Source organism: Parabacteroides sp. PH5-46 (assembly GCF_029892785.1).
GTDB lineage: Bacteria > Bacteroidota > Bacteroidia > Bacteroidales > Tannerellaceae > DFXE01.
On the sequence record NZ_JARXXA010000002.1, the window covers coordinates 288,357 to 346,027 of the forward strand.

Here is a 57,671-nt window from a genome sequence, read left to right on the forward strand (position 1 = left end):
AGAAAGCGCCGAGCGCTTCGGACTGTCGCAGCTTCATCAACTTCGCGGACGGGTAGGGCGTGGAGCCGAGCAGTCATATTGCATCCTGGTATCCTCCTATAAACTAAGTAACGAAACCCGGAAGCGCCTGGAGATCATGGTGCAAACGAGCAATGGCTTTGAAATAGCTGAAGCCGACCTGAAAATGCGCGGGCATGGCGACCTGGAAGGTACCCGTCAGAGCGGAATAGGCATTGACCTGAAAATAGCCAGTCTGAGCTCAGACGGACAAATCCTTCAATACGCACGAGACGTAGCACAAGACGTTTTAAATCTTGATCCTAATCTCTCAGAATGCTCACACGCCATCCTAAGAAAAAGACTCTCTGTTCTTTTCGAGAAAAAGACAAATTGGGGAATGATTAGTTGATGAGCTATAAGTTTTGTTATCAATTTACCTTTTTTCGATATCGTTTTGGCTTCTTTTGTGAAATTTTCACATGAGAAGTATTGTATTTTTAATGATTTTTCTGATATTTGCCCGTCCATCATGAAAACACTCGACTGAATAATTGATAAAAATGAATATACGATTACTACTTTTATATATATTTTGCGCTATTATTACCCCTACTTTTCAAATTGCAGGGCAAGATGTTAATCCCAAATTGCTGGATGAACATGTGTCCGAGTTAATGGCAGACCGGGTCATAAAAACAGATATAGCATTAGAGAAAATAGCAACGTTGGAAGAAATCCTCATTGAAGAAGAGGAAGATTTACTTTTTCCTGCTGATGAACTGTACGGTTCAAATTGGGATAATCGCTGGGTAGATCCTTACAAGTTTGCTTCTTCCAATATTACTTTTCCTGATTCGTGCGAAATAGATTGTTCTACATTTATACTCCCTGTTGACTGTGATTTGAAGGTAACGTCCAAATATGGGCCTCGTCGTCGCCGTATGCACAGAGGGATTGATTTGAAAGTGCAGATAGGAGATACCATTCGTGCTGCTTTTGCCGGAAAGGTTCGTATTCGCAGTTTTGAACGTCGCGGCTATGGTAATTACCTGGTTGTTCGTCATCCCAACGGATTGGAAACGGTTTATGGACATTTGTCTAAGTTTATTGTAGATGTAAATGATATTGTTCGCGCCGGAGATCCGATCGCATTAGGCGGAAATACCGGACGTTCTACCGGTTCGCATCTTCATTTTGAAACCCGTTTTTTAGGAAAAGACATCGATCCGTCTGAAATCGTTGATTTTGAAGCAGGTGTTCCCCACAAGGATTTATATGTCTTCCGTAATCTTAAGGTCAACGGACGCAGTACCAATATCTATACGTCTTCTACCAATCAGCTACTTTATCATCGTGTAAAATCAGGTGATACCTTAGGTGCTATTGCCCGTAAGTACGGAACGACAGTTGGTGAACTTTGCCGTTTGAACGGTTTGAAACCAACATCTACTCTTCGTATCGGTCAATCGATCCGTTGCGGAATAGGAAAGGCTACGGCAACCGCTGATTCACCTAAAGAAACGAAAAAAGAAACCACTTCCGCCTCTGCTGCCAAGTCTACAAAGACAATCGTTGTAGAGGGCACTTCAAAGATCGGAAGTGATGAAACCGTTTACCATCGTATTCAGGCCGGCGATACCTTAGGCGCTATTGCTAAAAAGTATGGTATAACAGTAGGTAAACTGTGTGAACTGAATAATATCAGCAAAACAACTGTTTTAAAGCTGGGTCGTTCACTCAAGTGTTCCTGATTACTTCCGTATCACATCTTTATTTCTACCCACCAGTGAGGTATAGGAGTGTCTTTCTTTTCCTGTTCGTGAAGTAGTTTAGCCTTTTCTTTGTCGCTTTCAAAAGAAGTATAGCTGCCACCCATAAAAGAGGATAGACTTTGCTGAAAATAGGCGTTCAGAAGAATAGCGCGTGGATTGTTGGGGTTTAGCTTCAATGCCTCAGCATAGGCTGAAACAACGTGGCTTGAATACTTCGGACCATTTGTCTGAGGGTCTACAGACATCAGCGCGTAATACGAGTAACCGCTTAAGGTGCTGATTTCGGAACGGATTTCAACAGATAAACCTTTCTCCCTCTTTATCTTGTCAAGGTACATCCTGGCTTCTTCTATCAGTTGCTTTTTGGTAGCAGGATTATCCTCCCTGAAGAAAATATTAATATTGGTATAAGCCAGATAATAAGCAGCCATCCAGTCTGACGGATAATTGATACTGATCCGCTGAAATAAGTTACGAACCTCCTGCAGTTCTTTAGCCGTGCGTGCAGTATCCAGGCGGGATACGGCTGCTGCCAGTTGTTGTTGCGGGACATCATTCTGGGCGTAAGTGTTTGTTGATACTAAACTTACTGCCATAATACACACATAAATAAATACAAACTTTTTCATTTTCTTATTATTTTAAAAGTTAGACACATCATAAGCCGTGTTTCCTCCCAGGGTGATAAATACACCAATGAAGAAGAAGTTTCGGGAAGCATTTGTCATTGCTTCTCCCGAAGAGGTATAATTGAAGATATTTTTCCTTCCCAGTATATTAGATGCCGAGGCAAAGACGATTAGTTTCTTGTGAGCCAGGAATGTCCAACTTACATCAAGGCTGTTGTAGTAGGGCGTCCGGGCATTCATGAATCCTTCCTTTTCCGGATTGTGATAGGGGCGTCCGCTGGCAAAACGGTTGGTTATCCCGATAATACTTTTCATCCCCGGAATATTATATTTAAGAGACAGGGATGCGTTATGACGGGATGCAAACTGTGGTATATCCTTTACCGGATAATTCCTGTATTTCCTTTCGGAATAGTTTAATGAATAAGACAATCGGTATTCCAGCCTTTTGATCAGGGTTGCATCATAGAAGAAAGCATCGATCCCCTTGCTGTAACCATCCCCCGAAGCATTCAATACTCCATTTTCAATGCTTGCTAGTTTGTCGTACTTTTTATAATAGGCTTCGAGGCGATATACCCGTTCGTTCTTTTGATGATAGCCTCCTAAGATGTAATGCCAGCAGTTCTCGGACGCTAACGCCCTATTCTGTAACATATAATCGTTTTCTGTAAGCTGAGTGTACCGGCCTGCTATAGCAGATAGATAGAAATCGTTCTGTCCGTAATTAAAGGCTAAACGAGGTGTGTAGTTCCAGTCTTTATTGATCGTTGTATATTCCGCGCGGGATGAGACGGCAACATTAAACTTGTCGGAGAGATAAAAACTACCGGTGGCAAACAGTGCATGGATGGAATGGTCGATATGCCCGCTCTGGCTAATGGATGTCTCCTTCTCCGAAAACGTGTATCCGGAGCCGAAATAACGGATCATGGACTCCATTCCTGCCTGTAATTTGAAAAGGTTAGAGAAGCGTTTATTCAGTTTGGTTTTCAAATGGATTTCCCACTCTTTGATGTCGAAGAAATCGTTGGGGATGCTTGCTCCATTTACTTGCTGCTTGCGGAAAGAGAAAGCTGCTCCGGCAAATAATTTGTACCCATTGCCTAATTCGTTTCTGTAGGTCGTGTTCAGGTAATAATTATTCTCTTTCAGGTGAAGAGGTCGATCCTTCAAGCGCTCTTCAAATTGCGTATAATCATAGCCTGCGTATAGTTTGACAAGGCTTCTCTCCGTTGGCTCATACCTGAGCTGTGTACCTCCCGAGAACTTCTGGTATGGGCTTATCCAGTCGTACCGGCTGGGAAATATCTTGTAATAAGGACCTAAATTCTGGTAGTCCAGGTTGAGAGAAGCAGAACCTGTTGAAAAGGCTTTTGTCCCTCCACCACCGAAGCCTACGGATGAAACATTTACACCGTATTTATTTATCGGGCTTTCGTCCTTCGTGCTGAGAGGCAATACGCTTGATAGTCCTTGCGCGTATTCCGGGTCGTATCCTCCCAAGGAGAACGTCATTCCTTCAAACATAAAGGGTGAATAGCGTCCGCGCACCGGCTCGTTCTCGCCGCTTGTAGTATAAGGGTTTAACACATGCATATCGTCTATGTATGTTTGTGCTTCGCGGCTTTCCCCTCCTCGTATAAAAAGTTTCCCGCTTTCAGCATTTACCTGTGTACCGGGTAATGTGACGATGGAATTGTATAAATCGCCTACAGAGCCTCCGGTAGTTACCAAGTCAACGGCATTCATCTTTTTCCATTGGCTGTTACCGTTTAACTGATAGCTGCTGGCTACTATCTCTACTTCATTTAAAGATACATTCGTCTGACGCATCTTGATATGAACAGACGATGAAAGCGGTAGTTGCAGTGTCTGGCTATATGTTTCGTATCCCAACATCATCGCAGAAAGTGTAACACTGCCGGATGCGTTTGTCTGAAAACTAAACTTCCCTTCTTCATCACTACTTGCCCCTTCCAACGTCTCTTTAATAAATACATTAGCATAGGCTAAGGGGAGGGAAGATTCATCAGTGACAATCCCCTGAATCGTACATTGCGCCGATACCTGTTTTGCTATCCCGATAAACAGAAAAAAGAAGAAAATAAAATAGTGTCTCATAACAGCAAAAAATAATTGTTTGCTGCAAATGTAAAGGTCTCAAACCACCCCATAAAATAAGTGGGATAAACAGAGAAGCTATGTGACAAATGACGATGAAAACGCCATCTGTCACAGCTTTTGTGATGAATGACGTTATATCTTTTCCCGGATTTCTTTTGCGTAGGCGCGGGAGACGGGGACTTCTTCTGTGGGGTAGTCAAATAGGAGGCGATAGCCTTGTGAGTTTCCTTTTACCGATGAAATGTGGTTGGTGTTGACCAGGAAGGCGCGATGGCATCGGATGATGAAAGGGGTAGCGCTTAGTTGATTTTCGATCTGTTTGATGGTAGCTCGCAGAAGTTTTTGTTTAACCGTTTCATTTTCTATATAGTTTACTTTGACGTAATTGCCGAATGCTTCGAGGTAGATAAGTTGTTCGGGATGTAGTTCTATGGAGTCCTTCGTGTTGCCGGAAAGTGTGATTAGTTCTGAAGTGTATGTCTTCTGCTGAGGGATAATCTTTCCGGATAGCTTTTGGTTTAACTCCTGTACTTCCTGTAAGTTCTGTGACAAGGAGCGGTTATACTGTATAAATGTAATGATAGTCTGTGGTATGAGGGCAACAAAGAATGTGAACATAAGATAGAGCAGGCCCATTCTTAAGATATTTCCCCAGGTGAAAGATATACTACTATCAACAACCAACAAGAAATAGATCGTATTCCCCAGGCCGATGACTAATACAATGATAAACATGTTCAGTATACTCTTTCCGATCGTCCAGTTGTCGGAATAAAATCGTTTGAATATCAAAGGAAAGAGATATACGATAATAGAAGTTCCTATAGCTGTAACCAATGTGAATCCCAACAAGTAGATATAGTTCTTTTCAAGGAGGCGATCCATACCAAAAGGCTGGAATATACCCAAAACAAAGAAAACAAGTAGAGAGGCAATTAATACTACCTGCCAACGATTATTAACGAGTGGGAGAGGTTGATTCAGCAATCGGGTCAGTTTATTCATTCTATTTGATCTACCTGAAAAATTTTATTACCTGTTCAATGATATACTCCTGTATGTATTCTCTCATTTCAGTGTGAATGGGCAACGAGAGGACTGTCTCGGTCAATCCATTGGCATTTCTCAGGTCTCCGGCTTTGCGGGCGTATACCCGGAAGGCTTCCTGCTTGTCTAATGAGATAGGGTAGTATACCATTGTCGGGATTCCTTTTTGCTTCAGAAAGGCTTGCAAGGCGTCTCGTTTCCCGTTCTTTACTTTGATTGTGTACTGGTGATACACATGCGTAGTATAGGCTGGCTTGTAAGGTGTAATAATGTCGGGCAGACGATTGAAGGCCTCGTTGTAGCGCTCGGCAACGGCTATGCGGCTTTGTGTAAACTCATTCAGGTATTTGAGCTTTACATCCAATATGGCAGCTTGTAGTGTGTCCAGTCTGGAGTTACATCCTACCAGTTTGTGTTGGTATTTCTTTTCCTGCCCATGATTGGCTATGCTGCGGAGGTGTTCTGCCAATGATTCATGCCTCGTTATTATGGCTCCTCCGTCGCCGTAGCAAGCCAGCGGCTTCGAAGGGAAAAAAGAGGTGGTCCCTATGTGTCCGATTGTTCCGGCCTTTTCTGTTTTTCCCGATGAAAAGGTATAAGAAGCTCCTATCGACTGAGCATTATCTTCAATGATATAAAGATTATACTTATCGGCAATACGTAAAATCGCTTCCATGTCGCATATTTGTCCGAAAAGATGTACGGGGATAATCGCCCGGGTTTGCCGTGAAATGGCATGCTCTATGCGACTTACGTCTATATTAAAGGTGTCTGCATCTACGTCAACTAAAACAGGCTTCAAGCCTAGCATAGCTACCGTTTCAGCTGCCGCTACATACGTAAAAGCCGGAACGATAACTTCGTCTCCGGGCTGAAAGTTGAGGCTCATTAATGCGATTTGAATGGCATCTGTTCCGTTGCCACAAGGAATAACATGAGGTACTTCCAGATAATCGGCAAGGTGGGTGGCGAAGCTTTGTACCTGAGGACCATTGATGAACTGTGCTTCGGCTAATACTTTTTGAATGCCCGCGTCTATTTCCTGCTTCAAACGGAGATATTGCGTCTGCAAATCAACCATCTGAATTTTATCGTCAAAAGTTATTTCCATTTGCCTGTTCATGCTGTATTGCTTTTAACGGCTCATAGTGAGATATGTAGATACTGCATACAAAAATATGGATATTTTCGGAATATTAAAGAAAAAAGGCTTTTCGTATTACAAAAAGCCTCTTTTTTATAAATTTATTTTACTTCACTGCCCGGTTTAACTGTTTTTTCCGGCATGATGACTGCTAGTTTGCCATCGGCGTCTTCTGCGGAAAGAATCATTCCTTCGGAGGTGACTCCTCTTAGCTTGCGCGGCGCCAGATTGGCAATGAAGCAGACCTGCTTGCCTACCAAGTCTTCCGGCTGATAGAACGAAGCGATACCTGATATAATAGTGCGCTGTTGCAAACCGTCATCTATCCGGAATTGCAATAGTTTGTCGGCTTTCGGCACTTTGGTACATTCCAATACCGTACCTACGCGGATGTCCAACTTGGTGAAATCGTCGAATTCAACGGTTTCGCGGATGGGTTTAGCTGTGTAATTGGCTTCTTCGTTCGCTTTCTTTGTGTCAAGCAACTTCTGCACTTGTGCTTCGATCACTTCATCTTCAATTTTCTCAAACAACAACTCAGCTTCTTTGAATTGATGTCCTGCTGCTAACAGGTCAGTCGATCCCAGCCGATCCCATCCCAAAGGTTCTACGTTCAGCATCTCGTTTAGTTTCTTCATGCTGAAAGGAAGGAAAGGTTCAAAGGCAATCGCCAGGTTTGCTGTGATCTGTAATGATATGTTCATAATCGTAGCTACCCGATCCATATCTGTTTTTGCTAGCTTCCAAGGCTCTGTATCTGCCAGGTATTTGTTACCGATCCGGGCCAGATTCATGGCTTCTTTCTGTGCTTCGCGGAAATGATAGGTGTCTAATAGCCTTTCAACGTCTGCTTTTACGTCTGCAAATTCCTTTAAGGTATCCCGGTCGTAATCTGTCAGTTCTGCTATGGCAGGCACTTTTCCGTCGAAGTATTTCCAGGTGAGAACCAATGCGCGGTTTACGAAGTTACCGAGAATGGCTACCAGCTCATTGTTGTTTCTTGCCTGAAAGTCTTTCCAGGTGAAATCGTTATCTTTTGTTTCCGGAGCATTGGCCGTTAATACATAGCGCAACACATCCTGCTTACCCGGCATATCTTCCAGGTATTCATGCAGCCATACCGCCCAGTTTCTGGAGGTAGATATCTTGTCGCCTTCCAGATTCAGGAACTCATTAGCCGGTACATTCTCCGGCAGATTATAGCTACCGTCTGCTTTCAGCATGGCGGGGAATACGATGCAATGGAATACGATATTGTCTTTTCCGATAAAGTGAACCATCTTCGTTTCCGGGTCTTTCCACCAGGTTTCCCAGTCGTTGGGACGTAATTCTTTGGTATTGGAAATGTAGCCAATCGGTGCGTCAAACCATACATACAGCACTTTACCTTCGGCTCCTTCTACGGGAACGGGAATCCCCCAGTCCAGGTCGCGGCTTACGGCACGTGGTTGAAGCCCCATATCCAACCAGCTTTTACATTGCCCGTAAACATTGGTTTTCCATTCTTTGTGGTCTTCCAATATCCATTGGCGCAGAGAAGGTTCCCATTTATCCAGTGGCAGATACCAATGTTTGGTTTCTCGCATCACGGGAATACTTCCGCTGATTGTTGATTTGGGATTAATCAGGTCTGTCGGGTTTAATGAGGTACCACACGACTCGCATTGGTCGCCATAAGCATTCTCGTTGCTGCAATGCGGACATTTGCCTGTTATATAGCGGTCGGCCAGGAATTGCTTGGCCTCTTGGTCATAATATTGTTCCGATGTTTTTTCGATAAATTCGCCTTTGTCAAACAGGATGCGGAAAAACTCCGAAGCAGTATCGTAATGCGTCTTGGAAGTGGTGCGAGAGTAAATATCAAAAGTGATACCGAAGTCTTCAAACGATTTCTTTATGATGTAATGATACCGATCCACAATGTCCTGCGGTGTAACGCCTTCCTTCTTTGCCCGGATAGTGATAGGTACTCCGTGCTCGTCCGAGCCTCCGATCATTAAAACTTCTTCCCCCTTAAGGCGAAGGTAACGGGCATAAATATCAGCAGGTACATACACTCCGGCTAAGTGCCCAATATGTACGGGCCCATTAGCATAAGGCAATGCAGTAGTAATCAGCGTTCTTTTGAATTGTTTTTCCATTCCTTTGTTCTTAATATAGAATACAAAGGTACGGAATATAGTTGAAAAATATATTTGTTAATTCCTTTTTTAGAAGTGACAATAAAAATAGTAAAACAGTTGTCGTCTTACCAATAATTGGTAACTTTGTAAAAAATGAGAGCAATGAGAAAAAATACATCGGTAGCATTAGGCAACTACTTTGAGGACTTTGTGGAGAGCCGGATTTCACAAGGCCGCTACAAGAATGCCAGCGAAGTTATTCGTGCTGGATTAAGATTGCTGGAAGAGGAAGAGAACCGGACAATGGCATTAAGAACTGCCATTCAAGAGGGAATAGATAGCGGAACCGCCATAGGTTTCGACCCTAAAAAGCATTTGCAATCTTTAAAAGCGCAAAGGCGGAATGGCTAAATACCGGTTTACCAATAAGGCGGTAGAGGATTTATCTAACATCTGGAATTACACGGTGAAAACCTGGTCGGAAAGGCAAGCAGACTTGTATTATCGAATGCTGATTGAACTCTGCCGGGATATTGCCGATAACCCGGCCTTGGGCAAGAACTATGAAGAAATATCGGAAAGCTTATACGGCTTTATAGCTAACAAACACATTATATTTTATCGGGTGATTTCGCAGGATGAAGTCGAGATCGTGAGGATTCTACACGGCAGTATGGATTTGAAGAGCCGTATCGGAGAATAAACGCCAGACGAAAAAACCCAGAAGCTTACAGCATCTTATATTCTTTCAACTCTTTGCGGAGGGCGAGGGCTTGGTTCTTGGTGACTATATCCATGAGTAACCAGAAGCGGTCGCTGTGGTTCATTTCTTTGGTGTGGCAGAGTTCGTGGAGTAGTACGTAGTCGATGAGTTTGTCGGGTAGGAGCATGAGGGAAAGAGAGAGGTTGATGTTTTTGCGGCTACTGCAGCTTCCCCAGCGGCTTTTGCTGTTGTTGATCCGCACGCCTGAGTAACTGAAATTATGCTGTTGAGCCAATATCATCAGACGTTTGGGGAGTATTCTTTTAGCCTCGTGGCGGAGCGCTTGCTCTACGAACTTTTTCAGGAGGTCTTGTACCTGTTCATCGTCAAAGTTTGTTTCGTTGGGGCAGGCTATGTACAGGATTCCTTCTTTTAGGTTCATGTAGAAGTTAGTCCTTTCCGTGCGGAAAATATGCAGCTTAAAAGTATTGGTTTGCAACTCTGTCGTATCGCTTAATATGTTTCTTTTGACAGGATGTTGCTGTAGGGCCAGAATTAGTTTCTGGCGGTTGTTTTTTATAAAGGCGATCATGGAATCTAACGTTCCGCCCGGAGGTATCGTGCCTGTGATAGCTCCGTTCTTTATCCTCAGAGAATACCGTTTAGCCCGAGGGTTTATTTTAATGATTATTGCGCCTAATACCTCATCTTGTATTATTTCCTGCTTGCCAGCCATATGACAAAAGTATGAAAAAGAACAAAAGTTTCATCCCGATGAGAATTTTTTCTCACCCGCATGAGAACTTTTTCTCATCCATGTGAGAATTTTTTCTCATCGGGATGAAATTTTTGTTCGACGGGATAAATAATGAGCGGAATATGCAGAGTTTTTATAACTTTGTTTGTTGATTTTTAAAGGTAATCAATTATGAGTAAAGACACGAAGACAGATACGGCAATCTTTGCCGGAGGATGCTTTTGGGGTGTGGAGTATTATATGAAACAGCTGCCGGGAGTAATCAGTGTAGAGTCAGGTTATATCGGTGGAACGAAAGAAAACCCGACTTACGAAGAAGTTTGTACCGGCACCACCGGCCATGCCGAAGCAGTCAGGATAACGTATGATCCGTCAAAGACTGACTATGAAACCTTAGCCAGGCGCTTCTTTGAGATTCACGACCCTACGCATGTGAATCACCAAGGGCCGGATATGGGTGAGCAATACCGCTCGGAAGTATTCTATTCCACGGATGAAGAGAAGCAGATCGCCGAAAAACTGATCGCCCTGTTAAAAGACAAGGGCTTTGAAGTAGCCACTAAACTAACGCCTGCCACTGTATTTTGGCCTGCGGAGGATTATCATCAGAACTATTATACCCGCAAGGGCACATTACCCTATTGTCACGGATATACCAAGCGGTTCTGATTTTTCATTTCCTGAATTTAATATTATGTCTCATACATTTAAAACAAGCTATATTATTATGAAAAAGAAAATTTTCACTACACTTTTGGGACTCGTTGTTTCCTTTTCTATACTTGCGCAGTACAAGTTTGACAATGTCCTCTACGGAGCGGCCTATTACCATGAGTATATGCCATCCGAGCGTTTGGATAAAGATATTCAGATGATGAAAAATTGTGGATTGTCTGTCGTTCGCGTAGGTGAATCCTCATGGGGCATCTTTGAGCCGCAGGAAGGGGTATTTGAATTTGAGTGGATGGATACCATCATAGATAAGATGCATAAAGCGGGCATTAAGGTGATACTTGGAACACCTACCTATTCCATGCCGGCCTGGTTGACCCACAAACATCCGGAGGTCTTGGCTGAGCATACACGAGGGAATAAGGCCTATTATGGTATCCGCCAGAATATGGACTTTACAAATCCGACCTTTAAGTTTTACAGCGAGCGTATCATCCGGAAAATGATGGAACGATACGCAAAGCATCCGGCTATAATCGGTTATCAGGTGGATAATGAGATAGAGGCAAGAGGGATCAATAACAGAGATTATTTCGTGGGCTTCCGGAATTATATGAAGGATCGGTTTAACAATGACCTGAATCTGCTGACTAAGGAATGGGGTATGAACTACTGGGGCATGAATATCAATACCTGGGAAGAGTTCTATACACGCGACGGGGTAACGAATCCTTCCTATAAGAATGAGTGGGAACGTTATAATCGTAAAATGGTAGCTGATTTCCTAAGCTGGCAATGTGATATAGTAAACGAGTATAAACGTGCCGACCAGTTTGTAACCCATTGTTTTATGCCTGCTTTTCATAATGTCGACCAGGTAGAGAGTTTCAAGAAAATGCAGTATCCTGCAATCAACGTTTATCACGATGTGCAGGACAAACAAGACGGGCAGTGGATCGCATACTCCGGTGATTTTATGAGGACTGCTGCAAAAGACAACTATATTGTCATGGAGACGAATGCGCAAGGAATCGGTTGGGATGCCCGCAATCAACGTCCGCCTTATGACAAGCAATTGCGCCAAAACGTATATAGCCATTACGCCTCCGGGGCAAATATGGTAGAATACTGGCATTGGGCTACGCTGCACTATGGACAGGAAACGTACTGGAGAGGCGTGTTAGGGCACGACCTGGAGCCAAACAGGGTGTATAATGAGTTTAAGGAAACGGCAGAAGAGTTGAAAAAGATAGGAAGCAAACTGGTTAATCTGAAGAAGAAAAACAAAGTTGCTATCTTGTATAGCCATGACTCTTACCACGCATTAAACTTTATGCCATACACGTACAAAGATAACTATCCTGTCAATAGCGTGCACAAGGCATTGTATATGCAAAACATAGAAACGGATATCGTTCCCTGTGATAAATGGACGGATTTCTCTGCATACAGCATGTTGGTGATTCCCCCGTTATATGTGGCAACCGATGAGTTATTAGCCAGTATCGACGCGTTTGTGAAAGGAGGAGGACATGTGCTTATGATGCACAAGAGCGGCTACTGTAACGAACATTCGGCAGTCAGGACAGCCTTGGCTCCCGGCCCATTGCGCAATGCCTGCGGATTCTACTATCAGGAGTATTCTACTATCGACAATATGTCACTGAAAGATCATCCTTTTGAACTGAATGAAAAAGACCAGATCAGTGATTGGTATGAATTTCTAGTTACAGAAACAGCTACTCCCCTGGCATATGCTGATCATCCTTTCTTTGGTAAATGGCCGGTAATCACTGAAAATACTTACGGTAAAGGATCCTTGACTTATATCGGGACATATCCTTCTCAGGAGTTGTTAGACAAAGTAATCCGCCGGGTAGCGGTAAAGGCCGATATCATTACCTCCGATTGTGTAACGTTTCCTGTAATCATGCGTTCCGGCATCAACCAACAAGGGAAAACGATCCATTATCTGTTTAATTATAGCGATAAAACAAAGGAGATTAAATATCCTTATTCGTCAGGGAAAGATGTATTATCAGGTAAAAGTGTAAATGCAAATGAGCTTCTTCATATCGCGCCTTGGGATGTGGCTATTGTAGAGGAGAAGTGATTAAGAGATTATAATAAATAAAAAGATCCCGTTTCATGCCGAGACGGGATCTTTTTATTTGAGAGTTATATTACTTAGATAGTAACTGTTGAGCTGCCAGTACGAGGAACATATAATGTGAAGAACCTCCTCCCATTACATACTCTACTTGCTGCCAGAGGAAGGGGAATTCCAATAGTTCAGGGAAATCGGGGCGAATCAAAGCCGTACCAGACACAACACCTCCCGGGATGTACGACCAGTCTGCGCGGTTTAGACCGTAGCCTACAGTGGCCGATCTTGCGCCTATACCGGAAGCAAAAGATGATGTATTAGTGCCGGGGTGGCATCCCAGAATAAAGTTCAAAGCATTATAGACAAAGTCTGAACTGAATATATCCGGGTAAGCGGTATGCAGGAAGTAGTGACGATATCCGAAGGATTGGATGTTCCAGCCTGCGCCCCAGATGTGTGGACGATACGGTATGCCGTAAGGTGTTTCGGCTCCTTGTTTTTCTAGCTCGGCACGGAATCCTGTCAGGGCTTCACGTACTGCTTTGGTGAACTTTTTGTCGCTCATCTTCTTTTCGGCACGTCCGATGAACCAGCCGATGCGTCCGATGTTTTTTACAATATAATCGGTTTCAGAGAGCAGGTAATCTTTGTATTCCTTGTCTCCTGTAGCGATGTATAGTTCTGTTGCAGCCTGTATTTTGGCCGATTTTACTCTGTCTGTAACCTTGGTTACCTTGTATATTTCACGGGCTGCTTCCAGCGATTGGATGCTCAATGTATCGTTGAAGCCTTTCAATACGCGGGCTGCTGCGGCTAAGTGTGCAGAAGTACTCAACTCACGGAAGGGATTGTCTTCTGTAAATACCCAGCGGTCGTCTTCGTTGCCAATTACATTGTCTGTCATGGTCATTGCATCGCCCAGCAATACATACTGGCGAAGATCGTTACAGATAATACCTCTGTACAAACGTCCCAATGCCCGGTATGCGCCTACAACGCTTAAAGCGCCGTTTTCTACCTGTTGCAGCATGTCGGCTTTGCCGTCTGGTTGATGAATTTCCGTAATCCGGTTGATCTGGTCTATGGATGTTGCATCGTAATCTACGCCAAAGGCTTCGTAGGCCAGTGCCAGGATATAGGTTTCCCCGGCTTGTGATTCTACCCGCAGGTCGAAGTCTCCCGCATCGTGCCAACCTCCGATGTTCAGTCCGGGGACTACATCGCCCGGTTTGTATTTAGTCAAAGTAGAAGGACCTTGTACGTAACCGTCTATATGGTTGAAGTTAACAGGCGCCATCCGTGCATCATCTGCGTGGCAATGGCCATGCCATACACGATACTTCTCGTTGACGCGCATATGGCACATTTGCACCGGAAGGAAATACTCCAGCACCGGTTGCCAAGCTCCCCTGTCGTACACATCCTTAGCTATGCGGAAGATAGCTGAGTAGGAATTGCCGTATTTTACCTGATAGAGTCCTTCTTCTTTTACATCCGAGAAATCAAACTTTACATAGTTGTAACGAAGGAATTGCCCCCATTCGTTACCGCTAGCAGTTGTTACTTCTTTTTCTCCGCTATCCGTAATACGATAAAGAATCGGTTTCTCACGTTTCGTATCCCGCTTGTCCAATTCTATGATTGCTACTTTGGGCTGATTCGGGTGATAACCTAATTGTGACGTTTGCACTATCGGTGTGTACAACCAGTCTTCTACGACATTGGGAGTAATAACCCATTTGATCGCTTCTTTGGTGGCTCCGGCAGCTATCTCGCTACGTACAACGAACCATCCGTTGTTGTGGTTCATGCGGCCGTCAAAGAGTTTAAGATCTGTTCCTTTCGATTCAATTGTGAAACGGTTGTAAGGATCATCGGGACGAACGGTGAAACGCTTTCCTACAGCATAGGGTTCGGCTATGATATCATCGGCAATGATTGGGCTATAGCCTTTTCCTGCCAAATGTTTAGCACTGGCTTTCCCTTCGGGGTTGAAATTCCCTGCGTGATTATGATTTGCCTTTTCGGATAAGGTAGGACCGTTTGGCTGCTGAGGGAAGATCCCTGTCTGCTTATCCATGATCCAGGCTTTGCCGAATAAAGCACCCGGGAATAGCTCGAAGTTGAAACCTACCTTGCCTATGAATTGCGATGGAATGGGACGATCTAAGTCTACTGTTACTACGACAGCATTGCCTTCGCCTTTCACTGTTACGGTATAGTTGAACTGCATATCCGGATAGATCATCGGATTAAATCCGGTCAGGTGGCGAGAGGAATCGGGATAGCTCAGGAAGGCTGTTATGGTATTAGCCGAAGCATCCACCTTCCGGTCGTTCTGTTTGGGAACAGGCTGCCATTGTCCGGGGGTAGGCTCAAAGCGGATGTCTCCGTTTGTACCCACACGGTTTCCGTGCATGATCAGGCTAACGCCTCCCTGATGGCCTTCCGGATAGATGTCATCAAATGCCATTACGTCTACTCCTTTGTTCTGGAAGTATCCTGACGGGATAAGTTTAAACTGCTGCCCGGCTGCAAACTGGACAACGAAAGCTAATAAAATAGCTGTTAATAAGGGTTTATACTTCTTCATGTCGATAAAAGATTAAGTAAGAACTTGCTGTATTTATTATTTAACTTGTACGACAGTGTAACTATCCGGTAATCCCTCGGAGGAGGCTTTCAGGCGGATTTCGCCTTTTTCTCCTGTGTTTTGAACTACCACCATAGCCTTGCCTGAAAACGCATGGCGTTCCGGCTTCTTCAGACTGACGGGGTCGTTCTGATTTCCGTTGTCTGTTCCGGCAATAAAGCCTTTCCCTTCCACTGAGAAGCGGATCAGATTAGCCGCATTGGGCACCAGGTTACCGTTTTTGTCTTTCACCTCTACTGTTACGAATGAAAGGTCTGTTCCGTCTGCCTGGATAACTGTCCGATCCGGACTTAAGACAATCTGTGCTGCTTCTCCGGCAGTATGGATTTCTTTGCTCATCACTACTTGTCCGTTTTTGCGGGAGATAGCTTTTAAAGTTCCCGGACTGTATTTCAATCGCCAGGAAACATGGAAGGTTGTGTCTGTTTTACTTCTCTTTCCCATGCTTTCTCCGTTGAGGAACAACTCTACCTCGTCTGCCTGATTATAGTATGCCCAGACATCTACTTCCTGTCCTTCTTCCCAGTTCCAATGAGGGAAAATATGTAATACAGGTTTGTCTGTCCACTCGCTTTGATACATATAATATACATCCTTAGGAATACCGGCCAGGTCTATAATGCCGAAGAAACTGCTACGGCTTGGCCAGCCGTAAGGGGTAGGTTCTCCCAGATAGTCAAAGCCTGTCCAGACATACATTCCAGAGATATGCGAATACTTCTTTACTTCCCTCCAGGTTTCTTCATGTGTAGAACCCCAGGGAACGTGGCAATTATCATAGGAAGAGCAGATATGCTCGGGCAGGTCAAAAGGTCTGTCCCATCTGTCCGGACGGATATACATCTGATCGGAAGGCATCTCATAAATACCACGCGACATTAAGCCGGAGGTTGATTCACTTACGATCAATACCTTGCCAGGGAATACTTTCGGGAACGGAGCAAAATCCTGGTGATGATAGTTGAATCCGTATACATCCAATGCTTCGGAGCGGAACAGGTGATTGCCGGGGCTTACCTCGTTACAGCCTGCCGTGATAACACGGGTAGGATCTGCTTTACGTGCAATGCTTGCCAATGTATGCGTGATAAGCGATTGAACACTCATGGCTGTATCTTGCAGTAAGGCTGGGTCGATGTGATGTCCGGCGTTCAGGATGAGGTTTGCCTGTTGCAGACTTAAGGTGTCGGCATTAGCGTGTGTCCATTGCTCCAGTACTTCATTCCCGATGCTCCACATAAATACAGACGGATGGTTTCTGTCTCGCAGTATCTGGTCGGTGAGGTCTTTTTCATGCCATTCGTCGAAGGAACGGGCATAATCAAAGCGAGACTTTCTACGTCTCCACATGTCGAAGGATTCGTCTTGCACTAAGATACCCATCCGGTCGCAGATTTCCAATAGTTCAGGAGTAGGAGGGTTGTGGCTTGTGCGTATGGAATTGACACCCATCTCCTTTAAGATCTCTACCTGCCGGGTAAGCGCGCGGTAGTTGATCGCAGCTCCCAGGCAGCCCAGATCGTGGTGCATACACACACCCAGGATTTTGGTAGCCTTCTCATTCAGGTAAAATCCGGTAGCCGGATCCCATCGAAGCGTACGTATTCCTAGGGGCGTTTGGTATGAATCCACCGTTTGTTTGTTACTGATAATTTCGGTAACAACTGTGTATAAATAAGGGTCTTCAAGTGTCCAGCGCTGAGGGTTGCTTACTTCCAGTAATTCGGATACGGTTTGTGTGGCCTTGGCGGCAACCTTTGCTTCTTTCCGTGCTTCTGCTACTATCTTTCCGGAGGCATCTACTATTTTGTTTACTATTTCAATGGTAGCTTCTTCCTGATTGTTCCGGATGGTTGTTTCGATGGAAACGGATGCTTTTGCGTCTGTAATAACCGGAGTTGTTACATAGGTTCCCCACAAATCAACATGTATTGGGTGAGTCTTTACCAACCACACATTCCTGTAAATCCCTGAACCGGAATACCAACGCGAGTTTGGTTGCTCGGAATTGTCGGCATGTACAACTAATATGTTTTCTTCTTTCCCGTATTTCAAATGCGGAGTCAGGTCATAACGGAAGGAAATATATCCGTTCGGACGGTTGCCCAGTAGGTGTCCGTTCAACCATACTGTACTGTTTCGATATACCCCGTCGAAGTCGATATAGACCATCTTGCCTTTATCTGATTCGGGCAGTTTGAAATGCTTCCTGTACCAGCCGTTTCCGCCGGGCAATGCTCCTCCGCCTGTCCGGGCGGGATACTTCGGGTTGAAGTCAGCTTCAATACTCCAGTCGTGCGGAAGGTTTAGCGTCCGCCATCCGCTATCATCCAGTGCCGGGTTGGAGGCATCGATGGTATCGTCTGTCAGGAAAAATTGCCAGTCCTTGTTGAAGGATATCTTTTCCCGCTCACTTTTTTCGTTGGTACATGCTAAAAGTAACAAGCAGAACACAACAATACATAATGGTTTTACTCTCATAAATATGTCAGGATAAAGAGATTTCAATCTGTTCACCCGTATACGTGGTGTCGAATTTCTTACCCAATGGATTATCCGGGGTGATAAAGATAACAGAAATGCTTCGTTTTTCTATCATTTCCGGGAAATTTCCTTTTCGTTTGTTTACAATGAGCTTTTTGCCTGCTTCATTGTAATGGAGGTCTATTGTGCTGTAATTTCCTTTTTCATAATCATACGTTACGCCATTATCTTCGTAAAGGGTGAAGCGTCCGTCTTTGCCTGCATAGACATAAATTGTCAGATTTTCCTGACGTTCGGCTGTAGACTGGATTACTTTTCCTGTTGGAACGATGGAACCGGCTTTTACGTATAGCGGCATCCGTTCGTAAGGAGCTTCTACATGTTTGGTTACTCCTCCGTGTATGCTTTTACCCGAATAGAAATCATACCATAAACCGGAAGGGAAATATACCTCGCGGCTTCTGTCTTTATACGTGTACACGGGGCAAGCCATAAAGGAAGGACCAAACATAAACTGGTCTCCTATGTCATACGTTTTGCGGTCTTCCGTGTAATCCATTACCAGGGCACGCATAATGGTATAGTCGTTGAAGTAAGTCATCCCTGCCAAGCTGTAGATATAAGGCATTAGCTGATACCGTAGTTCGGTATAGTATTTGATGGAATTGTATGTAGGAGTTCCCTGTGGAGCGATATGATAAATTTCGCGATAAGGGTATTGTCCGTGGCTACGGAAGAGCGGACAAAAGGCTCCGAACTGGAACCAGCGAGTGTTCAGCTCCCTCCATTCGTTCATGTCTTCGTTGTTTACATTAGATGCGCTGTAGCGGTTTTCTACGCAAAAGCCTCCGATATCCATTGTCCAGTACGGAATACCCGACATGGCGAAGTTGAGCCCGGCGCTGATCTGCGCTTTCATGTCTTCCCAGCGGGTACCTATATCACCACTCCAGGTAGCAGTAGAATACCTTTGTACTCCGGCGAATCCGGAACGGGTAAGCAGGAATACGCGGTCATCCGGATTCACACCACGTTGCCCATCGTAGATGGCTTCTGCATTTGCTAAGGCATAAGCATTGAAATACTTTGTGGAAGGGCCTAAATACGTAGGGCCGCATAGCTTTTTCCGGTAATCCATATCCGTATTGTCCTGTACGTTGGGTTCCGAGGCATCCATCCACCAGGCGTCTATTCCCAGCTTGTACAAGTGCTCGTTCATCTGTTTCCAGAATATTTTACGAGCTTCCGGATGATAGGCATCATAGAATGAACCGATATATCCCGGATAGATCCAGTCGCGGATACTGTCCTGTACGGCCTGCTGATACATCGCGCCAATGGCGTCCAGCTCCTTATAATGTTCGGTTGTGATGTAGAACTTCGGCCATACCGAGATCATGATACGGGCTTGTTGGTCGTGTATGTTTTTTACCATTCCTGCCGGATCGGGAAAGCGCTCTTCGTCAAACTCATGGCTTCCCCAGGCATCTACGGGCCAGTAGCTCCAGTCTTGTACGATAACATCCAGCGGAACTTGTTGCTTTCTGTATTCTCCCAGAGCTGTGAGTAATTCGTCCTGTGTCTTGTAACGCTCCCGACTTAGCCAGTATCCCATTGCCCATTTGGGCATGATCTGGCTTTTGCCTGTTACGTTGCGATAGCCGCTGATTACATCGTCCATGGTTTCGCCATTGATAAAGTAGTAATCGATTTCATCGCCCATTTCGCTGAAGAAAGCTACTTGCTTTTGTTCGACTTCGGGAACAGGGCTCAGTACTTTAAGTCCCAGATACGATACACCTCCGTCGGGCAACCACTCAATCCGCAAAGGATAGCGTTTTCCCTTTTCCATGTTGACGGCAAATTTGTAATCATTCGGGTTCCAGGCAGTACGCCATCTTTCGGGAACTACTTCTTTCCCGTCAATGAATACTTTGGTGTAGCCGGCATAATGGAGTTTGAAGTGATGTTTCCCGCTTTCTTTCGCTTCAATCTCTCCTTCCCATGTGGCATATGCATTGTTGCGGGGGAAGTTGTCAGGGAAGTTTTTTATACTAACCAGGTCTTCGTAGTCGATCTTCCTTTCGTTGCGGGAGATCAACAGGTCTTTGCCTGCTTTATCCGAATAATAGCTTGCTGTAATCCATCCCTCATTACGGGCTTTGTCATATATTTTAAAGGTTTCCGGTAGGTCGCTGTACGGGCGTTTGTCTCCGAAACGGCTCAGTGAGTAATTGTGCCATAAAATACCGTATCCCTTGGTGGACATAATGAACGGAACACTCACTTTTGTATTGTACTGAAACAGCTCTTCGTTCTTTCCTTTATAGTTGAATTCATCGCTTTGGTGTTGGCCTAATCCATACAGACCTTCGTCTTCCGAGCCTTCAAATATCTGGCGTAGCGTATAGCCTTTGACGCCCTCTATCTCCATGGCCTGAAATTCTTTCCCTCCTCCTTGTTTTTCCCGGAGGATCATGTTACCGTTTTTGTCGGTAAACCATACTTCGCCTGTTCTTTGCGATAAACAAGCCTGTATGTTTGCTGTGCTGAGGATAAGCGTATCCCCGTTTTGGTTTATATTAAAGGAAGGAGTCGGCAGAGGCTGTGTCGTTTTGATCATGTTTACCTCTTCGACAAACTCTCCGGTAGGTGAGGCCAGAACGTGTATTACATCATCTGAAATGACCTCGAGTTTGATCGCTTTTGCTTCACCATTTTGTATGGGAGCTATTAATCCGTTTGTTGTTTTTTGATAGCTTTGCTGGCAAGAACAAAGCAATAGGAAAACGGCTAAAGTAGATAGAAAAAATTGTTTCATTTTTAACGTTGATTAGTTGCTTATATGTGTTTTGAAAATTGCACCCATGCGTTTTGTGAAAAGCATGCGTGCGTTTTCGAAAACGCACGCATGCTATTTTTCAACCTCATTTGACAGGTTTATTTTGTATTGTTTTTCTTTTCAAAAACCCTATACGAATGAGGCATAAGAGTCAACGTATATTCGTTTTTGCTTTCTACGGGTTGATACCTTCTGATGGGATTGTTTACGTCTTTCTCTTTCGGAGTTAATACGGAACCATCGATAATGTCTGTCAGGCTTTCGATGTTTTCGTCTGTCAGAATCTTTATATTAACAGGAGTATCATTGAAGGATTCTACGATAAATGTTCCGTTGTCATAGACAAACAGACTTACTTTAGACGGCCCTTCGATACGTATATCAAGATCCTGACTCAGGATACGGCGTATCACATTCAGGGCTCCTTCCGGATAGTCGTATAAATTACCCATATCATCCGGTATGGTTAAAACAAACAAGTTTCCTTGTGAGTAGGGAGCTCTCAATAGGATAGGATAGCCGCTTACTCCGCCGTTTAAAGGCCGGCCGGCGCTAACCATCTCCCATGAATCATTGGTCTGGTAACGTACTTGCGGAATAAGAATATCCCGGTCTATCGTGCCATATCTTCCGAAATCGTTTACCAAGGCCTTCAAATCGGTACAGCGCAGTTCGGCAATATCAGCGATTTTATCGGGGATGGCTTTCAGCAGGCTGCTGGTAATTACAATATCTTTTCCTTTTTGTAATTGTGTCTTTATCTTAGAAATAATCTGTTCGTCGTATTTGGCTTGTTCGGTTAATAAAACAACCTTTTGATCGGTGGGGAACTCAGAATACATATCCATTGGAAGCCCGATCATCCCCAGGTAGTTTTGCAGAAAATCATCACCCAACGAGTGGTATGGCTTGTATGATTTAATGCCGATGGGATTTCCCAGCTTATAAACAAACTTGTCGATTTGTTCGAATGTAATGCCTGCTGCACGAGCCAAAGTAGTCGGTTTTACCGTTTGTCCGTTTGCTAATTGGATAGGCTTCATCATCTCATCGAAATCAAAGCTGGTGCCTTGTCCTTGCCAGGGGGTACGGTGTTGAGGACGTATGCTTACTCCCAGTAATTGGTTATAGGCAAATAGGATCATCTCCGGTGTTTTGGAAAACATGGTAAGCCATAGCTGTTCGGCATAACGATCCATTCCCATATGAGAGCCTCCTGAATCTACCCAACCGCCGAAGTTATGACCCGGACGGAGGTTTTCGAAATAACGAATGATGTTATAGCTCAGGTAATTCTGCAAATGCTGATCGCCGCCTGGATCACGTGTTTCCGTACCGGTCCATACCCCGTCAAAGAGATGTGGCCCGTTCTTCAGGTCAAATCCCAGTCCCTGGAAATGGTCGTACCAGTTCGGATACTTGATAATAACCTTTACATTTGGATTTACCTTCTTTGATGGTTTCATGATCAGGTTCTGTCCGGCTTCCGTCATCAGCTTAAGTCGGTAATCCGTCCAGCTTTGCGTTCCTTTTGCCTTAATCTCAATATCTGATTTACAACTGGTAAAAAAGAAATCGTCGAGGATATAATCGTCGAAATGCTTGGCTGTATGTTCGGCTATCTCTTGAACTAACTTGCGATGTTCCGGGTTTGAGTAACAGAATGTTTCAAAGCTATTTGCCTCATTGATCGTATAGGTGATACCTCCACCGGTTTCAATTCCCCTGTCGTGAAAGAATTTCTTTGCTTGTTCCAGCGTTTCGCTCGGTACGATCAATAGGTCACGGTGTGTTTCCAGATAAATTTTATCGACCTTAATCTGCTGGGAAATAATGTTCCAGGTAGAATCAAGCCAATGTAAATCTTTCATCTTCTCGACTTCATAGGCACGTGTGTAAACCGAAACCTTGAAGCTCCTGTAATTGCCTGCATGTAAACTAAGTAACAGGCACGTGGTCATTAGTGGTATTAAAATAAGTTTCTGTTTCATAAGTTCATTTTTTAAAAGATTTACGACTTGATTCTTACCTGGAAATATTTTCTATCTATTTAGTTATTCTTCAATATTTTTTGTGCAGCCAGTACCATGTACATGAAATAAGAGGCTTCCCCTCCCAAGCAATATTCCTGCTCCTGCCAGATGAATGGGAAGTCGTACAACTCAGGCAAATCCGGACGAATAAGTACGGTTCCCGGAATAACGCCTCCCGGAATATGCGACCAGTCTGCCCGATTCACCCCATAAGCTGTTGTGGCAGATTTTACTCCTACGCCGGAAACAAAAGAGGTAGTATTAGATCCCGGATGACAACCCAGAATGAAGTTTACAGCATTGAAGATGTAATCAGGTTTGAATAGATCCGGATAGGCATCCTGATAGAAGCAGTAATAATACCCCATACTTTGAACATCCCAGGAGCCGGAGGTTCTGTTTCCCCTGTCGGGAGGAAGCCCATAAGGCGATCTGGAGGCCAGTTCAGTATAGTTTTCTAATACACTGGGGAGTGCTTTTCTGATAGCAGCAGAGAATTTCTTATCTTTTACTGCATTGTCGAAACGACCGATAAACCAGCAACGTCCAATGTTTTGTGCGATATACTCTCTTTCTGAAAGCACATAGTCCTTATATTCTTTTTCTCCTGTAGCCAGATATAGTTCTACAGCGGCATGTATTTTTGCGCTCTTGCTACGTTCGTCTATGCGTGTAACCTGATACAGTTCTTTCGAAATATTCAGGCAATGATTACTTAATGTATCATTGAAGTTCTTCAATACCCGGTATACTGCAGCCAGTTGGGCAGCTGTAGTCATTTCCCTTCTGGGATTGTCTTCTGTGAAGACCCAGCGGTCGTCATCATTTCCGCTAACATTATCGGTATGAGCGCTGGCATCTCCCAGGTGGGTGTATTGACGTACGGTATTGCAGATAATGCCCCGGTAAAGGCGTCCTAAAGCCTGATAGCCGGCTACGATGGATAGAGCGCCATGTTCAATTTGCTGCAAGATGTCCGGTTTTCCGTCAGGTTGATGGATCTCTGTAATGCGTGTTTGCTGGTTGATCGATGTTTCATCCCAGTAATCAATCCCGAAGTTTTCCTGGGCAAGAGAAAGGATATACGCCTCTCCGGCCTGGGATTCAATACGCAAATCATAGTCTCCGGCATCGTGCCATCCTCCGATATTCAGTCCGGGAACAAGATCTCCCGGTTTGTATTTAGTTAGTGTGGAAGGCCCTTGTACATAGCCGTCAATATGATTCAGGTCTACCGGAGCCATCTTGGCGTCATCTGTGTGGCAGAAGTCATGCCATACCCGGTATTTTTCATTGACCCGCATGTGGCACATCTGTACAGGCAGGAAGTATTCCAGCATGGGCTGCCATACGCCCCAATCATAAATGTCGTTTGAAATGCGGAAGGTATTAGACTTGGATTCTCCGTATACTACCTGATATAAGCCTTCTTCCTTTATAGAAGAGAAGTCAAAGTGTAGATAGTTATAGCGAAGGAACTTACCCCATTTGGAGGGAGCAGATTTCAATGCCACTTCCCTTCCTTTTCCTGTTATTTTGTACAAGACAGGTTCCTGTATATTGCTGTCGCGATCATCTAACTCAATAACAGCCACCTTCGGCTGGTTCGGATGATACCCAATCTGGGATGTTTGCACAATCGGCGTGTACATCCAGTCTTTTTGGATCTGAGGGGTGATGACCCACTCGATGGCTCCTTTGGAAACACCTGCCGGTATTTCTGTCCGTAAGATAAACCATCCGTTATTGTGATTCATTCGTCCGTCATAAAGAACAAGGTCTCCTTTGCGTGATTCGAAGGTTATCTTGCTATATGGATCGTCAGGGTTGAGAACAAATTGCTTACCTCTGGCAAAGGGACTTGCTATTATGTCGTCGGCTACCATTGGGCTGTATGTTCCATCCCCTAATAAATGTTTTACATCTGCTTTCCCATTTGGGTTGAAATCGCCGATGTGTTTCGTGTTGCTCTCCTGAGCTAATGTTGGTCCGTAAGGTTGAGAAGGGAAGATGCCTGTTTTGCTGTCGAGTATCCATGGCTTTCCCATTAATATTCCGGGGAATAGTTCGAGGTTAAACCCGATTTTACCGGCAAATCTTTCCGGAACGGGGGTATCGAGATCTACGGTTACAATTATATTCTCACCCTCTCCTTTTACATTGATCGTATAATTAAATGCATAGTCAAGGTAGAGCATCGGATTGAATCCTGCTTTATGTTTCGAGCTGTCCGGGTAACTTAAGGTTACGGATATGTTGTTACCGGCTTTGTCTACTGTGCGTTTTCTTAATTTGGGTAAGCCTTGCCATTGTCCTTGAGATACTTCAAAGCGGATATCACCATTTGCCGCCAGGCGGAAACTATTCATTACGAGCGTTACACCTCCCTGATGGCCTTCCGGGTAAACATCGCTAAACACCATAACGTTGGCTCCTTCATTCTGGAAATAGTCCGCAGAATTGATTTTAAATCCCTGAGAGTAGAGGCTTAAGGAAGCGATACAAAGACCTACTATGCAAAATGTTTTTTTTATCATTTTATGGAAAGGGGGTTAAATAGGGGTAGTCCTATTCACATATCAGGCTACCCCTATTGTTTTTTATTTAGTATTAATATCCCGGATTCTGGTCTTCTCTGCCAATGGCATCATTTGTCAGAATTTCCTTTTCAGGAATAGGGAATAGCATCTTGTTAGGATTATGCTCAAATGCACGGTAGATATGCCAGTCATTTAGAGCTTTATCAGGATCAGCACTTGGATTCACACCCACATTCTTCGGATATTCCTTTTCGATGAATTCATCCAAGAGTCCTGAGCGTTTCAGGTCATAGAAGAAGCTGTACTCCGCATTGAATTCATGACGACGTTCCATATTCACGGCAATTAACCAAGGTTCTGCTGCATAGCCTTTATCTGCCTTATACTTTGCATAATATGTCTTGGCATCAGGAACAGTAACCGTTTCTGTTAGCATAGGTATCGGATACTCCGGATCATTCAGTGTTACCTCAAGATTACCAAAGGCACGTTCGCGGATTTGTTTGATCATCTCCCAACCGGTAGCATCGTCTCCTGTGCGGAAGCAGCATTCTGCATAGTCTAACAATACTTCTGCATAACGTAGCGTACGTATAGAAAATGGCTGATTAATAGTTGTCCAATAGTCACAAGCCTTGCGCCAATACTTCACACTTGAGATATTAGGCATAAACTCAGAGCCTGTTTTTACAGTTGGGGCGCCATTCGCACCAATCGTTTGATCGGTCCATGGGTTCGTTTCGCCAAGGGCTACCATAGAAGCGGCACGGCGACGGTCTCCTTCCTCAAACGAGTAATAACATTCCCATGAGATAAACAGGGATCCCCAGCCATTGTATTCCATAGACGCACAGTTGTAATTAACCCACATGTAATGGTCTTCCTTCGGATCCCATCCGTTGGTACCTCCCATGTTGTTGCCCCAGTCTGACCACATTACTACAGCAAATACGTCTTCAGGAGTCCAGGCGTTTTCAGGATCAAACAGATAGCTGTAGCAAGGTAACAGAGAATAAGTTCCACTGTCAACGATTTGCTTGAATAAACCTTTAGCTTCGTCATATTTGCCTTGATACATCTTTGCGATAGCCTGATAAGCTAAGCAGAACCCTTTTGTGATACGTCCATATTCGTTGTTGATTGGTTTCCAGCCCAGGATATTGGCAGCGTAAACCAAGTCTTCTACAATTAAGTCCCATGTGCCGTCTTCTGTTTCCGGACGAGGTTTTGATGGGGTGTTTGAATAGGTCTCTCCAGTCTGTAGCATGGGGATACGTCCGAAGTTCTTAGCCAGGTTCAGATAGTTCCAGGCGCGGATAGCACGTGCCTGCGCTTCCAATTCTTTCTTCGATTGTTCTCCTGCTTCAAACAGATGGTTTTCCATATCTTCCAGACCTGCCAGGAATACATTACAGCGAGAGATAGCCGTATAATGTCCGATCCATACTTGTTCAAATTCAGCGCTGGAAGCTGTCCAGTCCTGCGTACAGTATGTTTTATCCCAGCCGCTGGCCTGAGTATCCATGGTTGGGTGATTGGCCAACATGAACTGAGGCTTGAATCCCCACATCGCCAAGTCGGTAGGAGCATTTTTCTTTGTCGGATAGAAGGTGTCGTAGCATCCGATCAAGCCGGAATTCGCATTTTCTTCACTTTCGAACATCATATCTCCCGGAAGGATGTCGTAATGATCTACTTCCAGATAATCGCTACAGGAGTTAGCCGTTAATAGCAACAGTCCTGATAAAATATATATAGATATCTTTTTCATATTTGCTTTATATTTACATAAGATAATTAGAATTGCACACTCAACCCGAACGTAAATGTTCTCGGATAAGGATAGCGTCCCTTGTCGAAGCCGGTAAACAATACGTCGGGCTTATTGTCAACGATGTTACCTACTTCAGGATCTCCGAATTTGCTGTAGCTGGAGAAGCAGAAGGGATTCTCTACAGAGGCAAAGAGACGGGCGTTTTCCATTTTCAACGGAAGCAATACCGATTTAGGTAGAGTATATCCTATCTGGATGTTAGCAATCTTCAGGAAGTCGCCGCTTTTGATGTACGCATCAGAAGCCCGTTGGTTCAGGTTCCTGTCCACAATGGTCAATCGGCTATAGTCTGTGTTTGTATTTTGCGGAGTCCAGGCCTTGTTTATATATTCCTTTAATGTATTCTGGATACCACCGGTTGTTTTATACAACTGGGTCATCTTCATAGATGCGTAAGAATAGATGTCCATACCGGCCACGCCATACAGATATACCATAGCATCAAAGTTCTTATAGCCGGCTGTAAGCGTTAATCCGTAGTTCAATGTTGGGAACCCGTTGCCCAGCACTTCGCGGTCTTCGCCATCTATGTATCCATCGCCATTCAAATCCTTGTATTTATAGTCCCCTGCAGTGGTGGCTTGTAACTGATATACCTTTATCTCGCCGCCAGTTGCGTCGGATGCCTTTTGGTTCATGGCATCTACTTCTGCCTGAGATTGGAATATGCCCTCTACTACATAACCATAGTAAGAACCTACTGCGTATCCGTTCATTGTTATTGAGTGTTGATCCCAGTTATCTCCGTCATCAGAATCACGATAGTAGATAGGATCTCCTACTTCAATGGCTTCGTTCTTAAGAGTAGATCCGGACAGGCTGGCACCGAAAGTCCAGTCGCCAAAGCGTTTGTTGTAGGCAATATTGAATTCGAAACCTTTGTTCTTGATGTGTCCGGCATTGGTATATACTTCGCTGTATCCGGTAGAAGGACGCATGCTACGATACAGAAGCAGGTCTTTAGAGTCGCGGATGAAGTAGTCTAATGTAATGTTCAAGCTGTTGTTCAGCAAACCGATATCAAGACCAACGTTTGTTTGTGTGTTGGTTTCCCATTTCAGGTTGGTGTCGATTTCTCTCAGCTGTGCGATACCGGGTACCATTGTATAGTCGCCGGTATATCCGTTGAGCGAACCCCAGTCGTAAGCAACGCGGTTAGACGATAGCTGGGCAACGGAAAGATTGGTAGCTTCTCCGGCATTACCGGTTTGTCCCCAACCAACACGTAGTTTCAGGTTACTGAAGATATCCAGATTCTTGATGAAGTCTTCTTCAGACAGACGCCATGCCAATGCAGCAGAAGGGAATACTCCCCAGCGATTTCCGGAACCAAAGTTGGAAGAGCCGTCACGGCGTACGGTACCTGTCAGAATATAGCGATCCATCAGTGAGTACATAGCACGTCCGTAATAAGACACGTAGCGAGTCTTAAGACTATACGAACCACCACCGTTACGAGACGCTTGGTCACTGGTCAACGATATATCTCTATACGTATCAGACAGGAAGTTATTCGCACTTGCATTTACCGAGTGCCTCCAGTTGTTGCTCACCGTATTACCTGCCATCAGTGTCAGGTTATGAATGTCGTTGCTCCAGTTATATGTAAAGTAACTCTCCAACGCTACAACGTTTCTCTGATTCTGATTCATATTGAAACTGTTCACAGAGGAAGAAGAAGGAACACGATAATTCACTGTACGGAATTCGCTTCCATCATACGAATTGAATCGATACGATCCCACAGTGCGGAACGATAAGCCCTTGAATAGTTTCAGATCCAGATAAGCACTGGCAAGCAAGTTGTTGGAATACCCCGGAGTCTTATCCGCTTCTTTACGAGCGGCGTAGGGGTTGTCCTGACCTTTTTGGATGTCACCCTCGCCGGAGGTCTGCATAAATCCATAGTATTTACCATCTACAGCTCTGTCGTTATAGTTGTGGCTGATGAATTCGCCGGTTAGCTCGTCTACGTAGTCCATAGTCGGCGTTAGGATGGCATAGTTACGCAGGTTTCCTGTAATGTTTCTTTCATTATGCTGGAAAGAAAGGTTACCTCCTACCTCGATGAAGTCTTTTACCTTATATACAGTGCTGGCGCGAGCTGTCAGGCGAGAATATTTAGTGTCCAGCACGATACCTTCGTTATCTAAATAGCCTACAGAGAAGGTAGACTGAGTCTTTTCCGTACCTCCGGAAACAGATAGCATGTAGTTCTGTCTGAAGGCAGTCTGAGTCATAACATCTTGCCAGTCTATCGAGCGCAATTTGCCGGTATATTCTTCGCCAAAGGCTTTGTTGGTGATGATGGCGCCATCGTTGGCACGTCCCTGACGTACAGAATAGGCAAACAGTTCAGCGTCCGCTACATCCAGCGATCCCTGCATGTTCTGGATACCGAAGTTGGCAGAGAAATTAACGTTCGTCTTTCCTTTCTCGCCCCTCTTAGTGGTTACGAGGATTACCCCGTTGGCACCCTGAGCACCATAAATGGCGGTAGCCGAGGCGTCCTTCAGGATCTCGATACTCTCTACGTCGGCAGGATTGATGAAATCGATGCTGCTACCAACCTGCACACCATCTACTACGTATAGAGGGTCTGCTGATCCATTCACTGTGGCAACTCCACGGATACGGATGGTGGCTTCTCCCGAAGGATCACCCGAGGTACGCGTCACCAATACACCCGCAGCAGCTCCTTGAAGCCCCTGAGCGATGTTGATCGGATTCCGCTTCATCATCTCTTCTTGGTTTACAGACACTACCGAACCCGAAATGTCACTTTTCTTCATCGTACCGTAGCCCACTACTACTACTTCGTCTAGTTTCTCGGCATCTTCACGAAGCACGATGGCGTAGCTGTTGCGCGAGCCGATTTTAATCGTTTGCGGCAGGAAACCGATATAAGATACCCTTATATCTGCACCTTCCGCTACATTCAGCTGGAATTTTCCGTCCATGTCACTGATAATACCTGTTGCGGTACCCACTACAATGATATTGGCTCCCAGGATGGGCTCTCCACTTTCGTCGGTAACGGTACCTGTAATTAGTTTTGACTGTTGTTGGCTGGTCGTAACATCTGGATTTGCCCTACTGTCGGTTGCCAGAAGTGGCGTTGTACAAAACAGATTGATTAGAAAAGCAAATCCCATTGTCTTTACAAATGGTAAAAATTGGATGTGTTTTTTCATGCTCTTTAATTTAAGTAAAAAATATGTTTACGAAATTATACCTATTTTATGAAATAATAAGGGAAGAATGTTTCACGCAATGGGGATAAGCGTAAATGGAGGGGGGAGAAATGTCAATTTAACAGGGGTGTTTTGTTCTACCCCGGGAATAATACTCCGGTGCTTGCCGAAGTATTGCGCGGAGGTTCAAACAATACTCGATTCGGGATTTGAGTATCGAATGAATGTTAAAACGATACTCGATTCGGGATTTGAGTATCACTTAAGTGTTAAAACAATACTCAAAACCCCATTTGAGTATTGTTTGAGAAACTGAACGATACATCGGCGCGCGCCAGTGTATCGTTTCAGTTTAAAAGTAATACTCAAAACTGGAATCGAGTATTGTTTTAACAAAAAAACGATACTCAAAACTGAATTTGAGTATCGTTTTTTACAAAGATGATACCGAAATCTTGATTTTACAACTTTTAAGATATTATTTGTTCTAAATTTTGTATAGCTACTTGCCTATCGGGTCACCGTATAAGGTGCCTCTTCCGTGGGTTCCTACGTATACGCGGCCGTATTTCTTGGGGTCTCCCGAAATGTGAAGGACTAAGCCGTACTGATGATCGTCGTCATTGATGCGCACCCAGCTCTTGGCAGCGTCGTCTGAACGGAAAAATCCGTAGGTACCGTTTACGATGCCAATCATATAGAGTGCGGGGTAGCTCCGGCCCGGTGCTTCTTTGCCGAAGCCAAAGGCATAGAGTTTGCGTACTTTGTCTAGCTTCAGCAGTTGGTTGTCGGGCAATAGGTGGTAGAGGCCATCGTAGGCGGCAATCCATCGGTCGGCCTCCCGTCCGGGAGTGGTGTAGATTTTATCCTGTCCACCTCTTCTGTCGGCACGCATGAGGGGCGTTTGCGGAAGTGCAGGCAATAGCTGGCGCGAGGTAAAGCTCTGCCCACCGTCCCGGCTTTCGTACAAGAGTCCTGAGGCAATGTCGAAGCCATAAAAGCGGGCGGGATTCACTCGGTCGGCTACTACGCGAATATTGTCGGGGATGCCCTGGCATTTGTGCCAACTTGCCCCTCTGTCGCGTGTGTAGAAGACAGGGAGCCGGAAGGGGCTCCAGATCCAGCTTTCGCCGTCTGCCGATACGGCGATGTAGCCGTTTGCCGCCTTTTCATCGGGAAGGGATTGCGGTTCGCTCCACGAGATACCGCCATCTTGGGAGTAAGCGAGCGGCTTGCCCTCGGGATGATGATGAGAGACGGTACCCACTCTAACCACCAGCTCAGGACGCTTCTCTGCTCCGCTGACGCCGTTGGTATTACCGTAATAAGGCTTATGACTTCCGGTAGGCGAGGGGCTGTCGAGGTCGAAGTGCGTAAAGCCGCCATAGTCTCCGATTGCCGTAATCAAATGCGCTCCTTCGTTGGGGCTGTAGATCTCCAATGGGACGGTTTCCTCTATGCCGGTGCTCATGATCTGCCATACGACAGGCTTTTTCTTGTCCTGCGCGGAGAGGTTGAACGTCTCCCAGCCTCCGTAACCTGTTGTGAACATGGCGTGATTGGGGTTGAAGGGGTCAATCTCTATGTCAAACATCCAGTGGAGAGGGGTAAACTGGGTGTAGGGGGCTTTGGTGTAGTCGAACTGAGCCTTGCCGGCAAAGATGCCTTTCCAGGTTTTGCCGCCGTCTGTGCTTCGGTAGATATCGTCTTCGGCATAGCTGTTGGGGACAGCCAGATTGAAGCTGCTTGCGATCACGTGCTTCGGGTTCTGAGGGTCTACCGACACGGAGGCATATCCGAACTTCAAGTCCTTATCGGGATTGGGTTTTACGGGTGAGATCTCTTTCCAGAGGCCTGTCTTTGTGTTGTATTTCCATACGCCGCCGTCTTCCATGCGCTGGGGGCCGGGGTTGCTTCCATACGTAATGTAGAGCTCGCCATCGGAAGCCAATGCCGCGTGCGTGGGTCGGTACTGAGTAGGTTGTCCCGCAACGGCCTGCCAATGGGCTCCATGATCGTGGGATACAAAAAGATTCTCGCGGTTCATCAGCGATACGCCTACATATATAGTAGCGCAACCTTTACCGGGAACGGCTGTGCTCTCGTCATAATGTACGAAGATGATACCGCTTCCCTGCGGACGATTGGCCCAAGGATTCCTTGGCTGGGAAGAGGGCGGTAGCTCCGGCATGATCTCTGTTACGTCAGGGAAGGTGCTGAGTCGCTCCCAGCTTTGGCCTTTGTCGGTGCTTTTCCAGAGTCCGTCGTGCCGGGTGCCAAGGTAGATGATGCGGCTATTGGCGGGGTCTACCATCATGCGTTCTCCGTTACCTCTTCCGTTTTCGTTTCCGCCCATGGCGAATGGCATGTCGATACGCGTAAAGCTGCGCCCTCCATCGTGTGAACAAAGGACGGCTCCGTTGCTACTGCGCGTGTAGGTGCCGCATGAAAGGTAAACGGTTTGCAGATCGCTTGGATCTACGGCAATGCTTTCTACGCCTACCAGATTGTTGTCGTCATAAGTAATCCAGTCGAGCATGGATATCCAACGTTCCGAGGCGGCATCCCAGCGGTAAGCGCCTCCCATGTCTGTACGGCAGTAGCGTACGTCTTTGGCTTTGGGGTGGAAAACGATACCGTCTACGAATCCGCCTCCTACGATCTGTACGCTTTTCCACTGATAGGGCTCACTGGGGACGGAGGGTTGTAAGGATTGTTGTGCTGCGAGCTGCATGCCTAATAGCAGGCATACGGTTAGTAATACTGATTTTTTCATGATTGAGTGATTAATTATTTTTTATTCTCTATGTAGTCGGAGGGTAGTATGCCGAACTCTTCTTTAAAGTATTTCCGGAAGAGTTTGCTATCGTTTATTCCTACTTTGAAGGCTACCTCGCTTACGCGCATCTGGCTCTTCTCGAGCAGGATGGCGGCGTGCTTCATCCGGATGGTGCGGATCAGCTCTACGGGAGTCTTGCCGGTGATGGACATGGTCTTCTTGTAGAAGTTTACGCGGCTCATCCCCATTTCGCGACTGAGCCACTCTACGGACAATTCCGGATTGGCGATCTGCTCCTCTATAAACTGTATGGCCTTCTTCATCAGCTCTTCGTCGAGGGAGTTTATGTCCATGCTGGTTAGCTGAATGCCCTTGTTGGTAGCCTGGCTGAATTGTTCGCGCATGCGGTTCTTCATGTCGATGATGTGCCGTATCTTGAGTATGAGCACATCCATGTTGAAGGGCTTGCCGATGTAGTCGTCGGCACCTGCCTCGAGTCCGGTGAGCTTGCTTGCCTCTGCGGATTTGGCCGTCAGCAGAATGACGGGAATGTGAGAGGTGCGTATGTCTTCTTTGATGCGCTTGCAAAGCACGATTCCATCGGTAATGGGCATCATCACGTCGCTGATGACCATGTCGGGCAGGTGATCCAGTATAACCTGCCAGGCCTCCTCGCCGTCTGAGGCGGTAAGGATGTTGAAATTGTCGTTCAGGCTAAGGCGCATGAACTCGCGGAATTTGCTGTTGTCGTCTACAATGAGGATTGTGTTTTCCAGATTGTTCGAGGAGATCCGGGCTTCCGTATTTTCTTCCCTTTCCGCTTCGACGGTGTGGGGGACGGATATGATTTCTTCTATCTCCGATAGGATAACGGGCAGGGATACGGTGAAGGTGCTTCCCTTGCCCAACTCGCTCTTTACGGTAATGGTGCCGTTGTGCATCTTGACGAACTCCCGGCAGATGTGAAGACCGATTCCTGTACCGATGGTGGCATTTGCCTCGTTCTCGGGAGGTATCTGGTAGAAGCGGTTGAAGATGAGCTCTTGCTTGTCTTCCGGTATGCCGATGCCTGTATCGGATATCTGGATGCAGAGTTCGTCTGTCTGGCCCTCTCGGTTGTGTACTTGCAGGTTGACGGCTATTTCTCCGCCTTCGGGAGTGAATTTGAAGGCGTTGCTCAAGAGGTTTGATACTATTTTGAATATCTTATCGGTGTCGAACTTCATCATAAAGGAAGGAATAGCCGTTGAGAATGAGTAGCGGATATTCTTTTGCTCCGAAAGGTCTTTAAACGAGTAGGAGATGTTGCGGATAAATATCACGATATCTCCGGAGGAAAGGAGCAGGTCGACTCCTTGTACGTCGATCTTCCTGAAATCCAGCAGCTGATTAACGAGCGAGAGTAGCTGGGTGGCATTCTCGTGTACCAGCTGTAGGATTTTCTTGTTGTCCGAGTTGTGCTCTCCCTTCATTAACTTCTCGACGGGCGCAATGATGAGCGTCAAGGGCGTGCGGAACTCGTGACTTACATTGGTAAAGAAGCGGAGTTTCATCTCGTCCATCTCATGGAGGCGGTTTGCAGCGATTCGTTCCTGTTCCTTGACGAATTTCCGCTTCTGGAAGCGACTGAAGATAATAACAATGAGGAGAATCAATGAGATACTTAAAAGTAAGTAAAGGATGACTGCCCAAGGAGTAGCCCAGAAGGGTGGCTGGATCTTGATATTGAGTCTGCTGGGGGTATCGCTCCATACGCCATCGTTGTTCTCTGCCTTTACCAGGAAGATGTAACTGCCTGCGGGGAGGTTGGTGTAGGTGATGTTGCGGTTGCTGGCATCTATGGTGGTCCAGTTTTTATCATGCCCCTCCATGAAGAATGCATACTTGGTCTTTCCGGGAAGGAAATAGTTGAGCGCCGAGATGCTGAGGGAGAATCCCCGCTCTTCGTATTTGAGTGACAATTCTTTGGTGTAGCTGATCTCGTCGGACAGTATGATATTTTCGTTGTACTCTTTTCCGGGGAGGATTTGCTGGTTCTGCAACTGCAATCCGGTGAATACCACTTGGGGAGGATTGGTGTTGTAGTGTATCTGCATGGGGTTGAAAGTAGTGAGCCCGTTCGTCCCGCCGAAGATGAACTCCCCGTCGGATGTGCGGCACCGGCTGTTGCGGTTGAAGATCCTTCCGGAGATCCCTTCGTTCTCGTAATAGGTGGTGCAATCGAATGTGTACTGTTTGCTTTCCTCGTTGTATTGGGGAGCGATCTTTAACAGGCAATTCTTGGTTCCGAGCCAGAGGATGCCGTAGTCGTCTTGCATGATGGAGGTAACGTCGTTGTCGGGTAGCTGGTTGGTTTTGTCGAGGTGATAGAGCTTGTCATTTGTCTGATCGTAGATGCTTAGTCCGTTGTTACTGCCTACCCACATCAACTTGTGCTTGTCGAGAAAGACGGTGTTGATCGCCTTGTCCTTGAATGTATATCTGTTATCCCTTGTTCCGAGGAAAGCGCTAACCTTCCCGCTTCGGGTATTGATGATGTTTACTCCCAGCGCCGTGCCGATCAGCAACTCATTCGGATTTCCGGCGGAGATGGAGTACACCTCGTCGGAGAGGAGGGGATTCGAGTCGTTTGAGGCGCTGAAGTGCTTCCACTGCTTGGATTTCAGGTTGAGCTGGTTTACGCCTCCTCCCAATGTCCCGATCCAGAGGTTGTTGTTCTCGTCGGTGAGCAGGCTGTATATGCTGCTGTTTGAGAGTTTCCCCTCCGCCGGCTGGTGGTGGGTGAATGTTTTTCCGTTGAAGCAGTCCAACCCTCCCATATAGGTTCCGATCCATAGATTGCCCTCTGCGTCTCCTGTCAGACACACAATGATGTTGCTGCTGATGCTGCCCGGGTCGGCGGGATTGTGTTGGTACTTGCGATACTGCTTGGTGATTCTGTTGTAATGGAGCAGGCCGTTGCCGTTGGTTCCTATCCATAGATTGCCGGATGTGTCTTCATAGACACAGTTGCAGTCGTTGGTGGCTGCATCTTCCGCCCGTATGATGGGATAGCGTATATTGTTGAATTTGAAAATGCTTTTGTGATAATAATTAATTCCGCTTTTGTAGGTACCGCACCATAGTATGTCTGTGTCGTCTTTATACAGGCAGATGACGCTGTTCTGGCTGATGCTTTTAGGGTCGAGCGGGTCGCTTTTTATGTATCGTATGGTTTCCTTTTGCTTGTTCAGGATGTTGATTCCTCCGTGGTCTGTGGCGATCCAGATATTCCCTTTCGGATCTTCTTTTACATCACGTATCAGAGAGGAGGTGAGCGGGATGGCCGACTCGGTGGTGTAATGTTGCCATTCCCTCGTCTTGGGCTGGTAGTGGAACAGTCCGTTGTGATTTTCGGGATCCATGTAGATCCAGATATCATTCCCGCTATCTACAAACATATTGAAGCGCTTGGGGATGGGAAAGCTCTGAAGAAAATCGTTCTTTATGGCATATTCTGTTTTCTCTAAATGAACGATTTCTATTAGTCCCGAATAATAGATGACATACAGGCAGCCATCTTTCTGAACGATGTTGCACACGCCACCTTCCTTCTGGAAGGCCGGGTAATCGGTTACCTTTTTTGTTTCGAAGTCATATCGGCAAAGCTTGTTGTCCGAGGTTCTGAATAGTAGCTGATAATCTATGTCCTGGAAGACAGCGGTGACCGTTGGCTGGATAGCGAGTGTCTTCTGCATGTCTTCAATGGTGTGGAAGGTGTTTTTGTGTAAGTCAAAGATGCTGATTTCTCCGTTTTGATAGGTTACCCATAGTTTGCCGTCTATCGTTTCGGTTAATTGTATGATATATCCTTCGGAAAAGAGGGAGCCGTTGATTTCGTGGCGGAAGGTTTTGAATTCATATCCGTCGTAGCGGATTAATCCGGCTCCTGTGCCAAACCACATAAAGCCTTTCTTGTCTTTCAGGATGCAGCTTATTTCGTTGGAGGGGAGTCCGTTGTTTACATCGATTCTGTTGAAAAGGATATTTTCTTCCAGGGCAGCAATCGCTCCGGAAAAGAAATATAACCCGCAAAAGAGTAGAATGAACTTATATAGTAAGTGTTGCTTCATGGTATTGTTTTCGTTTCTTATGTAAAAATACGGCATTATGGCTAAACAGGTGGGGGGTGTTTGTATCTTTTTATAGGCAATATTGTAATTTGTACATGGATTGTTTTATTTTGCTCGTGTCTGATTGTTATTTAGACGTGAGCTATTTTTATTTGCTAACGAGCGAAAAAGGATCGCTAACTGGCAAATTTTGACTAATTTTGCAGCCGGTTTTAATAGCTTGAATTTTAAATAAAAAAATAAACAAATCAAAATAGATGCAATTATGAGCAAGAAAGCATTATTAATTATTTGCGACGGATGGGGAATCGGTGATAAAGGAAAAGACGATGTGATTTATCAGACACCTACCCCATATTGGGATTCGCTGTTGAAAGAGTATCCAAACTCACAGTTACAGGCTTCCGGTGAAAACGTAGGATTGCCCGACGGACAAATGGGAAACTCGGAAGTTGGCCACTTGAATATTGGCGCAGGCCGCGTAGTGTATCAGGACTTGGTGAAGATCAACATCGCCTGCCGCGAAAATACAATCCTGGAAAACCCGGAAATCAAACGTGCCTATAGCTACGCAAAAGAGAACAACAAGCAGGTTCATTTCCTGGGACTTGTTTCTGACGGAGGCGTGCACAGCTCGATGGAGCATTTGTTTAAACTAACAGATATCTCGAAAGAATACGGAATCAATAAGTCGTTTGTACATTGCTTTATGGACGGACGCGATACAGACCCGAAGAGCGGTAAAGGCTTTATCGAGCAATTGGAAAATCATCTTCAGACAAATGGAGGCAAAATAGCTTCTATCATCGGACGCTACTATGCAATGGATCGCGACAAACGTTGGGAGCGTGTGAAAGAAGCCTACGACCTGTTGGTAGAAGGTAAAGGAAAAGCTGCCGAATGTATGCTGACTGCAATGGATGAGTCGTACGCCGAAGGTGTAACGGATGAGTTTATCAAACCCATCGTACACGTAGAAAACGGCAAGCCAGTGGCTGTAATAGAGGAGGGGGATGTAGTTATCTTCTTCAACTTCCGTAACGATCGCGCCAAGGAGCTGACCATTGTTTTGACACAACAGGATATGCCGGAGGCCGGAATGAAAACAATCCCGAACCTTCAGTATTTCACCATGACTCCTTACGATGCTACATTTAAAGGTTTACATATCCTCTTTGATAAAGACAATGTAGATAATACATTAGGACAATATGTAGCTCAGCAAGGCAAGACACAGCTTCATATTGCTGAAACAGAAAAATACGCGCACGTGACTTTCTTCTTTAACGGAGGACGTGAAGAACCTTTCAACGGCGAAGACCGTATCCTTGTACCTTCTCCTAAAGTGGCCACGTACGACCTGAAACCGGAAATGAGCGCTTATGAAGTAAAAGACAAGCTGGTAGAGGCAATCAACGCAAACAAATACGATTTCATCGTGTGCAACTATGCAAACGGAGACATGGTAGGACATACCGGTATTTATCCGGCCATCGAGAAAGCCGTTATAGCTGTAGACGCTTGCCTGAAAGATACCGTTGAGGCAGCCAAAGCAAACGATTACGAGGTAATCATCATTGCCGACCACGGGAATGCCGACCACGCATTGAACGAAGACGGAAGCCCGAATACGGCTCACTCGCTGAATCCCGTTCCCTTTGTTTACGTAACAACAAGCAAAGACGCCAAAGTAGCAAACGGAATTCTGGCAGACGTAGCCCCTTCTCTTCTTCACATCATGGGATTACCCCAGCCTAAAGAGATGACAGGAAAATCGTTAATCGTATAAAAAATGTTACAGATTGGTGATACTTTAATAAGCCTTGATATTATAGAGCGGCAGTTTATTTGTGATCTGTCGCTCTGCAAAGGGGCTTGTTGCATCGAGGGTGATTCCGGTGCTCCTTTAGAGAAGCATGAGTTGGCTGAACTTCAAAAAGTATTGCCATTAGTCTGGGATGATCTCTCTCCTGAAGCCCAGGAGCTGATAAACAAACAAGGAGTAGCCTATATCGACAGCGATGGCGATGTGGTTACTTCTATTATTAATGGGAAAGATTGCGTATTTACCTGCTACGATGAAAAGGGGATATGCAAGTGTGCTATCGAGAAAGCATACCGCGAGGGACGGACAAAGTTCATGAAGCCGGTTTCCTGCCACTTATATCCGATTCGCGTAACCAAATACGCCACCTTCAGCGCCTTGAACTATAATCGCTGGAAAATCTGCAAGGCCGCAGAGATCTTAGGCCAAAAAGAAAAACTTCCTTTATATAAATTCCTGAAAGACCCCTTAGTCCGCAAATACGGTGAAGCCTGGTACGAAGAACTGGAACTTTGCGCCTCGGAATGGGAGAAGGGTAACGGTTAATGATTAACCATTCGCATTACGCGGAGAAGGTTTTCTCCCCAAATCTTTCTGATATCTTGTTCGGTGTAGCCGGCCTGGAGTAGGCGAACGGTAATGTTGATTAGTTCGTTGCTGGCGCGGCAACCAATTAGCTCTCCGTCTCCGTCGAAATCGGAGCCAATGCCTACGTGGTCTATGCCGGCAACTTCTACGATGTGATTGATGTGGCGAATGGCGTCACTCAGCGAGGCTTTCTCTTCTTCTTTATTGATAAATCCCTTGTACAAGCAGACTTGTATCACACCTCCGTGAGCGGCTAATGCCTTGATTTGTTCGTCGGAGAGGTTTCTCGGATGGTCGCATAAAGCGCGAGCCGATGAATGAGAGGTAATAATCGGTTGGCTGCTTTCCTTTAATACATCATAGAAGGTGCTTTCTGCCGCATGGGAGATATCGATTATCATGCCCAGACGGTTCATTTCTTTGACTACCTCCTTGCCAAACGGGCTGAGTCCGTTCCACTCGGCTTCGCCTCGGGCGGAATCACAGATGTCATTACTCCCGTTGTGGCAGAGCGTCATGTAAGAAACGCCCATTTCCTTGAAAAGAGTCAGGTTACGGATGTCTTTTCCGATGGCATAGCCGTTTTCTATACCCAGGAAGATGGCTTTTTTGTCCAGATGCTTTAGGCGGATCAGGTCGTCTGCCGTATAGGCAATCTCCATCCGTTCGGGGTTCAGTAGCTCTTGCTTCTTTACCTGTTCGAGACGTTCGATGGCGTATTCGGTAGCTGCTTTCAACGAGGCATCGTCTCTCTTGCCTTGTGGGATGTAAGCCACCATAAAGGCGGCATCAATCCGTCCCTCTTCCATGAACGGCAGGTTTACCTTTCCTCCTTCTTTTTCCCCCAGATTGAAAGAACCGGGGAATACCATAGGAGTGTCCGTATGCGAGTCGATAGTAAGAATCCGTTGGTGTATCTCTTTGGCTTGGCTGAAGCTGCGGGATTCTTCCACGTGATAGCGGAAGAGTTCAAGCATAAGCTCATCGCCATTGGACGCCATAGCTTCGGGATGCCATTGTACACTAAGGATGGAATATTCGGGATGCTCCATGCCTTCGTTGATCCCGTCCGGAGCAATGGCAGTTGAGATAAACTCAGGAGCCGGTTCCGTAATGGCCTGGTGATGGATGGAATTAACTTGGATGTCGGACTCCTTCAGGATCGAACGCAACTTGGTGTTTCCGTTGATCAGAGTCACGGTATGCGATGGCAGTTCGCGTGCCAGTGTCTGGCTGTGCTTGAGCAATTTCATCTCGCTTCCGGCATAAATGTCCTGATAAAGCCCGCCGCCGAAAGCCACATTCATGATCTGATGCCCCCGGCAGATACCCATTATCGGGATTTGGTAATTAAAAGCCAAACGGAGAATAATCAAATCATACTCGTCGCGGTAGCTATCTACATCCTGTAATTCGGGGATCGGTTCTTCTCCTAAGTAAAGGGGGTTGATGTCGCTCCCGCCGCTCATTAGCAAGCCATCTAGGCCTCTAATGATAGTAGACAGCGCTTTGATGTCTGTTATCACGGGGATCAGGACAGGCGCCCCGCCTGCCATCAGTACGGACTGGACGTAGGTCTCGGCTATACAAGAAAGTCCGTCTTTCCGATTAGCGGATATTCCTATACGGGGAGGTTGCGATTGCTCCTTTTTGGGGATGAAGTTGTCAACCTCCCTGAACAGGGCCTCTACGTTCGGACGACGGACCTTTATATTCATGTTGTTTCTATTATGCGTCTATATTGGCATAGGTTGCATTTTCTTCGATAAACTCGCGGCGGGGAGCTACTTCTTCACCCATCAACATCGAGAATATCTGGTCTGCTTCCGCTGCGCTTTCAATTGTGATTTGCTTCAGCGTACGGTTCTCCGGGTTCATGGTTGTATCCCATAACTGATGGTCGTTCATCTCTCCCAAACCTTTGTAGCGCTGGGTGTGAATGCCCGCTTCGCTTCCGCCACCGTATTTGTCGATGAAAGTCTGGCGCTGCTGTTCCGTCCAGCAATATTCTTCTGCTTTTCCTTTCTTGCATAGGTACAAGGGGGGAGTCGCCAGGTATACATATCCATTGTCTATCAATGCACGCATACGACGGAAGAAGAAGGTCAGGATCAATGTGGCGATGTGGCTTCCATCCACGTCGGCATCGGTCATGATGATTACTTTATGATAACGGAGCTTGCTGAGGTTCAGTTCCTTCGGATCGTCTTCCGTTCCGATAGTGACACCCATGGCGCGGAAGATGTTCTGGATTTCTTCGCTATCGAAGATTTTATGCTCCATCGCCTTCTCTACGTTCAGGATTTTACCCCGAAGCGGAAGGATTGCCTGGAAGGTACGGTCGCGTCCCTGCTTGGCTGTTCCACCTGCCGAGTCCCCTTCGACAAGGAATAACTCGCAGTCTTCGGCTACCTTAGACGAACAGTCTGCCAGCTTTCCGGGAAGACCTCCGCCGCTCATAGGCGATTTGCGCTGAACCAGCTCTCTTGCCTTGCGGGCTGCCTGACGAGCCTGTGCCGCCAGTATTACTTTGTCTACAATGATCTTAGCTTCTTTCGGATGTTCTTCCAGGAAATAACCTAAAGCCTCACCTACGGCTTGGTCTACAGCGCCTGTTACTTCGCTGTTACCTAGTTTTGTCTTTGTCTGTCCTTCAAACTGAGGCTCTGCTACCTTGATAGAGATAACAGCTGTAAGGCCTTCGCGGAAGTCGTCGCCTTGTATCTCTACTTTGGCTTTTTCCAGTAGCTTGGAGTCTTCAGCGTATTTCTTCAGTGTGCGGGTTAATCCTCTGCGGAAGCCTGCCAGGTGGGTTCCTCCCTCGATGGTGTTGATGTCGTTTACATACGAGTAGACACTTTCGTTGTACGAAGTGTTGTATGTCATGGCTACTTCAACCGGTACGCCTTGTTTTTCGGTTACAATGTGGATTACATCTCCGATCAGCTTTTCTTTGGCGCGATCTATGTAACGGACAAACTCTTTCAAGCCTTCGTCAGACATAAATACCTCTGTCCGGAACGTGCCGTCTTCTTTTGTCACGCGTTTGTCGGTAAGTGTCAGCTTAACTCCTGCGTTCAGGAAAGCCAACTCGCGCAAACGGGTTGCCAGTATGTCGTAGCGATATTCTGTTACAATGAAAATAGTATCGTCCGGTTTAAAGGAAATAGTAGTTCCGGTAGTATCTGAATCTCCAATCACCGTTAATTCAGATGTGGGGTGCCCACACGAAAACTCCTGCATGTATATTTTGCCTTCGCGGCGAACTTCTGCTCTTAAGTAGGTGGAAAGTGCATTCACACAAGATACACCTACCCCGTGCAAACCTCCGGAAACTTTGTAGCTTCCTTTGTCAAATTTTCCTCCGGCGTGTAAAACGGTCAATACAACTTCCAGTGCGGATTTGCCTTCTTTTTCGTGCATACCTACCGGGATACCGCGACCGTCGTCTACTACTGTAATGGAATTGTCTTCGTTAATGGTGACATCAATATTGGAGCAATACCCGGCGAGGGCTTCGTCAATAGAGTTGTCTACTACTTCGTACACTAAGTGGTGCAGACCTTTTTCGCTGATGTCGCCAATGTACATCGCCGGTCTTTTACGTACAGCTTCTAATCCTTCGAGTACCTGGATGCTATCTGCTGAATAATCGCCGTTAGTGTTTTTTATTTCCTCACTCATATATGTTTAACTTGTTTGAAATCAATATTTGCAATGGTTTTTGAAAAACCTAACAAAGATACAAAAAAATAATGAAGAATGAGGAATGAAGAACGAAAGAATATTTGTTGCTGTTTATTCTTCGTTCTTCATTCCTCATTCTTCATTTGAAGTAGCCCATAGGGGAATCGAACCCCTCTTTCAAGAATGAAAATCTTGCGTCCTAACCGATAGACGAATGGGCCATAGGTGAAAAAGCCGGGCTAATTAGTCCGGCTTTCCTATATCTTTATAGCTACCTTCTTGGTCTCTTACGCGAGAGCATTCACGAACTTCGCCAACTTGGATTTCAGGTTAGCAGCTTTGTTCTTGTGAATGATGTTCTTTTTAGCCAGCCTGTCTAACATAGAGCATACTTTAGGATATAAAGCCTGAGCTTCGGCCTTTTCCTGGGTAGCACGCAATTTACGAACTGCATTTCTAGCAGTTTTTGCATAATATCTGTTATGCAAACGTCTTGCGTTTGTCTGTCTGATTCTTTTTAATGCTGATTTGTGATTTGCCATTTCTTAGCTATCTTATTTTTTAATTCAATTTGGTAGCCCATAGGGGAATCGAACCCCTCTTTCAAGAATGAAAATCTTGCGTCCTAACCGATAGACGAATGGGCCAACATGTGAAAGTTCTCACTTTCTGCGTTTAAAGACTCCTATTTCTCAAACGCGAGTGCAAAGATAGGTCTTCCTGGGAAACTACCAAAACATTTTACAGAAAAATTAAATTATGTTTGCGTTTTAACATCTATTTAGAGGCGATGTTGTCCAGGTGAATATCCAGGGCTTTTACTGAAATGTTGATCTCCCAGATGCATAAACAAAGGGAAGCGGCCAGTAAAATAAGCCCGACACCGAATATCCAGACTGCCGTATTAATGAATGATACGTAGAAAAAGAACATGGAAACAACACTGAAAAGCAAGCTTAAAGCCCCCAGTATCTGCATGCCGCGTATTAAATAGAGCCTTCTCCTGAGGTTGGCAATCTGTGCAGCATCCCGGGGGTCACGCGTTTGCTCGTGTTTGTCTTTTAATGCGCGAACGACACTGGCATACGACAAAAAACGATTGGTATATGCCAGCAAAATTAGTGAAATAGCTGAAAACAGCAACGAGGGGGTGGCCAGTTCTAACATAATGTGTGTTTTGATGAGTTGTTTTTTATATAACAAATAAAGTCCCACAGTTGTTGAACTCATGTTCTACATATGTAGAATTCATGTTCAACAATTGTAGAACATGAGTTCAACAACTGTGGGATTTTAAAATTGTTTACCTTTGTATGCAACAACAATGTAAGTATGCTAAGTAAAACGCGCGGTATCGTCCTTCATTCTATTCCTTATAATGATACATATTCTATTATATATATGTACACGGAAGCCTTTGGACGTGCTTCTTACCTGGTGGCACGTGGCAGAGGGAAGAAGACTGCCGTTTCAAAGGCTCTCTTTATGCCGCTTTCTGTCTTGGATATGGAGGTGGAGCATCAGAATAAACGCGATCTGCACCGGATACGCGAAACCAAGCTCTGCTACCCGCTGACTCAGCTATCCTGCGACCCTGTGAAGAATGTACTGGCCTTATTTATTGCCGAAGTTTTATTTCGTGTAGTGAAAGAAACAGAGCCTGATGCCCGGCTTTTCGATTACCTGTACCGCTCTATCTACGTGTTGGAAATTTCCGAAGGAGGGGTGGCTAATTATCACCTGGTTTTCTTGTTGCATCTGCTTAGTTATCTAGGAGTATTTCCCAATGTGGACTCCTATATTGAAGGCTATTATTTCGATATGCAAAACGGCGTATTTGTCGATCGCCCCCCCATGCATCGCCATTACCTGAGCCGCGAAGAGAGCCAAATCTTCTCCCGCCTGTTTAAGATAAGCTATGAAAACATGTCACTCTACGCCTTCTCCCGCCAAGACCGCGTAAACATCCTGCACCGCATCCTGACATACTATCGCCTGCACCTCCCCGAAATACCCGAAATCAAATCAATCGCCATCCTACAGACCCTTTTCGAGTAACAAAGGGAAAAATGCCTGAACACTTGTCAATCTGCCAAAAAGATTATACTTTTGCACACCATAAAATAGGCCCCTGTAGTTCAACGGATAGAATAGATGTTTCCTAAACATTAGATAGCAGTTCGATTCTGCTCGGGGGTACTTTTTTTCTTCTGTTTGCTTAACTGATGGGACTACTGATATTATACTCCTAAGACTATATCGGAATCAATATTAAGTTTTTTGCTGATTTCACGAGCTATATTCAATGTGGGGTCTGCTTTTCCTGTAAGATATTCACTAACACGGGAAGGGCTAACGCCAATAATTTCAGATAGTTTTTTTTGGGTAAGGTTCATTTCAAACATACGTAGCTTCATAACCTCTGCTAATGAGGGTTTTTTGATATTATAGAATTCCTTTTCAAAAGAAACAATCATATCAGTAAGAAAGTCAAGCTCAATATATTCTTTGCTTGTTTTTGGAGTCGTATCATTTACTATTTCTACAAGTTCATCTATCCTTGCCAAAATAGCTTTGTACTCTGTTTCTTTTTTTATAGTTCTCATAATCTTTTACACTTTAGAACAATCTTTTATTTTATCATAATCGCTATGAGGACAGATATGCCGTATGTAAACAATTTTAGGCGTAAATAATATTAATGCAATCAGCCTATATGTGTTACCTTTTATATTGAATACATATCTTTTGTTGCCTACAGAATCAATACTGTTAAACATTGCTTTCGCATCTGCAAAACAATCCCATTCCGCTTTTTCTACTTTTGAATACCAGCTATCTAATGCTACTTTCGAGTCATTATAAGTGCGAGTGAACTCTTCTATGCAACTATATGCTATTATTCTCACTGTTTACGTATTTATGCAAATGTATGAATAAAAATCTAAATATCAAAATTGAATTCTAAAATATAGATTTTGTTTTTGGTCTTCTCAACTCTTGCTTTTTTGATAAAAGATGTGTTTTTTCGTCTTTATTGTATGTTTTTTCGTTTTTAATATACTTGCAGATCGTGTTTTATCCAATTATCGTTTATATTTGTAGCATGAATTATGAAAAACGTGTTACTGGATGTTTGTGAGAAATTGATATGAAATCTATAAATTGAAAAACGAAATGAGGAGGGGGATACTACTGTTAGTTGTGTTGTGTTTGTTTTCAGGGATTAGTCTGGCAGAAGGTTATACAGCTATATTACAAGATTCGTTAGGAAGTAAAACAGTCAATTTAGATGAGGTAGTGGTGACAGGGACGCGTGTACCTGTGCCGCGTGATGTGTTGCCTGTTCCGATAAGTGTAGTGCATCGTGATGTGATAGAGCAGAGTGAGGAGGTATCTTTGCTTCCGGTACTTATGCAGCAGGTGCCGGGGCTATATGTTACATCCCGTGGAATGGCGGGTTATGGTGTTTCAGGTGGTGCAGGCGGTATCAGTATGCGTGGCTTTGCCGGAGGCGCCGGGCGAGTGCTTATCTTAATTGACGGACATCCGCAGTATGCTACTATTTACGGGCATCCGGTGGCCGATGCATATATAGCGTCGGATGCGCAGCGGGTGGAGGTGTCTCGTGGTGCTGCGTCTATCCTTTATGGCTCTAATGCTATGGGTGGGGCTATCAATATTATAACCCGCCAGGCAATGGAGGATGGCAATAAATTCTCTGCCAGGTTGATGGGTGGCTCATATGGCACGCAAAGGTATTCTCTAACAGACACGTATCGCAACGGGCGGCTTTTCGGAGTAGTAAGTGGAAACTACGAACGAACCGACGGACACCGCGTAAACTCCGACTTTAAAATGTGGACAGGATCGGCAAAACTGGGTTACGACTTGTCGGAAGAGTGGAGGGTTGTAGGAAATGTAAATATTTCAAAGGCCAAGGGAGACGTGCCGGGGCAAGAAAGTCGTCCTTTACTGGATGGTATGACTGATGTACTACGTGGCATGTCGGGACTTTCTCTGGAAAACAGATATGAAAAAACAAGAGGAGCTGTAAACTTCTATTATAATTGGGGAGATCATAAGATTAATGATGGCTATTACGAAGGAGGTAGTCCTCGTCCATACCTCTTCAAATCAACGGACTATATGGGTGGTGTAAATATTTATCAGGCGGTAAATCTGTTTAAAGGCAATACCATTACAGGTGGATTTGATGCTAAACTATATGGCGGTAATGCCTATCGCGACCCGGAAAAGGAAATATATGCCGACCATGTCAAACTACATGAAGTAGCCGGATATGTACTTGTTCAACAGCAACTTTGGAAGTTTATGCTTGAAGCGGGCTTGCGTTTGGAGAATCACAAGCTTTATGGTACGGAATGGGTGCCACAGGCGGGTGTTTCGTTTAAAGCTGCAGAGCAGACTAGTCTGAAATTCTCCTTTTCAAAAGGTTTTCGCACCCCCAATATGCGGGAATTGTATATGTATGCTTCAGCAAATGAAGACCTGCTTCCCGAGCGTAGTTTCAGTTACGACTTTACTGTATCGCAAGGCTTGCTTGATAATCGTATGTCGGTAGACTTAACCTTATTCTACACCAAAGGAGACAATATAATAGAATCGGTTGAAATAGGGGAGAGCCGTTATCAGAACAGGAATGTAGGCGAATTTGAAAATAAAGGAATTGAATTCAGCCTGAATTATCAGATATTGAATAATCTCAGCCTACATGCCAACTATAGCTATCTTGATATGCAGAAGAAAATTACCGGTGCGCCGAGAAATAAACTGTATGCAGGGATGACCTATCGTCCCGGTAAATTCACCCTGAGTGCTGGGGCACAAGTGATAGACAAGCTTTATCTGGCTACCGGTAAGACTGTGCAAACAAGTGATTATACATTGGTTGATGCACGTGTAGCTTATCGCCCGCTGAAATGGATGGAGGTCTTTGTGAAAGGTGATAACCTGCTGGCTCAGAGATATGAAACAATGCTTGGCTACCCGATGCCTAAAGCTACCTTTATGGGAGGGGTATCATTCAATTTATAAAAGTAAATCTGTATGCGAAATATAATACTCTTAGTAATTGTACTAATGCTCTCTTTTTCTTGCAAGAAAGATACGAAGCATGAACTGATTCGCGTGGCTGTAGAGAATCAGTTGAGTATCTATCCGAAATCCACTTTGCAGGATTTGTATAAGAACTTTTTCCAGGACTATTTCGGCCCTGGGCATATGGTTAATGACACTGCATCTGCCGGTGCATACTTAGACAGGGAGTTGGCTTCTTTTGAGCAGGCACCCGGAGCCTATTATGAGCCGACAGGCTATAACGGCAATTTCTATAGAGTAAACCTGTCGGTGATAAAAGAAGGACTCATTTCGCGGGATGTATTCTTTGACGCCTTTATACGCAGTGTCAGTAATATACAAACAATTTCTATCGAAGAATGGGAGAGGGAATGGATGCTAATAGACTCGGTTATTCAAGCAATGAACCTGGTTCTCCCCAATTATGAACAAGACCGGGAAATGCTCTTTTCACTCTTGGAACAAGGCAAGTATGTGGTGCATCATAGTGAGGTGTTTTCGGAGGCTTATGACCCCCATTACCGGATAATTAACCGGGATATATTTCTAAAAGAAATTCTTTCCAACTTGTAATACAGGTAATTAAAAAAGTGATTTTTTTTAATTTCTGTTCGCTTGCGTGAATTATTTATGTAAGTTTGCACTCGTTTTTATAAGAAGTATTGGAAATATGCAAAAAAACCTTGTGATTGTAGAGTCGCCGGCGAAAGCTAAGACGCTTGAAAAGTTTCTTGGAAAAGACTTTAAGGTAATGTCCAGTTACGGACATATCCGTGATCTGAAAACAAAAGAATTTGGTATAGATATTGAACATAATTATGCTCCTCAATATGTAGTGCCAAGTGATAAAAAGAAACTTGTAACAGAATTAAAGGCCGAGGCGAAAAAGGCCGAGATGGTATGGCTGGCTTCCGATGAAGACCGCGAAGGAGAAGCTATATCCTGGCATTTGGCTGAGGTATTGAATCTGGCGCCTGAGAAGACAAAACGTATTGTTTTTCACGAAATAACCAAGGATGCTATTTTGCATGCCGTTGAAACTCCCCGCAGTATAGACTATAATCTGGTGAATGCACAACAGGCACGTCGTGTGTTAGACCGTATCGTTGGGTTTGAGCTTTCTCCAATCTTGTGGAGGAAAGTAAAACCAGCTTTGTCGGCCGGGCGTGTGCAATCGGTAGCTGTACGACTTATTGTAGAGCGCGAACGGGAGATTAATCATTTTGTCTCTGAAGCTTCTTTCCGAGTAATTGCGGAATTTATCCTTCCGGACGGAACAACTGTTTTAAAGGCAGAGCTTAATAAACGTTTGAAAACAAAGAAAGAAGTAACGGATTTCCTGGAATCCTGTAAAACAGCTTCTTTTAAAATAGATGATATTTCTACCAAACCTGTAAAGAAGTCGCCGGCTCCTCCTTTTACAACTTCTACTTTGCAGCAGGAAGCTTCCCGCAAATTGGGATATTCTGTGTCGCAAACCATGATGCTGGCACAGCGTTTGTATGAATCTGGATTTATAACCTATATGCGTACCGACTCGGTTAATCTGAGTGACTTGGCTTTGGGTACGACAAAAGAGGCGATATTAAATATCTATGGCGAGAAATATTATCATTTCCGCAAGTATAGTACAAAGACAAAGGGGGCGCAGGAAGCTCACGAAGCCATTCGCCCTACCTATATAAGTAATGAAGAGATAAGCGGTACGGCCCAGGAGAAAAAGCTCTATGAGTTAATCCGCAAACGCACCATTGCCTGCCAGATGGCAGATGCAGAACTGGAACGTACAACGATTTCTGTTGACATTTCCGGACAAAAGGAAAAGTTCTCAGCCGTAGGCGAAGTCCTTGTTTTCGACGGATTCCTACAAGCGTATCGTGAAAGTACGGATGATGAAAGTGAAAAAGAACAGGAAAGCGGTTTGTTGCCTCCGGTAAGCATTAACGATGTGTTGGCGATGAGGCAAATAGAAGCTACCGAGCGATTCACTCAACGTCCGCCTCGCTATACGGAAGCCAGTCTGGTTCGCCGTTTGGAAGAATTGGGAATCGGTCGTCCTTCTACATACGCTCCAACTATACAGACCATCCAAAACAGAGAATATGTAATAAAAGGAGACAAGGAAGGGGTAGAGCGTTCTTACACAGTATTCACCTTGTCGGGAAGTAAAATTACAGAGAAAGAAAAACAGGAAATAGCAGGTGCGGACCGTTCCAAGCTAATGCCGACCGATATTGGTGTTGTGGTGAATGACTTCCTGATGGAATACTTCCCCGGCGTACTGGACTATAACTTTACAGCCAGTGTAGAAAAAGAGTTTGATGCGGTGGCAGACGGTGAAATGGTATGGACAGATGCTATTGATCGTTTCTACAAGATGTTCCATCCGATAGTGGAACGAACATCAGCTGTAAAAACCGAACATAAAGTAGGAGAACGTGAATTGGGCATTGACCCACAATCCGGTAAGCCTGTATTTGTGAAGATCGGTCGTTTTGGACCAGTAGCTCAGTTGGGAGCAGCTAATCCAGATGACAAAACTGCTCCGAAGCCACAGTTTGCTTCTCTGATGAAAGGGCAGTCCATTGAAACCATCACTTTGGAGGAAGCACTGAAACTATTTGAGCTTCCCCGTACGATTGGTGAATTTGAAGATAAAGTTGTGGTAGCCGGTATTGGCCGTTTTGGTCCGTTTATCCGCCACGACGGCAAATTTATCTCTATACCGAAAGACTTGAGCCCGTTGAGTATTACCCTCGACGAGTCTATAGAGCTTATAAAAGAAAAGAGACTAAAAGAGGCTCAACGTACGCTGAAAACGTTTAGCGAAGAGCCTGAAATGGAAATACTGAATGGTCGTTTCGGACCTTATATTGCCTATAAAGGTAGTAACTATAAGATCCCGAAAACCATCAAAGACCCCAAAGAGATTACTCTGGACGAAGCCCTGAAGATAGTACAGGATGCCGGCGAGAAACCGGCAACCAAGAAACGGGCCACTAAAAAGAAGTGATCTTACATCCGCTCGGGAACTTCAATTCCCAGCAATGAAATACCTGTTTTAATCACCTGAGCTACGTTTTCTGATAATATCAGACGGAAGTTCTTCAAGTCTGCGTTTTCTTCGCGCAGAATGGAGAAGTCGTGGTAGAACTGATTATATTCTTTTACCAGGTCATAAATGTAATTACAGATCAGAGCAGGGCTATAGGTTGTTCCGGCTTCCTGAATGGTAGAAGCATAAGCAGCTACGGTTTGTATCAGGTTTTCTTCTTTTTCGGAAATAGCGATAGATGTCGGTATCTCACCTGGCAATGTGATGTTCTGTTCGGCTGCTTTGCGCAATACGGAACGGATACGGGCATAGGTATATTGAATGAATGATCCTGTGTTGCCGTTGAAGTCGATAGACTCTTTCGGGTTGAAGGTCATGTTCTTCCGGGGATCTACTTTCAGGATGAAGTATTTCAAAGAGCCTAATCCTACAATACGGGCTATGTTTTCAATCTCTTCAGGTGTCATTTCATCCAGCTTGCCCAATTCCTGTGATATTTCGCGGGCAGTATTTACCATCTCGTCCATCAAGTCGTCGGCATCTACAACTGTACCTTCGCGGCTCTTCATCTTTCCTTCTGGTAGCTCTACCATCCCGTAAGAGAAATGTACCAAGCCTTTGCCGAAAGCAAATCCCAACTTGTCTAATAAGATAGATAATACCTGGAAATGGTAATTCTGCTCATTACCTACTACATAAATCATTTTATCTATCGGGTAATCGTCAAAGCGTAGTTTGGCTGTTCCGATATCCTGTGTCATATAAACAGAAGTGCCATCGGCACGAAGCAGTAGCTTTTCGTCCAGTCCGTCTTTTGTCAGGTCGGCCCATACCGAAGCGTCTTCCCGTTGATAAAAGACACCTTCTTTCATTCCGCGCAAGACTTCGTTTTTTCCTTCCAGGTATGTTTCCGATTCATAATAAATCTTGTCGAAGTCAACACCCATCCGTTTATACGTTTCGTCGAATCCGGCATATACCCAACTGTTCATTGTACTCCACAACGAGCGGACGTGTTCGTCTCCGGCTTCCCATTTGCGAAGCATTTCACGGGCTTCAGCCATTAATGTAGCTTCAGCTTCAGCCTGTTCCTTAGATAGGCCTTTGCCCTCCAGCTCTTTTAGTTCTTGCTTATAATGTTTGTCGAATAAAACGTAATATTCGCCAATCAGATGGTCACCTTTCTTTCCGGAGGATTCCGGTGTTTCTCCGTTGCCCCACTTCTCCCAGGCCAGCATTGATTTGCAGATATGTATCCCTCTGTCGTTTACAATATTTGTTTTGACAACCTTATTGCCATTTGCCTTCATAATCTCAGACAAACTATATCCTAAGAGGTTGTTGCGGATATGCCCCAAGTGCAGCGGTTTGTTTGTGTTAGGGGAAGAATATTCAATCATCACCAATGGAGACTGTTCTGAAGCGGCAGTAATACCGTAGTTTGGCTGTTTGTGTATGCTGTTTAGTAAATCAATCCAGCAGTAGGACGAAACTGTCAGGTTCAGAAATCCTTTGATTACGTTGTACGAGGCAATAGTTGGTTCGTTTGCCTGAAGGTATTCGCCTATTTCCTGGGCTGTTACCTCAGGAGATTTCTTCGATACACGAAGAAGTGGAAAAACAACTAATGTTAGATGTCCCTTAAACTCCTTTTTTGTTTTTTGCAGTTGGATTTGTTCTGCCGGAACCTCGGCTCCATATAAAGATTTAATACCTGTAATGATTGCTCCGGTGATTTGCTGCTCGATCATAATATATTCTTTTCCGATTTGACTTATTTGTTTGCAAAGGTACATATTTTCTGATATTCCGTTATCTTTACAGTCCTAACTTAAATCTTTATCAGAAAATGAATGTCTTTAGCAAATTCCCCAGAACCTTTTGGGTAGCGAATACTATTGAGTTGTTTGAACGCTGGGCGTGGTATGGTTTTTTCATGTTATTTGCCAATTATCTGACAGGATCTTCCGATCTGGGAGGACTGGAGTTTTCCCAAAGCCAAAAAGGAATGCTAATGGGGGTAGGGACAGCTATCTTGTATTTTCTTCCGGTGCTGACAGGTGCTATTGCTGACCGATACGGTTACAAAAAGGTGTTGTTCCTGTCGTTCATTATATATGTTTCGGCCTTTATCTTATTGCCGATGTTTTCTACATTTACAGGTGTGTTTCTTATGTACCTGTATCTGGCAGTAGGTGCGGCTTTATTTAAGCCTATTATTCAGGCTACAGTCGCAAAAACCACAACAGATGAGACCTCCTCCATTGGATTCGGGATCTTTTATATGATGGTAAATGTAGGTGCATTCTTCGGGCCAATGGTTACGCTGTTGTTCAAGGGATCTTCACATTTAATCTTCTATGTCTCTGCCGGAATTATCATGTTGAATTTTTTACTACTTCCTTTCTATAAAGAGCCGGGGAGGAATGAAACGGAAAAACAGAAAAGCCCTATTCTTCAAACTTTTTCAGAGATATTCCGCAATATGGGAACCATATTAAAAGATGGTAAATTTATTATCTTTCTCTGTATCGTAGCCGGTTTCTGGGCGATGTATCATCAGTTGTTTTTTACCTTACCGGTGTTTGTATCCCAATGGGTAGACACCAGTGCGTTATACACTTTTTTTCAGACCTATATTCCTTTTATCAGCGACAATTATAGCCCCGCTCCGGGAGTGATGGATGCAGAGTTTGTTACCAATATGGATGCCTTTTATATTATCCTGTTTCAGGTCTTGGTGTCCAGTCTTGTAATGAAGCTTAAACCTCTACATTCGATGATAACCGGTTTCTTAGTTTGCTCTATCGGGATGGCGCTTACCTTTATGTCGCAAAATGTATTGTTTACATTGGTAGCTATCCTTATTTTCGGACTGGGCGAGATGGCTGGCTCCCCTAAAATATCAGAGTATATCGGACGCATTGCTCCGGCAGACAAGAAAGCCCTGTATATGGGATATTCGTTTATTCCTGTATTCTTAGGTAATCTGTTGGCAGGTATTATTTCCGGAGTTGTATATCAAAAAATGTCGGATAAAGTAGAGCTTTCCCATAGATTCGTAACAGAAAAAGGCCTGCAAATTCAAGAGGGCTTATCAACCAATGCCTATTTTGAAGAAGTAGCTCGTCAGGTAAACCTCAGCCCCCACGAACTAACTAATCTTTTGTGGGAAACCTATAACCCATCACATATATGGATGGTACTGCTCGCTATCGGACTGATAGCCGTAGTTTGTCTGTTTATTTACGATAGAATTATTAATAAGGAGCAATAGTTTCTGTTGGCTGATAGCTATCGGTCAGTTGGCCGACGGCCGTCAGCCAAATAACCGACAGTTGTCGGTCAAATGGTTGATGGCTGTGGGTCAATTGTTTTCTGCTATAGTTTTTCTTATTTTACAGCTGCTTTTCGGGTTATTTCATTGATTTCAACAATGTATATTCCTTTTGGTAATGAGATACTTGTTGTTCCCGGGTTTACTTTTTGGCTGGCATATTTGCTTCCGTTCATGCCATAGATGTTTAGTGTGCCATTCTTATTGCTTTTTACATATAAAGTTCCTGATTGGGTATATATGCTGATTTCGCCGTTTATGGTTGCTATTCCTGTGGCATTTTTAGGTTTTATACCTTCGATTTGAATAACGGCACCTTCTTTGATATATCCTAAGTCTATGAGAACTTCATTGATAGAGCTGCTTTTTAACTGTTCGTCTTTAGGATAAACAATAACTCCATCTACTTTCACGATCAGGCCTTCCAGTGAATACTCGTCACTTACCTGTATTTTTAACGTGAGGACTCTGCCTTCTTCTGTACTTCTGCCCCATATAGTTTCAGTTGTTACAGCCTCAGTAATGTCTTCGTCTGTTGTTTCATCTATAATAGGAGTGAAGGTGATCTCGGGATTGTTGCTTATTACAGTCAGCACTTTTTCTCTTTCGTCTACCGTAACCACGTAATTATGCGCTACCGGTTTTTGTGCCCACCTGATGATGTATTCGCCGGCTTTTACAGGGTATGTTAGTTTTTCTCCCGATTGAGTATATGCTTCAGCAATGGGTATGGTGCTGAAAATTAGTGTTGGAGTACCGTCTACAATAGAAGCATCCTCTTCGGTTAGCCCTTCGTATATAAAGTAGAATATAGGTGTTTCTGTAGCTTCGGAAATACAATTTTCCAACTTAACAGTCAGCGGAGCCGGTAGTACCGTAACAGACATCGTGACTTCTGCATCTGAGTAACGTCCATTATCTGCCTGAGATATCGTTATATTGGTAGTTCCGGGAGAGAGGAATCTGATGGTTCCGTCCTCAACTGCTGCGATGGATGGGTTTTCTACTGTTATTTGGAATTCACTTTCCGTATTATTAGATGTAGGATTGAAAGCTGCTTCCCTTCCATAAAAACATTCATAAGGTAGGGTAGGCAATGTGATGACTGTTTTATTCCGTTTGAATGTCAGCTCTACATCGTCTGCCCATAAGATGTTCTCCTTACCGATGGCATTGCGATCATAATAGTTGGCAGAAGATATAACGATATTCAGCTTTTCCGGTGTTCGGTTACTGCTGTATTGGAAAGGAACAGCAATGCGTGTCCACTCATTTAATTCACCATTAATACGGTATTCGGCTTTTCCGATTAAACGGGCTCCATCGCTACTAGCTAATACACAGCGATCCTGGTCGTATATGGTTGCAGTATCTGTAGAAGCAGTCTTTCCTTCAGGATTTACTGGCACTTTTGAGGTAGAGGTGCCTTCCCACAAGTAAGCAAGGATTAGAGCATTTTCGTTTTTATCGCCACCAAGCGTTCGTTTATAATACCCCACAATCGAGTCAGGGCGCTCAGAATATTCTATTCCACCTACGGTTCCTCCATCACATTCGGGAATATTCATTACTGCATAAGCCCATGGAACACCTAATGTGATGTAGGCTGGCGCATTACTGCCAATGCTTCCTAATCCAACAAATTTGTTTTCCATTTTGGCTGATAGTCCACCTATTCTTCCGGCATCAGGCTCAACCACTACCTTTGAAGCAAAGAGAAGTACTTTTTGGTTCACATTAGAGGCTTCCCAACCTGCTGGTTGCTGACCGGGTCTCAGGTATTCTCCGGGTAATGCTCCATTTCCTCTTGTGTCTGAGTTCCAACTTTCAAAATCTCCGTTGACTTGTGCGCTTGAATTACTTATGTTAAGAATTAGCAAACACAAAATAGCAAGGTAAAATCTTTTCATCTTCATAGAATAGTTATTTTAAAATAATATTGTAAAAATTCGACAAAGGTATAAATATTCTCCTTTCCTAGCTTTTGTTTGTTTAAATCCGGACTATAAAAAGGTTGTTTAACACCAAAAAGTTTAGCGTTTGCTTCTGGGGTGATGTAGTAGGATTTCTTTTCGGAGAAATTCGCGGTCGATGTGTGTGTATATCTCGGTTGTGGTTATTTTTTCATGCCCCAGCATCTCTTGTATGGCACGTAGATTGGCACCACCCTCCAGTAGGTGAGTGGCGAAGGAATGGCGGAAGGTATGAGGGCTTACGTTTTTGTGTATTCCCGCCATTTCGGTTTGTTGTTTGATGATGTGGAAGACCATAATACGTGACAAAGCTGTCCCTCTGCGGCTGAGGAAGAGGATGTCTTCAAAGCCTTTCTTTACCCGAATCAGGTTTCGGTCGAACAGGTAATTCTTAATTTCGTGAAGAGCTGTTTCTGAGATAGGGACTAAACGTTGTTTGCTCCCCTTTCCCTCTACTTTGATAAAGCCTTCGTCAAAATATACGTCCGGATAGCGGAGGGATGTTAGTTCTGAAACACGTAGTCCGCAGCTGTATAATACTTCCAACATGGCAC

Annotated in this window: 36 protein-coding genes, 3 tRNA genes and 1 pseudogene (2 of these 40 cut by a window edge); 14 read left to right on the forward strand and 26 right to left on the reverse strand. The window is 44.7% G+C overall.

The window, feature by feature from the left end; translation table 11 throughout:
* Together recG and M2470_RS03060 are read left to right on the forward strand one after the other, a co-directional pair.
* Positions 1–409 carry the 3' end of an ATP-dependent DNA helicase RecG gene (gene recG, locus M2470_RS03055; protein WP_280743443.1) on the forward strand. 1,700 nt of this gene lie to the left of the window's left edge, so 409 of the gene's 2,109 nt are visible here — the last part of the coding sequence; the start codon falls outside the window, past its left edge; the stop codon is at positions 407–409.
* Between the two features lie 151 nt (positions 410–560).
* Complete coding sequence (locus tag M2470_RS03060; RefSeq protein WP_280743442.1) at positions 561–1,751, forward strand: LysM peptidoglycan-binding domain-containing protein; 1,191 nt, start codon at positions 561–563, stop codon at positions 1,749–1,751.
* An 11-nt stretch (positions 1,752–1,762) separates the two neighbouring features.
* On the opposite strand, the gene M2470_RS03065 is transcribed toward M2470_RS03060, so the two are convergent.
* The 5 genes from M2470_RS03065 to metG all read right to left on the reverse strand — a co-directional run bounded on the left by M2470_RS03065 (position 1,763) and on the right by metG (position 8,875).
* Positions 1,763–2,401 (reverse strand): hypothetical protein, encoded by a 639-nt coding sequence (locus M2470_RS03065; protein ID WP_280743441.1) that lies wholly within the window; start codon positions 2,399–2,401, stop codon positions 1,763–1,765.
* 12 nt (positions 2,402–2,413) lie between these two features.
* Complete coding sequence (locus M2470_RS03070) at positions 2,414–4,525, reverse strand: TonB-dependent receptor (RefSeq protein ID WP_280743440.1); 2,112 nt, start codon at positions 4,523–4,525, stop codon at positions 2,414–2,416.
* A gap of 135 nt (positions 4,526–4,660) precedes the next feature.
* The gene (locus M2470_RS03075) at positions 4,661–5,533 is read right to left on the reverse strand and encodes a LytTR family DNA-binding domain-containing protein (RefSeq protein WP_280743439.1); all 873 of its coding nucleotides are present in this window, start codon (positions 5,531–5,533) and stop codon (positions 4,661–4,663) included.
* 10 nt (positions 5,534–5,543) lie between these two features.
* Positions 5,544–6,698 (reverse strand): DegT/DnrJ/EryC1/StrS family aminotransferase, encoded by a 1,155-nt coding sequence (locus tag M2470_RS03080; protein ID WP_280743438.1) that lies wholly within the window; start codon positions 6,696–6,698, stop codon positions 5,544–5,546.
* A gap of 122 nt (positions 6,699–6,820) precedes the next feature.
* On the reverse strand, positions 6,821–8,875 hold the full coding sequence (metG, locus tag M2470_RS03085) for a methionine--tRNA ligase (protein WP_280743657.1): 2,055 nt from the start codon (positions 8,873–8,875) through the stop codon (positions 6,821–6,823).
* Between the two features lie 129 nt (positions 8,876–9,004).
* Between metG and M2470_RS03090 the strand changes: the two genes are divergently transcribed.
* Positions 9,005–9,253 (forward strand): type II toxin-antitoxin system ParD family antitoxin, encoded by a 249-nt coding sequence (locus M2470_RS03090; RefSeq protein WP_280743437.1) that lies wholly within the window; start codon positions 9,005–9,007, stop codon positions 9,251–9,253.
* Complete coding sequence (locus M2470_RS03095) at positions 9,246–9,545, forward strand: type II toxin-antitoxin system RelE/ParE family toxin (RefSeq protein ID WP_280743436.1); 300 nt, start codon at positions 9,246–9,248, stop codon at positions 9,543–9,545. The genes M2470_RS03090 and M2470_RS03095 overlap by 8 nt, the downstream gene beginning before the upstream one ends.
* Positions 9,546–9,570: 25 nt before the next feature.
* On the opposite strand, the gene M2470_RS03100 is transcribed toward M2470_RS03095, so the two are convergent.
* The gene (locus M2470_RS03100; protein ID WP_280743435.1) at positions 9,571–10,281 is read right to left on the reverse strand and encodes a SprT family zinc-dependent metalloprotease; all 711 of its coding nucleotides are present in this window, start codon (positions 10,279–10,281) and stop codon (positions 9,571–9,573) included.
* A gap of 210 nt (positions 10,282–10,491) precedes the next feature.
* Between M2470_RS03100 and msrA the strand changes: the two are divergent.
* Positions 10,492–10,971 (forward strand): annotated as a pseudogene (gene msrA / locus M2470_RS03105) (peptide-methionine (S)-S-oxide reductase MsrA); the annotation flags it as partial.
* A 58-nt stretch (positions 10,972–11,029) separates the two neighbouring features.
* Positions 11,030–13,087, forward strand: coding sequence for a beta-galactosidase (locus M2470_RS03110; protein ID WP_280743434.1), 2,058 nt, complete (start codon positions 11,030–11,032; stop codon positions 13,085–13,087).
* A 70-nt stretch (positions 13,088–13,157) separates the two neighbouring features.
* On the opposite strand, the gene M2470_RS03115 is transcribed toward M2470_RS03110, so the two are convergent.
* The 9 genes from M2470_RS03115 to M2470_RS03155 form a co-directional block, all read right to left on the reverse strand.
* Positions 13,158–15,674: a glycoside hydrolase family 9 protein gene (locus M2470_RS03115; protein WP_280743433.1), complete on the reverse strand. Its 2,517-nt coding sequence runs from the start codon at positions 15,672–15,674 to the stop codon at positions 13,158–13,160.
* A gap of 36 nt (positions 15,675–15,710) precedes the next feature.
* Complete coding sequence (locus M2470_RS03120; protein ID WP_280743432.1) at positions 15,711–18,215, reverse strand: sugar-binding domain-containing protein; 2,505 nt, start codon at positions 18,213–18,215, stop codon at positions 15,711–15,713.
* Between the two features lie 7 nt (positions 18,216–18,222).
* Positions 18,223–21,039, reverse strand: coding sequence for a TIM-barrel domain-containing protein (locus M2470_RS03125; protein ID WP_280743431.1), 2,817 nt, complete (start codon positions 21,037–21,039; stop codon positions 18,223–18,225).
* Positions 21,040–21,158: 119 nt separating this feature from the next.
* Entirely contained in the window at positions 21,159–23,051 is a 1,893-nt protein-coding gene (locus M2470_RS03130; RefSeq protein ID WP_280743430.1) for a hypothetical protein, read from the reverse strand.
* Between the two features lie 59 nt (positions 23,052–23,110).
* A complete protein-coding gene (locus M2470_RS03135; RefSeq protein ID WP_280743429.1) occupies positions 23,111–25,630 on the reverse strand; it encodes a glycoside hydrolase family 9 protein in 2,520 nt (839 codons plus the stop codon).
* Positions 25,631–25,703: 73 nt separating this feature from the next.
* Positions 25,704–27,404, reverse strand: a complete 1,701-nt coding sequence (locus M2470_RS03140; protein ID WP_280743428.1) for a RagB/SusD family nutrient uptake outer membrane protein — start codon at positions 27,402–27,404, stop codon at positions 25,704–25,706.
* 26 nt (positions 27,405–27,430) lie between these two features.
* A complete protein-coding gene (locus M2470_RS03145) occupies positions 27,431–30,661 on the reverse strand; it encodes a TonB-dependent receptor (protein ID WP_280743427.1) in 3,231 nt (1,076 codons plus the stop codon).
* Between the two features lie 502 nt (positions 30,662–31,163).
* The gene (locus tag M2470_RS03150; RefSeq protein WP_280743426.1) at positions 31,164–33,437 is read right to left on the reverse strand and encodes a sialidase family protein; all 2,274 of its coding nucleotides are present in this window, start codon (positions 33,435–33,437) and stop codon (positions 31,164–31,166) included.
* A 14-nt stretch (positions 33,438–33,451) separates the two neighbouring features.
* Positions 33,452–37,552, reverse strand: a complete 4,101-nt coding sequence (locus M2470_RS03155; RefSeq protein WP_280743425.1) for a two-component regulator propeller domain-containing protein — start codon at positions 37,550–37,552, stop codon at positions 33,452–33,454.
* Between the two features lie 265 nt (positions 37,553–37,817).
* On the opposite strand from M2470_RS03155, the gene gpmI reads away from it, so the two are divergent.
* Positions 37,818–39,341: a 2,3-bisphosphoglycerate-independent phosphoglycerate mutase gene (gene gpmI, locus M2470_RS03160; protein WP_280743424.1), complete on the forward strand. Its 1,524-nt coding sequence runs from the start codon at positions 37,818–37,820 to the stop codon at positions 39,339–39,341.
* 3 nt (positions 39,342–39,344) lie between these two features.
* On the forward strand, positions 39,345–39,923 hold the full coding sequence (locus M2470_RS03165; protein WP_280743423.1) for a DUF3109 family protein: 579 nt from the start codon (positions 39,345–39,347) through the stop codon (positions 39,921–39,923).
* Here the strand turns inward: M2470_RS03165 and M2470_RS03170 are convergent.
* From M2470_RS03170 to M2470_RS03195, 6 genes are all read right to left on the reverse strand, one after another.
* Positions 39,920–41,683, reverse strand: a complete 1,764-nt coding sequence (locus M2470_RS03170; RefSeq protein ID WP_280743422.1) for a gamma-glutamyl-gamma-aminobutyrate hydrolase family protein — start codon at positions 41,681–41,683, stop codon at positions 39,920–39,922. The two genes, M2470_RS03165 and M2470_RS03170, sit on opposite strands and share 4 nt — an antisense overlap.
* Positions 41,684–41,693: 10 nt before the next feature.
* Positions 41,694–43,649, reverse strand: a complete 1,956-nt coding sequence (gene gyrB, locus M2470_RS03175; protein ID WP_280743421.1) for a DNA topoisomerase (ATP-hydrolyzing) subunit B — start codon at positions 43,647–43,649, stop codon at positions 41,694–41,696.
* A 152-nt stretch (positions 43,650–43,801) separates the two neighbouring features.
* A tRNA-Glu gene (locus tag M2470_RS03180) sits at positions 43,802–43,873 on the reverse strand.
* A gap of 66 nt (positions 43,874–43,939) precedes the next feature.
* Positions 43,940–44,194, reverse strand: coding sequence for a 30S ribosomal protein S20 (gene rpsT / locus M2470_RS03185; RefSeq protein ID WP_280743420.1), 255 nt, complete (start codon positions 44,192–44,194; stop codon positions 43,940–43,942).
* Positions 44,195–44,224: 30 nt separating this feature from the next.
* Positions 44,225–44,299, reverse strand: a tRNA-Glu gene (locus tag M2470_RS03190).
* Between the two features lie 130 nt (positions 44,300–44,429).
* Positions 44,430–44,819, reverse strand: a complete 390-nt coding sequence (locus M2470_RS03195; protein WP_280743656.1) for a DUF2721 domain-containing protein — start codon at positions 44,817–44,819, stop codon at positions 44,430–44,432.
* 165 nt (positions 44,820–44,984) lie between these two features.
* Between M2470_RS03195 and recO the strand changes: the two genes are divergently transcribed.
* Together recO and M2470_RS03205 are read left to right on the forward strand one after the other, a co-directional pair.
* Positions 44,985–45,710, forward strand: coding sequence for a DNA repair protein RecO (gene recO, locus M2470_RS03200; protein ID WP_280743419.1), 726 nt, complete (start codon positions 44,985–44,987; stop codon positions 45,708–45,710).
* Between the two features lie 69 nt (positions 45,711–45,779).
* Positions 45,780–45,851, forward strand: a tRNA-Arg gene (locus M2470_RS03205).
* 41 nt (positions 45,852–45,892) lie between these two features.
* On the opposite strand, the gene M2470_RS03210 is transcribed toward M2470_RS03205, so the two are convergent.
* Together M2470_RS03210 and M2470_RS03215 are read right to left on the reverse strand one after the other, a co-directional pair.
* The gene (locus tag M2470_RS03210) at positions 45,893–46,258 is read right to left on the reverse strand and encodes a helix-turn-helix domain-containing protein (protein WP_280743418.1); all 366 of its coding nucleotides are present in this window, start codon (positions 46,256–46,258) and stop codon (positions 45,893–45,895) included.
* A 6-nt stretch (positions 46,259–46,264) separates the two neighbouring features.
* Positions 46,265–46,561: a type II toxin-antitoxin system HigB family toxin gene (locus tag M2470_RS03215; RefSeq protein WP_280743417.1), complete on the reverse strand. Its 297-nt coding sequence runs from the start codon at positions 46,559–46,561 to the stop codon at positions 46,265–46,267.
* Between the two features lie 268 nt (positions 46,562–46,829).
* Between M2470_RS03215 and M2470_RS03220 the strand changes: the two genes are divergently transcribed.
* The 3 genes from M2470_RS03220 to topA all read left to right on the forward strand — a co-directional run bounded on the left by M2470_RS03220 (position 46,830) and on the right by topA (position 51,765).
* The gene (locus M2470_RS03220; protein ID WP_280743416.1) at positions 46,830–48,710 is read left to right on the forward strand and encodes a TonB-dependent receptor; all 1,881 of its coding nucleotides are present in this window, start codon (positions 46,830–46,832) and stop codon (positions 48,708–48,710) included.
* 12 nt (positions 48,711–48,722) lie between these two features.
* Positions 48,723–49,325 (forward strand): hypothetical protein, encoded by a 603-nt coding sequence (locus M2470_RS03225; RefSeq protein WP_280743415.1) that lies wholly within the window; start codon positions 48,723–48,725, stop codon positions 49,323–49,325.
* Between the two features lie 97 nt (positions 49,326–49,422).
* A complete protein-coding gene (gene topA, locus M2470_RS03230; protein WP_280743414.1) occupies positions 49,423–51,765 on the forward strand; it encodes a type I DNA topoisomerase in 2,343 nt (780 codons plus the stop codon).
* 2 nt (positions 51,766–51,767) lie between these two features.
* On the opposite strand, the gene argS is transcribed toward topA, so the two are convergent.
* Entirely contained in the window at positions 51,768–53,561 is a 1,794-nt protein-coding gene (gene argS, locus M2470_RS03235) for an arginine--tRNA ligase (protein WP_280743655.1), read from the reverse strand.
* A gap of 95 nt (positions 53,562–53,656) precedes the next feature.
* Here argS and M2470_RS03240 point away from each other — a divergent pair, with 95 nt between their 5' ends.
* Positions 53,657–55,084 carry an MFS transporter gene (locus tag M2470_RS03240; protein WP_280743413.1) on the forward strand — a complete coding sequence of 476 codons (1,428 nt, stop codon included), beginning with the start codon at positions 53,657–53,659 and terminating at the stop codon, positions 55,082–55,084.
* A gap of 116 nt (positions 55,085–55,200) precedes the next feature.
* Here the strand turns inward: M2470_RS03240 and M2470_RS03245 are convergent, their stop codons facing one another.
* Positions 55,201–57,060, reverse strand: coding sequence for a PCMD domain-containing protein (locus M2470_RS03245; RefSeq protein WP_280743412.1), 1,860 nt, complete (start codon positions 57,058–57,060; stop codon positions 55,201–55,203).
* Between the two features lie 117 nt (positions 57,061–57,177).
* On the reverse strand, positions 57,178–57,671 hold the 3' portion of the coding sequence (xerD, locus tag M2470_RS03250) for a site-specific tyrosine recombinase XerD (protein ID WP_280743411.1). 397 nt of this gene lie beyond the right edge of the window; the window shows 494 of its 891 coding nt (coding positions 398–891); the start codon falls outside the window, past its right edge; it ends in the stop codon at positions 57,178–57,180.

What these genes read in the sequence shown, in the direction of transcription:
- M2470_RS03060 (WP_280743442.1), top strand. Translation starts at nt 561, where the DNA reads ATGAATATACGATTACTACTTTTATATATATTTTGCGCTATTATTACC.
- M2470_RS03065 (WP_280743441.1), bottom strand. Translation starts at nt 2,401, where the DNA reads ATGAAAAAGTTTGTATTTATTTATGTGTGTATTATGGCAGTAAGTTTA.
- M2470_RS03070 (WP_280743440.1), bottom strand. Translation starts at nt 4,525, where the DNA reads ATGAGACACTATTTTATTTTCTTCTTTTTTCTGTTTATCGGGATAGCA.
- M2470_RS03075 (WP_280743439.1), bottom strand. Translation starts at nt 5,533, where the DNA reads ATGAATAAACTGACCCGATTGCTGAATCAACCTCTCCCACTCGTTAAT.
- M2470_RS03080 (WP_280743438.1), bottom strand. Translation starts at nt 6,698, where the DNA reads ATGAACAGGCAAATGGAAATAACTTTTGACGATAAAATTCAGATGGTT.
- M2470_RS03090 (WP_280743437.1), top strand. Translation starts at nt 9,005, where the DNA reads ATGAGAAAAAATACATCGGTAGCATTAGGCAACTACTTTGAGGACTTT.
- M2470_RS03095 (WP_280743436.1), top strand. Translation starts at nt 9,246, where the DNA reads ATGGCTAAATACCGGTTTACCAATAAGGCGGTAGAGGATTTATCTAAC.
- M2470_RS03100 (WP_280743435.1), bottom strand. Translation starts at nt 10,281, where the DNA reads ATGGCTGGCAAGCAGGAAATAATACAAGATGAGGTATTAGGCGCAATA.
- M2470_RS03110 (WP_280743434.1), top strand. Translation starts at nt 11,030, where the DNA reads ATGAAAAAGAAAATTTTCACTACACTTTTGGGACTCGTTGTTTCCTTT.
- M2470_RS03115 (WP_280743433.1), bottom strand. Translation starts at nt 15,674, where the DNA reads ATGAAGAAGTATAAACCCTTATTAACAGCTATTTTATTAGCTTTCGTT.
- M2470_RS03120 (WP_280743432.1), bottom strand. Translation starts at nt 18,215, where the DNA reads ATGAGAGTAAAACCATTATGTATTGTTGTGTTCTGCTTGTTACTTTTA.
- M2470_RS03125 (WP_280743431.1), bottom strand. Translation starts at nt 21,039, where the DNA reads ATGAAACAATTTTTTCTATCTACTTTAGCCGTTTTCCTATTGCTTTGT.
- M2470_RS03130 (WP_280743430.1), bottom strand. Translation starts at nt 23,051, where the DNA reads ATGAAACAGAAACTTATTTTAATACCACTAATGACCACGTGCCTGTTA.
- M2470_RS03135 (WP_280743429.1), bottom strand. Translation starts at nt 25,630, where the DNA reads ATGATAAAAAAAACATTTTGCATAGTAGGTCTTTGTATCGCTTCCTTA.
- M2470_RS03140 (WP_280743428.1), bottom strand. Translation starts at nt 27,404, where the DNA reads ATGAAAAAGATATCTATATATATTTTATCAGGACTGTTGCTATTAACG.
- M2470_RS03145 (WP_280743427.1), bottom strand. Translation starts at nt 30,661, where the DNA reads ATGAAAAAACACATCCAATTTTTACCATTTGTAAAGACAATGGGATTT.
- M2470_RS03150 (WP_280743426.1), bottom strand. Translation starts at nt 33,437, where the DNA reads ATGAAAAAATCAGTATTACTAACCGTATGCCTGCTATTAGGCATGCAG.
- M2470_RS03155 (WP_280743425.1), bottom strand. Translation starts at nt 37,552, where the DNA reads ATGAAGCAACACTTACTATATAAGTTCATTCTACTCTTTTGCGGGTTA.
- gpmI (WP_280743424.1), top strand. Translation starts at nt 37,818, where the DNA reads ATGAGCAAGAAAGCATTATTAATTATTTGCGACGGATGGGGAATCGGT.
- M2470_RS03165 (WP_280743423.1), top strand. Translation starts at nt 39,345, where the DNA reads ATGTTACAGATTGGTGATACTTTAATAAGCCTTGATATTATAGAGCGG.
- M2470_RS03170 (WP_280743422.1), bottom strand. Translation starts at nt 41,683, where the DNA reads ATGAATATAAAGGTCCGTCGTCCGAACGTAGAGGCCCTGTTCAGGGAG.
- gyrB (WP_280743421.1), bottom strand. Translation starts at nt 43,649, where the DNA reads ATGAGTGAGGAAATAAAAAACACTAACGGCGATTATTCAGCAGATAGC.
- rpsT (WP_280743420.1), bottom strand. Translation starts at nt 44,194, where the DNA reads ATGGCAAATCACAAATCAGCATTAAAAAGAATCAGACAGACAAACGCA.
- M2470_RS03195 (WP_280743656.1), bottom strand. Translation starts at nt 44,819, where the DNA reads ATGTTAGAACTGGCCACCCCCTCGTTGCTGTTTTCAGCTATTTCACTA.
- recO (WP_280743419.1), top strand. Translation starts at nt 44,985, where the DNA reads ATGCTAAGTAAAACGCGCGGTATCGTCCTTCATTCTATTCCTTATAAT.
- M2470_RS03210 (WP_280743418.1), bottom strand. Translation starts at nt 46,258, where the DNA reads ATGAGAACTATAAAAAAAGAAACAGAGTACAAAGCTATTTTGGCAAGG.
- M2470_RS03220 (WP_280743416.1), top strand. Translation starts at nt 46,830, where the DNA reads ATGAGGAGGGGGATACTACTGTTAGTTGTGTTGTGTTTGTTTTCAGGG.
- M2470_RS03225 (WP_280743415.1), top strand. Translation starts at nt 48,723, where the DNA reads ATGCGAAATATAATACTCTTAGTAATTGTACTAATGCTCTCTTTTTCT.
- topA (WP_280743414.1), top strand. Translation starts at nt 49,423, where the DNA reads ATGCAAAAAAACCTTGTGATTGTAGAGTCGCCGGCGAAAGCTAAGACG.
- M2470_RS03240 (WP_280743413.1), top strand. Translation starts at nt 53,657, where the DNA reads ATGAATGTCTTTAGCAAATTCCCCAGAACCTTTTGGGTAGCGAATACT.
- M2470_RS03245 (WP_280743412.1), bottom strand. Translation starts at nt 57,060, where the DNA reads ATGAAGATGAAAAGATTTTACCTTGCTATTTTGTGTTTGCTAATTCTT.